Below are 57,671 nucleotides of genomic sequence, written 5' to 3'. Positions count from 1 at the left end.
GATTTAATATGTATATACGTTTTTTTGACTATATCTTCCTTTTGTTGTATTCTATATTATAATGCATAGAGCATCATCAGGGCGCTTACAGCCATTTATAATCATTACCCGCGTACAGCTTTTGTATGATCAGAAAGGAGCTTTTATGGACAGAAGGATTCAGCGTACACGCAACAGCTTATTCAGCGCATTTATCGAACTGCGTGCCACCAAACCTGTGGAGAAGATCACAGTGAAGGAACTCACAGAAAAGGCCAATATCAGCAAGCAGACCTTCTATCTGCATTTTCAGGATATATATGATCTGTCGGAATACCTCGAAAACGATGCCCTCCTGTCTCTGATCGGCGACATTCCAAATCCAGAATATATGCTTACCAATCCTGCAGAAGCAAGCAGGCAGTTATGCAACGCATTTATCAACCAGGGACATTTGTTCTCCATACTCTTTCCTGATGACAATAGAAGCTACGGAGTCCTGACCAACAAGCTCGACGCCCTCATCAAGGAAAAGATATATGACGTCCGTCCCGAGTTCAGAGATGACCTTGCCAAGAATGTTGAGGTGTCAATGTTCGTACAAGGCTGTGCTTATACTTTCCTGAAATACAAAGATCAGGATGCCGCTATGGTCATAGATACCCTTGCTGGAATCATAGACAGGGCAACCAGAGCGTAAATAAATGGCATGTGAGCTTTTCAGACGACAAGCTCGCATGCCACATATTCATAATTCACTTTCTCTCTCCTGTTTATCTTAAGCTGATATCCTTTATCTATACCACCAGAATGACCTGTATCAGCATTTTCATCGGAATGTACCTCCAGCACAGCATATACAGTTTCGCCTCTGCCAGCAAGCGTCTCATATGGATACTCTGCAAGCAGCCTTCCTTTTCGCACCTTCTCGCCATCACCACATGTAAGTCTTATATCTACATAGCTCTGTGTCCTCTGCCATCCGGTGTCGATCTCTGATATCAGATATATCCTGACTACGTATCCTTCCTCAGATGTACACTCTATCTGACCTTCTCCGGCTTTACTATATCCAGCCTTGCAGTCAAACGGCGCTCTGATCTCTCCCCGTGTGGCTCGAATCGCACACAAGCCGACACTCCCGTCTCCCAGGTTCTGTAGGCAATGTATATCAGATACGCGCACAACATCACCTTCAACAGGCACATACACCTTCTTAAGCACTCTTTCATAATCGATCTCAGCCTCCTGTTCAATATTATCTTTCCTGTGTCCATCTATATATCTTCCAAGTTCTCGGCATATCCTTTCCACCTGATCCTCATAGAATACCTGCACCTGCCTGCCCTTTGCCAGTATTCCCAGAGCTCCTGTGGCTTTCAGTCTTCTCCTGTCCACCAGCGCCCCGTTGTTCACCGTAACTCTAAGTCTTGTGTCACTGCTCCTCAGACTGTAAATATTTGCTGTTCCTCCCAAAGCTCCAGCAATGGCAATGGCTACAGCATCACCATCGATGTAGTTATCCTCCGATGAATACTCCCTGTCCTCCCGCTCATCCTGACTATCTTCCAGACTGCCTGAGGCATTTCCCCTGACGTATTTTCTTATCCATACGGTCAGACATACCGCAGCCGCCAAACAGACAATCACCAGCACCATTGCCACCATAAACTCATTTTCAATATTATTGATCCCAGCCAAAGCAAAAAGGACATCCATATCCGCATTCAAATTTCTCATAAGAATTCCTCCTGCAAATATAATGTCCTTCTCTTAATTTTAATATTCATTTATAACTTCCGCAAACCTGTTCACATCCGCCTCCGGCAGCCTGTATATCTTCTCTATCTTGTTCTTCGTCATCTCCAGAATCTGCCTGTCAAACTGTGCACCTTTTATGTACTCAATCGTCTTGTCCGGGAACACGAAATAGCTCTCCGCCAGGCCAAAGGCTACACCGTCCTTTGCATAGTAGCCGCCATCCTGCATATGTTCAAATGCATAAAGGCATTTGTCGATATACTTGTCATTCACAAAGTAGCACTTCAGCATGATGGCCACGAACCTGAGTCTGAAGTCATCGGACATATCCTGCCAGGTTCCTACTGCGATGCCTCCCTGTCCCTCTGGAATCTCTGCCTCCTCCTTCTTTCTCCACGCAGGATTCAGCTCGGAATCTCCCATATACTTCATGATGAATTCCCACACTATCTCCGGGTACATGGATGCCGCCACAAATGTACTGCAGAACGAGTCACACACCCACCAGTTGTCTATCTTGGGAACAAATTCATCGGCATATGCAAGTATCTCCTCCAGCTTGCCCTGTGCGAATCCAAGGACAAGCCCCTGAATGACCACATCCTCCAGCGTATCATCCGGCGCATGCTTCAGATACTCCTTCCAGTTTATGTCGGCTATCTGTCTGGCTATCTCCTTCAGGTCATCCAGCCTCACACCTATTATATTGCCACAGCCCGGAAGGTTCATGGCCAGATATTTGCCAAATTCCGGATCCATGTGCTCATACAGTTCAGACCTAACCAGTCTGTTCACATCCTCAAAAGAACTGCTCTCCATCTTCCTGATCTATCCTTTCTTCTTACAGCTAAATTTCTGCTCAATAGCTAATCTTATTCTTTTTATACTGTATTTACAGGCTTTCCATTGAGAAACGCCTCTATATTGCCACCCGCTATATTGAGAAGTCTCTCCCTGACCTCCTTCGGTGCCCAGGCAATATGTGGTGTTATGATCACATTCTTTGCCGTGAGAAGCGGATTGTCCGCCGCCATAGGCTCCTGTGCTATGACATCCACCGCGGCTCCAGCTATACGTTCCTCGTTCAGGGCATCTGCCAGATCCTTCTCCACTATGCAGCCGCCTCTGGCAGTGTTTATGATGAATGTAGTCTTCTTCATCCGGCCTATCGCACTCCTGTCTATCATTCCCTCCGTCTCAGGGAACAGAGGACAGTGTATGCTTATCACATCCGACTGTGCGAACAGTTCATCCCTCTCAGCCCAGCTTATCCAATCGCCATCCGGCAGGGCTTTCCTCGTCCGGCTGTTCACCAGCACCCTCATGCCAAATGCATGTGCGATCTCAGCCACCTTCATACCTATACTGCCATAGCCTATGATACCCATAGTCTTGCCCGCAAGCTCCATGGTCGGCATCACACTGTAGGAGAAATCCTTACTTCTCACCCAGCCACCGTCCTTCACTGACGCATCATGCGCCCCGACCCTGTTTGCCAGTTCCAGAAGCAGTGCAAATGTAAACTGCGCCACAGCATCCGTACTGTATGCCGGAACATTTGTAACCACTATGCCATGCTCATGTGCCGCCTCCACATCGACCACATTGTAGCCGGTGGCAAGCACACCTATATATCTGAGGTTCGGACAGGCCTCGATCACAGCCCTGTCTATCACCGTCTTGTTCGTTGTTATGATCTCCGCATCGCCTATCCTTGAGACCACCTCTGACCTGTCGGTTCTGTCATACACCGTCAGCTCACCATACTTGCCAATACTGTCCCAGCTAATATCGCCGGAATTCGCCGCACATCCATCCAGAACAACTATCTTCATGTCCATCACCCTGCCTTATCGTATATTGTTGTTCTATATTTTACATCAACTGTCTGATTTTTTTAAAAAAATTATAATATTTTATTCAACTATACCATATTTTACACCATATACTTCACGGTAATTTTAACATTTAACACAAAAATGCACAAATATTTCTGTACGGATTGAATAATTTTATTGAAAAATACTGTCAAACACATTAAAATATAAGTAACGTGCATTGGTAACATATCAAAACGAATGGGAGGTTTGAAATGGACAAAGACACATTAACAAAAAAAGTATTGGAGGTTTTTTCTGATATTCTTCCAGACATAGATGCGGGCAAGCTGGACATGACTGCAGAACTCACCACCGAATATGGCGTGAATTCCGTTTCCATCATTCAGTTCATCGTCGGACTTGAGCAGGCTTTTAACATTGAATTTGATGATTCTGAGCTTGCACTTGGCCTCTACTATGACATGAACGATGTAGTCAAGGCTGTAGCAGCCAAGGTCAGCTAACATCACGTAATCTTAATATGAAATGGAGGTAATAAGCACATGAGCAAAAAGATTTTGCCAATAAGCTATCCAATGATAACATCCTGGCAGTGGCATGCCACACTTTTCTCGATCATAGGGGACGACGAGAAAGCCAAGAATTGGATATTTAGTAATTATATACAGTTAAGATGTTACAACATCGAAGAGATCTTCACAGGAGATGAGATGCTTCTTGCAGATATGATGCCGGGAAGCAGTTCACTTAAGGAATGCCCTTATCTTCTCTTCTCTCTCATGACAAAGGAGCAGGTAGAGAGCTATTGCGGAGATATTCTCACTTTCATCAAGAAGACCATCAATCTGGGCGGATATGTATACGGAGTATTTGACGAGGCTAAGATCCTCTGCGATTCCGGTGCCGACTACAAATTCCCACATGAGCTCTTCATCTACGGATATGACGACGAGGAGCAGCAGTTCTATGTTGGAGATTTCACATTTGGCGAGCATTATTCCTACTCAAAAGTATCATACTCAGATGTGAGAAACGGCTACGACACCATCACAGCCCAGGAGGATCATATTTTCAAGGACGACTACAAGGGACGCCGTGGAATATACGTGATCCAGAAGAATCTGGCTGATACATACTACGAACTCGACACACAGTATATCAAGGATACCCTCATCGAGTACCTTGAGTCAAAGGATACCAAGAATCACTTCCGTATGATGAGGAATCGTTTTAAGGACACAGTATTTGGGGTTGATGTCTACGATGCGGTTCTGAAGCAGATCGGCAAGCAGCTTTCAGCAGAGGACCCAGACTTTGATATACGTGCTCTTCACATCCTGTATGACCACAAGGTTCTCATGATGGAGAGACTCAAGTACATGATGGATCACAGATATATTGAATTCAACGGTGATATCCTGAATGATTATATGGAGGTTGAGAACACCATGCTCACCGCCAGAAACCTTCTCATCAAGACTTCCATCACAGGCAAGGTTGACTGTATGGACAGATTTGAGAAGTACCTTATGGGTGCAAAAGAAAAAGAGATCGCAGTTCTGGGCAAAGTTGTTGAGCTTCTGTAATCTCGTATCATTCTTTTCATGTTTTCCCTTTGCGGGGCAGTCCTATGGCTGCTCCGCATTTTTTTGCAATTTTACATTATTTTATAAATAATTTCTTCCAAATTATCATTTACTTCTATATACTGTTTAATAAATGATTTTTACGGCAGTTCAGGAATACCTGGCATTGTCACATTGGAGGTTTTTATGAATGTATGTGTATACGGCGCGTCAAGCAACGACATTGACAGATCTTATATAGAAGAAACAGAATATTTAGGAAGGGAAATCGCCAAAAGAGGCCACACTCTTGTGTACGGCGCTGGAGCAAATGGGCTCATGGGCGCAGTGGCAAGGGGTGTATACGAAGAAAATGGCACCATAATAGGCGTCACTCCTTCATTCTTTAATGTTGACGGAATACTGTTTGAGAATGTCTCCGAGCTGATAACCACTGAGACCATGAGAGAGCGCAAACAGATCATGGAAGATAAGGCAGACGCTTTCATCGTAACGCCCGGCGGAATTGGCACTCTCGAGGAATTCTTTGAGATCCTCACGCTCAAGCAGCTCGGACGTCACGGCAAAGCAATCGTAATTTTCAATCAGAACGGATTCTACGATCATCTTCTGTCCATGCTCAAAGAGACGTCGGACAAAGGCTTTATGACGCCTGCGACCAACGAGATATATACCGTCATGGATAATTCAGATGAGATCCTTGACTATCTTGAAAGCTACAAGGCAGACATAGGTCGTGTATTCAAGTTCTGATAAGCTTCTTCACAGCTTCAATAGCCACACGTATGGCTTTATCGGTGTCGTGTACCTCAGGATTCGGGAGACCGGCTGCAGCCCTCTCCTGATTCGCCACCACAAGGAAGCACGCACCGACCCTGACCCGCAGGAACGCTCCAACTATGAACAATGCAGCAGATTCCATCTCAGAGGCCTTGCAGCCCATCTTCTTCCACGCTTCCCATTTGTTCATAAGCTCATATCCAACCGGCATGATTCCCGGCGAATGCTGTCCATAAAATGAGTCCTTACTCTGAACCACACCTGTGTGTGCCGTCACTCCAAGTGCTCCTGCTGACTCTCTGAGCGCATTCACCACATCTATATCCGCAACCGCAGGGTACTCTATAGGCGCATACTCTCTTGACGTGCCCTCCATCCTGACAGCTCCCGTTGCGATCACCACGTCTCCGCCTACGATCTCAGTCTGCATACCGCCACAGGTTCCAACCCTGATAAAAGTGTGGGCACCGGCGTGCACCAGCTCCTGCATGGCTATGGCCGCCGACGGGCCGCCTATACCTGTGGACGTGACACTGACCTTCTCTCCATCCAGATAGCCTGTATACGTGACAAATTCCCTGCTGTCCGCCACCAGATCCGCATCTTCGAGATATGCTGCTATCGCCTTACATCTCTTCGGATCCCCCGGCATGATAACATACCGGCCTATCATATCCTCATTTACCTTTATATGGTATTCCAACCCCTGATCCGCTTCGTATATCATAATCATCCCTCCTGACACTTGTCTCACAGCATAGGAAAAGCAGGCTTGCAGAAAATCTGCAGCCTGCTTTTCTAAGCTTTCTTATGTATCCTATAGAATTAGCACTTAAACTCATCAAGCTTTTCCTGAAGCTCTGGTGCAACTTCTCCATGAAATTTCACTGTAAGTGGCTTTTCAAGATTTAAACTGAACACACCTAAGATTGACTTTCCATCTACGACGTACTGAGCTGATGAAACGTCAACATCATTTGGAAACTGATTCAGGTATGCAACAAACTTCTTGATGTCATCCATAGTGTTAACTTTAGCTTTCATCTCTGTAATCTGCATTGGCTGCGCCCCCTAATATCTCTTAATATTTATAAGGACATTCTAACACTCCATCAACGAATGTGTCAATGCATACAGACCACGAATTAGCTATGGAAATTATTGTAATAAATACTCCTTATGCAGCCAGCATAAATGGCTGTAATGTATTTATAAACGACTCTGTCGCTCCGTTATAGAACCTTACTGTGAGTTCCTGATCAAGTCCAAGACTGAAAACTCCCAGTATTGATTTGCCATCTACAAGATAATTCCTGTTGGTTGAATATACATCAACGTCTCCATCATATTTTCTCATTGTCTCTACAAACTGTCTTACCTGCTCTACCGAATTGAGCTTAACCCTGATATCTGTTGATTCCATGATAATTACCTCCATTCCTGTCCGTAATCAATGTTCAATTTATACTACTTTTTGGAATAATTTGCAAATTACAAAATTGTAATTTTGTAAACCAATTTGTGCAAATGGCTTGTTTTTATTAACCTAAAACGCCTTTTAAGGTTACTTTTTAGTCATGTTGTATAAATTCAGGAATGTTTTTTTACAAATATACTGTCGGGTGGAGATCATGGTCTTATATATTTTCGTCTATTTTTAATTATTCTCAAATGGTATTTCTATTATGATATGCTTCTTGACTCGTCAATTCTCCCCAATTACAATAATACTTACATGCAAAGCCGTTTTCACGGCTCATTTTGACGAAAGGGCGGGCACAAAGCCCCATAAGAACATATATGAACCTACTTACAATAAAAGGATTTTCAAAAGCATACACTGACAAGATTCTGTTCGATGACGCAGACTTCTCAGTAAATTCAGGAGAAAAGATCGGTGTCATAGGCGTAAACGGCACGGGTAAATCAACGCTTCTCAAGATCATAGCCGGCATAGACGAATGTGATTCAGGACAGTTGTCAAAGGGAAACAACGTGGTCATAAAATATCTTCCACAGACCCCCGACTTCGCAGAGAAGGTCAGCATATACGACTATGTCATCACTGCAAATGTCGACGAGGAGAACAAATGGAGCATAGAGGGTGATGCCAAGGCATTTCTTCACCGTCTCGGATTTGACGACACCAGCCTCATGGTGAGCACACTTTCAGGAGGTCAGCGAAAAAAGGTCGCTCTGGCTGCGGCACTGCTGTCAAGATGTGACATTCTTGTTCTGGACGAGCCCACCAACCACCTCGACAACGATATGACAGAATATCTGGAGGATTACCTTAACAACTACAAGGGCGCTCTGGTCATGGTCACCCACGACAGATACTTTCTTGACAAGGTGTGCAACCGCATAGTAGAGATCGACAAAGGCAAAACCTACAGCTACAATACCAACTACGAAGGCTATCTCATGCTGAAGGCAGAGCGTGAGAACATCGCACTTGCCACTCAGAACAAACATCAGAATATCCTGCGCAAGGAGATCGCATGGATGCAGAGAGGTGCTAGAGCCAGAAGCACAAAGCAAAAAGCCCATATCCAGAGATATGAGAAGCTTGCAAGTGAGGAGCTTATAAAGGAAACTCAGTCGGTTACCATGAGCTCAATCGCGAGCCGGCTGGGAAACAAAACAATAGAGCTCTCCCATATAGCCAAGACCTGGCCGGGCAGACCAAGTCCGGTCATAACGGACTTCTCATACAACTTCCTGAGGACTGACAGGATAGGTGTTGTTGGCCCAAACGGCTGTGGCAAGACAACGCTCATGAAGCTCATAACCGGTGTCACCAAGCCGGACAGCGGAACCATAGAGATCGGAGACACCGTAAGGATAGGATATTTCTCTCAGGAAAATGAAGCCTTGGATCCCAACATGAAGGTACTCGACTACGTCAAAGAAACCGCAGAGTATATCCAGACCACCGAAGGTCTCATGTCAGCATCCACCATGTGTGAGAGATTTTTATTTGACGGCACTCTGCAGCACCAGCGCATAGAGAAGCTCTCAGGAGGCGAGAAGCGAAGACTGTATTTGTTGAAGGTTCTCGTATCATCGCCAAATGTACTGATCCTTGACGAGCCGACCAACGATCTGGACATTTCCACACTGTGTATACTTGAGGACTATCTTGATTCCTTCCAGGGCATATTGATAGTCGTATCACACGACAGATATTTTCTGGACAGAGTCATAAGAAAGCTTCTGGTGTTTGACGGCTGCGGCGGTATCTCACAGTTTGAGGGCGGTTATACCGATTATTATCTGACCCACGGTTCATTTGCCAACAGCGCATCGGCAGGGGCAAATACCCAGACAAAGCCGGAGCGTGTCAGCACAGCGGACAAGGAACCTGCCCAGAAAAAGAAAACGCAGAATCCATCAGTGAAGAAAAAGTTCTCCTTCAATGAGCAGAGGGAATATGACACCATAGAGGACACCATCGCCCGGAAAGAAGCTGAGATAGAGCAGACGGAGACCGATATCAACAACTCTGTGTCAGATTTCGTGAAGCTTAACGAACTCACGCAGAAAAAGGAACAGCTTGAATCAGAGCTGGATCAGCTTCTGGAGAGGTATGTGTATCTCACGGAGCTGGCGGAGTCATTTGAAAAGAACTGATCACATTGATCATTTGCCAGAAAAACGGGAGACGCGCTGCTGCACATCTCCCGTTTTTCTTCAATCGTCACATCTGATGTCTCACTATCCTGTATTCATCATCCAACTGAAAATACGGACAATTGTCGTAGCCTCTTGCCACAAATCTGGCAAAGTCATCCTCATCCATATTCACCAGGCACTCATAAAAATCATCTTCGTCATCGTACACATAGTGTGCACACATATCGCAACTGGAAGCCATGTGTTTCCTCCTTCCATCCGTTAACCATCAGGTTTTTACTATTATACACATATGCGAAGCAAAATCCAACCGCTTTAACCCATTTTCTCTGGCAATAATAACCATAATGTGTTATTATTGAAGGAAGTATATAAAGGGGCTTTGCATAAGCAAAAGAAGGAGTGTGTTCCAGTTATGAAGAAAAAATTTCTTGTACTGCTGCTTACGCTTACCATGATATTATCATTTTCTCCATATGTCGCAAAGGCGGCGGATACAGATGATACGGACAGCAGTAACAAAACCGATACCATAGATGGCAGAACTTATTTCTATGACCAGTTTGACAACAGTGCGTACAGAACCGTCTACAATCAGATCAACGATGCAGCTCAGAAATTCAACGAGTCGACATCCAATGCTTCTTATCAGGATGGCGGATATTACACAGCATTTACATTGTCGGTCAGCAACAAAGACTGGGAAGTTATCGGCAACGATGGAATGGATCAGATCGTCAACGCTGTGCTCGCCGATCATCCTGAGTATTTCTGGATGTCCGACAGCTATCAGTGCAAGCAGGAATCCTCGGGAGAACTCAGATATACAGCTCTCACCATCGAGTGCTATTCACTGTATGCCAACGGAGATACACGTTCCATATACAAGAACAACTTTGACCTGACCGTCAAGAATTATGTAGCTTCTCTGGATGAGAGCGCAAAGGATTACGAGAAGGTATATCTTATACATAATTCGATCATCAACAAAGTTTATTATGCCTCAGATGCAACATCTAAGAGCAAGGACAACATATACGCATACACCGCAGACGGCGTGTTCAACTCCAAGTATCAGTCGGCAGTCACCTACGGATATGCAAAGGCTTTCAAGGCCATTATGGATTACGTCGGTGTGCCATGTCTGTACATTGAGGGACAGAATTCAGATCTTCTGGACGACTCGATGGACACACAGAAGCAGCTCAAAGAAGAGAGTTACATCAACAACTGTGCATGGAATGCCGTTTATCTCGGCGGAGAGTGGTATCTCATCAATCTTGGTCTGGACGATCCTATAACCACAACAGGTAAGGAGGCACTGTCATATACATACTTCAATGTAACCGACGAACAGGCAAGCAACCTTACAGCCATCACATCAAGACTTCCGGGTATACCAAAGTGTACCGGAACAAAGTACTGCCTCTCAAAGGTTCAGGCAGATCTTGAAGCGGATGGACTGTGGGAGAAGTCAAGCTACAACATAATCGACAAGATACTGGACAAATACGGTTTATCCGTAGTCCTCATAAGCATAGGTCTTATCCTGCTTCTGGTGGTAATGTTCATCAAGAACATACACAAGAGCAGATCGAAGAAGAAAAAGGAAAAGGTTAAAAAGACCAAGACAACTGTGGTTGACAACTCAGAGCTGGATGCAGAGCTGAGAAAGCCGCCTATCTCATAAAATACTAAAATCAAAAAGCTCAATGCTTTCGGATTTCATCCCCGTCAGCATTGAGCTTTTTTCTGTCACTTTTCAAGATATTTTATTTCGTTCACACCCTACTCATCAAAGTTACTCTTGAGTACATTTACGGTGATCTGTCTGGACGCCTTGTTGCCTGCCCAGTCCTCCGCTGTGAGAGTCACTGTTACGGTTCTCTCCTTGCTTGTGTCCACATCCTGAGAAGCTTTAAGCGAATCCTGCACATCCGGATCCTCATCTGTGACATTGTAATAATCACTCCAGTTTATATCCGTTCCCATAGAAACGTCTATCTCGTCCGGGCCGTCTATATATGGATTTACCTCGTCAACAACATTTATCACAGCCTTTTTTGTCTTGCTTAACTTTCCACGTCTGACCTTATATTTGATGGTGTACTTACCAAGCTTATCCGGTGCAAATTCTGAGTTGTCATATTCCAGCCTGGCATCATTGCTGTCCGGCTCAATATAGTTTGTTATATCAAATATATCACCCATATTATAATCCGTCTGGATCTGCTTGACCCTGAGCATGCTGGATCTCATGATCATCGTGATCGCAAGTGCAAGCACTATTCCAACCACCAGAGCCGCCACGGCCGTCATTTTCGCATTCAGCTCATATCGCTTCTTTTTATTTCTGCTCTGCGCGGATTTTTTACCGGAACCTGTTGACGATCTGCTATTCGCCGGTCTCCTGGTCTTGCTTCCTGAAGACACGGACTTCACCGACTTTTCAAGTGGACGTCCCGTACTTGTGCGCCTTTTGTCCTGCGCAGTTGCACTTTTCGGACGACTCGCCGATGATAAGTGGCTGCCCGATGCCGGACGATTTCCCGACACAGGACGGCTGCCTGATACTGACCGACTGCCTGACGCTACTCCCTTGCCCGGCTGTGTCTTTTTCACACTGCTCGTTGTTGCACGGCTCACAGTTCCCTTATGAGCTCCTGCGCTCCCTTTATTCTGCCCCATATCCTGTCTGTCTGCCAATTTATATTACCTCCTAAAACATTTGTCTTAACTTTATTCTCAGTACATTATACATAATATTTTACACCCATACAATCATTTCGGATTGCAATAGTTGTAAATAAGTGAGATAATTCAATGAAGACTTACCTGAAAGGAGTATTATATATGTCAATCAATAATCTTAGTTCATTTACGAAGGAGCGTCTTGGTCTCTGTATTGAAAACGATACCATAGATAACAACCTCTACGAGGAATACGGCGTAAAGCGTGGACTTCGTGATCTGAATGGAATAGGAATAAATGCCGGCATCACCAACATTTCACTAAGCCGGGCGTATACAATGGAGGACGGAAAGCATACTCCTGCTGACGGTGAATTATATTACAGAGGTTACGAGATCCGCCAGTTGATAGACGGATTTACAAAGGAAGGACGATTCGGTTTCGAGGAGTGTACATATCTGTTACTGTTTGGAAAGCTTCCGGACGAGAATGAGCTTGCCAAGTTCAAACAGGTCCTCAACCTTGCATACGACCTTCCACACAACTTTATACAAGATGTCATAATGAAGAACCCTACCAAGGATATCATTTCAAATATGACCAAGAGTATCCTTGCCCTCGGATCATACGATAAGTCTGAGACGGATATATCTCTGGACAACGTTCTTCAGCAGTGTCTTATGATAATAAGTGTATTCCCAAGACTCGCTGTATATTCTTTCCAGGGATACAGACATTATGAGCTTGGCAAGAGCTGTTATATACACAAGCCGAATCCTGAGCTTTCATTTGCGGAGAATATCCTGAGCATGCTCCGTTCAGACAGAAAGTACACACAGCTTGAGGCAAAGGTTCTCGATCTTGCCCTTGTTCTCCACATGGAACACGGAGGCGGAAGCAACTCTACGTTTACAACACGTGTTGTCACATCATCCGGCTCAGATACATACGCCACAGTCGCAGCAGCACTCTGCTCACTCAAGGGACCGCTCAACGGCGGTGGAGACCTCAAGGTCATGGAGATGATGAAGAACATACACTGCAATGTCGAGGATGTTACGGACGAGGAGCAGATCCGTGAGTACATCAGGAAGATCGTGCGCGGCGAAGCATTTGACAAATCGGGCGTGGTATACGGAATGGGCCAGCCTGTATACTCTCTGTCAGATCCAAGAGCTGTCATTATCAAGGAGTATGTAGAAAAGCTCGCCGAGGAGAAGCACGAGAAGGACGAATTCAAATTATACGAGCTCATAGAGCACATCGCACCTGAGGTCATTGCCGAGGAGCGCAAGATCTATAAGGGTGTGTGCATCAACATAGATTACTATTGCGGATTGTTATACAAGATGCTCAAGATCCCTTACGCCCTCTACACACCACTATTTGCCATTGGCCGAGTGGTTGGATGGAGTGCGCATCGTATGGAGGAGCTGATCAACAGCTACAAGATAATGCGTCCGGCTTATCCAAGTCTTGTAGAGCCTAAGGACTACGTACCTATCAAAGACAGGTAATATGCCATGAACAATTCTGATAAATTCGAATATTCTGTCGTCAGGAGCAGGCGCAAATCTATCTGTATCGAGATAGACAGAGACCTCAACATAAAGGTTCGTGCGCCCCTCAGAATGACCGACAGTCAGATCCAAAGCTTTGTGGATTCCAGACAAAACTGGATCCGCAGCCATCTGGAAATCATGCAGAAAAGAATTTCCAATATGTCAGGCGAAAAAAATCCAAGCACTGCCTTGACAGATGCCGATATAAAGGCACTGTCAGAACAGGCTCGGATATATATTCCTTCACGTGTAGAACATTTTGCTCAGATAATAGGCGTGACCTACGGAAGGATCACCATCAGGCATCAGAAGACCCGCTGGGGAAGCTGCAGCTCCTCCGGTAACCTGAATTTCAACTGTGCACTGATGAACACCACTCCCGAAATCATAGACTACGTGGTAGTCCACGAGCTGTGTCACAGAAAGCAGATGAACCACTCCGCACTTTTCTGGGCCGAGGTAGAAAAAATACTCCCAAAATACAAGGAGCTCCGTTCCGCCCTCAAAAATTACAGGTGTTAAAGCCTCTACCACTCCATAACCACAGCGCCGTATGTGAGCCCTGCGCCGAATGCCGACATGGCGATCTTGTCGCCGCGCTTCAGGCCGTGCTCCCTCACGAGCTGGTCGAGAAGTACAGGTACACTCGCCGCAGACATATTTCCTGTGTAGTCGAGAGTCGTAGGGAACTTCTCAAGCGGTGCCTTAAGTCTCTTGGCAACAGATTCAATAATTCTTACATTTGCCTGGTGGAGTACGAAGTAATCCACATCGTCAACGGTCATTCCAGCCTTGTCAAGAGCCTCCTGGAGGCACTTAGGACACTGTCTCACCGCAAACTTGTACACCTCCTGTCCATCCATATACAGATAGTCATGATTGATCTCATCTTTTACAAATATATTGTTGGTCTTTCTGCTCTCGCAGTTGAGCACCATACCCTTCTTGCCGATTGAACCCTGGACAATGCTTATGATTCCCTTGTCAGACTCCTCTATATAAGCGGCACCTGCGCCATCTCCAAACAATACGCATGTACCTCTGTCATTCCAGTCAAGTATCTTTGACAGCGTCTCCGAACCTATTACAAGAGCATTCTTCACAAACCCTGTCTCTATATACATCTTTGCAACATTGAGGGCAAATACAAAGCCCGAGCATGCCGCATTCACATCAAACGCAATCGCCTTATCCGCACCTATAGCCGCCTGAACCTGACACGCCCCGCTTGGTGTGTAATAATCCGGGGTGACTGTGGCAAGCACTATAAGCTCCACATTCTCTGCGGACTTCCCTGCCATCTCAAGTGCTCTCTCAGCAGCCTCAGCAGCCATGCTCGTCGTTGTCTCCTTAACAGCTATTCTTCTGTTCTTTATACCTGTTCTTGAAGATATCCACTCATCAGATGTATCAACATACTTTGCAAGCTCATCATTTGATACCTCTTTCTCCGCAAGGTAGCTTCCTGTTCCTAATATTCTGATTGCCATTATATATTTTCTCCCTTTTATCCGTTATTCTCTTTATTCTTCCTTGTCTCCAAGCAGCTCAGTCACATACTCGCCCCATTTTGTGAGTTTCTTATATCCCTTAGTAAACATGGATGGCTCCACCGTATCGTCATATCCAACTGCAATCCATCCTATATCATGCTTTTCCAGATATCTGGTAAATTTTATTCCAAATACATTTCTGGTGCCCTTCAGCTTCTCATTCTTGACCTCGACATCATCGTCTGCATATCCCCACTCTGTCACTATAAGAGGATAACTTGTCACATAGCCCGACAGGAACTTCTGCCAGAACACCTTGTCCGGATAAACATGAACAGAGAACGCAGTATTGTCATTCTTCACGCCGAGCTCGTCAAGCCATCCGAGATCATAACAGTAATCCGGACTTCCAACGATTATAAGCTGCTTTGCGCCGGCATCCCTTATAACTCCTATAAGGCTCTCCGCGCATCTCTTCCACTCTGAATCACTCATGCCAACCGGCTCATTGTATATCTCAAATATAACATTTGGAGTGTTCTTGAAATAATCCGCAATGTTCTTCCAGAATTCAGCAGAATAATCCAGCGGATTCTCGTCGAGATCCGGCATCTCATCCCCGGAACCATCTATCGGGTTACCTGTATAATCCCAGTCGAGAATAACATAGTTATCGTTCTCTCCGGCCCAGGTAACTATGCGGTCAAGATATCTCCACATATAGTAATCGTCATTCTTGTACTCCACAGGGCTTATTGGCACCCTTATGGCATTACCACCCTTGGCAAATACATCCTTGTAGAAATCCTCATTAAACTTCTTCTCCTCATACAGACTGCGCGACTCTGGAACCATCACACCCTTGAGAACAACCTGTTCTCCGTCTGCATTCAGGATCTGAGTCCCCTTCGCTGTAAGCATGGTAGGATATTTGTCTGTATCACCGATAAATTCTGCACGTGTTCCCACAGGTGTCAGCAGATCCTGCTCCTTGCCCCGCAGGTACATCACGTACCATATGATTGCTGCCGCAATGATGGCGGCCACGATAACTATCAAAGTAACCTTTATCTGTTTCTTCATAAACGCTCCTCCAATTCAAGCTGTATCTTCAGCCATATACATAAAGTTTACCAAAAAAACACCATCACTTCAACATATGCATGAATAAAAGGCATTCCCCGTGAGATAAATTTCTCACTTGAGAAATGCCTTTCATCTATAGTATATCTGTGATCTACAGATTTCTGAATCTGTCGTATCTGTCCTGTGCGATCTCCTCAGGAGTCTTGTCTGAATACTTCTTGAGGAATTCCTTAATGTTCATCTTAAGGTACTTGCCTATATATGGAACTGACTGCTCATCTGCTCCGCCGTACTCAGGTACGACCTGCTCGATAACGTTCAGTCTCTTGAGATCCTGCGCTGTAATCTGCATAACTTCTGCAGCCTCTTCAGCTCTGTTGCTGTCCTTCCAGAGGATAGACGCATATCCCTCAGGTGAAAGGATTGAGTATGTCGCATTCTCAAGCATCCATACCTCATTGCCGACTGCAAGGGCAAGTGCTCCACCGCTTCCGCCTTCTCCGATAAGGATACAGAGTACAGGAACCTTGAGTGATGACATCTCATAGAGATTTCTCGCTATGGCTTCACCCATTCCTCGCTCCTCAGCCTCAAGTCCACAGAACGCACCCGGTGTATTTACAAATGTAATGATAGGTCTGCCGAACTTCTCAGCCTGCTTCATCAGACGAAGAGCCTTTCTGTAGCCATCAGGAAGAGGCATACCAAAGTTTCTCTCCATGCACTCTGCCATGGAAGCTCCCTTGACCTGTGATATAACTGTTACAGGCTGTCCATCTATATGACCGATACCACCCACAATGGCTCTGTCATCATTCATGGTTCTGTCTCCGTGGATCTCACGGAAATCATCGCATATATACTTCACATAGTCGAAACCTGAAGGTCTGCTCATCTGACGAGCACCTCTGAGCTTCTCCCACGGAGTCTTAGGCTCGTCATCCTTGAGTCTCTCCTTGAGGATCTCGCTTATGTCAAATTTCTCATCTTCAACAGCACTGTCAAAGTTAGCATAGCCCTGTCTCTGCTTATGTGTGACGATGAGATCATACATTGTGTCCTTCATCTTGTCTCTTGTGATTATGCCATCTATGATACCATGCTCAACAAGGAACTCTGATCTCTGGAAGCCCTCTGGAAGCTCCTGACCAATAGTCTGCTTGATAACTCGTGGTCCTGCAAATCCTACGAGCGCACCTGGCTCTCCAAGGATAATATCTCCAAGCATTGCAAAGCTGGCTGTAACACCACCTGTTGTAGGATCTGTAAGAATAGATACATACAGAAGTCCTGCATCAGAATGTTTCTTGAATGCAGCGGATGTCTTGGCCATCTGCATCAGAGAAATGATTCCCTCCTGCATACGTGCACCGCCTGAACAGCAGAACATGAATACCGGAAGCTTCTCCTCTGTAGCCTTCTCGACAGCTCTGGCAATCTTCTCACCCACAACATATCCCATGCTGCTCATGAGGAATCTTGCATCACATACACCAACTACAGCAGGCTCACCATTGATGGTTGCCTTTCCTATAGTAACAGCCTCCTTGAGGTTTGTCTTGGCCTGTGCAGCCGCAACCTTGTCCTCATAGCCCTCTGTTCCAAGAGGATTTGAGCTTGGCATATCCTCAAACCATGGCTCAAATGACTTTGGATCTGTGACCATTCTTATTCTATTCTTGGTCTTAACTCTGAAGTAAGAACCGCACTCATAACAAATGTACTTTGCGTTCTTCACTCTTTCCTTCTCAACTTCTCTTCCGCACTTAGGGCACTTTACAAGCTCCACCTTTGGTGCTTCCTGAATTCCCTCAGCAGCCTTTGCCTCCTCTGCAGCCTTTGCTGCAATTATCTCGGCATCCTTTGCCTTTTTTTTGATAAATAACATGATATTTACTGCTCCTTATACTTCTGTAAGACGATACATGCATTGTGTCCGCCAAATCCAAGTGAGTTGCTGATCGCAACATCAACGTCCATCTCGCATGGCTCCTTACAATAATCCAGATCAAGCTCCTCCTCGCTCTCCACAAGGCCTCTTGTTCTGTGGATATAACCTTCCTCTATACTCTTGACACAGGCAATACACTCGATGGCTCCTGCTGCACCGAGAAGATGTCCTGTCATAGACTTTGTTGAATTGATCTTGATGTCCTTTGCGTGATCGCCAAATGCCTTCTTGATAGCACGTGTCTCAACAAGATCGTTCAGATGTGTGCTTGTACCATGAGCATTGATGTACTGAACCGCATCAAGTGGAAGTCCTGCATCCTTAACCGCATTGGTCATGGCAACTGCTGGTCCCTCACCTGACTCCTCAGGTGCTGTGATGTGGTGTGCATCACTTGAACATCCGTAACCTGAAAGCTCTGCGTAGATCTTTGCACCTCTTGCCTTTGCGTGCTCAAGCTCCTCAAGAATAACAATACCTGCACCCTCACCGAGAACGAATCCGCTTCTGTCCTTATCAAATGGAATAGAACATCTGTCTGGATCTGTTGATGATGTAAGTGCTGTAAGTGAATCAAATGTTGATATACCGATAGGTGAAACTGCTGCCTCACATCCGCCGGCTACCATGACATCAGCGTCTCCGTACTGGATAGTTCTGAATGCCTCACCGATACTGTTTGTTCCTGAAGCACATGCTGTTACAACATCTATACTCTTGCCCTTGAGACCAAACTGGATCGCAACGTTACCTGCTGCGATGTTGCTGATCATCATAGGAACTACGAATGGACTTACACGAAGTGGTCCCTTTGTAAGTATGGTTCCATATGCGTTCTCAAGCTCCTGAAGTGAACCAACACCTGAACCAATACATGTACCAACTCTGTAAGCATCTTCCTTTGTCATATCAAGTCCTGAATCTGCCATAGCCTCCTGGGTTGCCTTCACAGCAAACTGTGTGAATCTAGCCATACGTCTTGCAGACTTTGGATCAATGTAGTCCTTTGCTACAAAGTTCTTAACCTCGCCGACAAGCTTGCACTTGTATGCTGAAGCGTCAAACTGTGTAATAGGTCCGAAGCCATGCTTTCCTTCCTTAAGTGAATCCCAATACTCGTCAACTGTATTGCCGACTGGAGTTATGGCTCCTATACCTGTTATTACTACTCTCTTCTTCATACTTATCTCCTTGCATTACTTATTCTGCTTTTTATATATATTTAACTACTCAATTATACTCCAACTGTCAAATGTTTGGAAGTAATTGTGTCCATGTTTTTCTATAAAATTTCGATAAACATTCGCATTTATACATATCTCTTACAGTTTTTCCTTTATCTTTCTGAATATAAACTTCTTGCTTATATAATAATTGAGGAATATCACCAGCACTGATGTGAACGTCTTTATGCCCATCGCCCACAGGTGAAGCCTGTCAACCAGTATATAGATCAGGCCCTCCTCTACCACCAGTGTGAACACCCTGCTCACGTAGAATGACACCAGTTCTTTTATGAACTCCCATGCAGTCTCTGCGGCAGTGTGGAACACCGATTTTCTATTTGTTATGAATGACACAAAATTGTACAGTATCCATGCCAGGAAGTTGGCCCTGACAGGTTCTATCCCGCATTTGTACATAAATATCCAGGCGGAGCCAAGATTTACCGCTCCCACGACAATTCCCCACAGTATATATATGTATATCTCCCTGGGTATCTTCTTCAGCACTTTATCTACAAACATGTAACTCCCTTATAACATCCGCCTCTTCCGGAAACTCCCGCTCTATCCGCTCGCAGAGATGCCCGTTAAACTCAACCCTTTTCCCATAGTTAAACTTCAGAATATTCTTATATCCCCACAAATGTGTGAACACATCCTGTCTCTCTATATCCGCCGCCTCAGGAAAAAATGAAGCAATAATCTTTCCCTTTCTCGCAGCACACATCGCAAGCAGTCTCTGCTCCGCAAATACCATGTGGCACAGATTTTCCTCAGTCTCCCTACAATTCTCCATAAACTGTATGGAGCTGTCCACATAATAGTTCTTAAATTGCTCCTTAGCCATATATAGCATACAGGTATTTACCGGCGGAACATCCCAGCTCCACAGGGGATCAAAGCTGTACGAACTGTCCATATTGAAGAAGTCCCTGCCGGGATATACATCCGGATATATTCCTTCTCTGTGTATTGCACAAATATCCGTCCCCGCTATGTATTCCCCTATATTCTTCCACACTATAAGGTCCAGATCCACCATGACCGCCGGCATATGCGCCGCCTTAAGCGCATACAGCTTGCCCGCAGCCCAGAACACTCCCGGGGATATGCTGTCAGGAACCTGTATCTCTTTTATGCCGCCATTCCATATATGCGACAATCCCTGTCCCTCAACATAATCAATGGCCCTTGCATCACCGTAAAGTGTGATAGGGCCATTCATTTTTCTCCACATAAGAGCAGACAGGATCATGGTCAAAAGCTCATAATCCTGCATGCTGTAAGTGTCATCTTTACTTTTCTCAAAATAAGGAGCAGTCCACAATGTGTGGAATCCCTCTATATCCTTCATATATCCTCCAAGATCCGGTCATGTACTAGATCAGATCCAGTCCATATCCAAACTTAGCATTGCCACCAATCCGGCTGGTCGGTCTTCTGCTTCTGTTGATAAGCTGCCACTCCTTAGGAAACTCAACCATCAGCTCCTGGCTTGTTCTGATTGAATCCATACTGTCCTGTGGCCACTGTGTGTCACTTTCAAGCACCATCGGCATATTTTTTATCCGCTGACTTCCAAATATTCTATATTGGCTGCCTGACAATATTCTCTGGCTGCCAAACAACATACGCTGGCTGCCAAACACTCTATACTGGCTTCCCGCCAGGTATCTGAAGCCTCCCTGACTTCCAAACAGCAGTCTCATCTGACTGCCATTCCACCGGAACCTCTGACTTCCTGTCATTCCACTCTGACTTCCCATCAAAAGCTTCTGGCTTCCAGTATCCACAGTCTGTTTCGCAGCTTCGCATCCAAGCTCTTCGTATCTGTCCTCAAAAGGGATCAGAACTCCACCGCCGAATTCCACACTGAAAGGTCTGCCGTCCATCATGACATATGTCCTGTAAGGATACAGTCTGCCATTCTGCGCTATCAACTTCATATATACCGGGAGTCCCTTGTCGAGCCTGTGGAATCTGTACGCCTGCGGTGTGGTTGCTTTGACGAAATATCCTCCTGCCGGCAGTGAATATCCAAGCACTGCCTCAAGCTCACCATCCCATTCAATATATACTCCGAATTCTCCAGTCTGGGCATCATAATTCCTGAGGTCAAAATATGCCTTTCCCGTGACAAAAGGAAGCATCCTGGCTATTCTATTGTCAAATAGTGCCACACTCTCGCCGGCACCTCTATTTAAAGACGAATATATGAAACCCACACACAATCTCCATTCCCAAACTAGCCAAAATTCTATATCCGACTATTTGCCTTATACTATGTATGGTACTCTATTTCTCCATATAATTCAATTTAATTTGAGGGATTTAACAGTCTTATTTTCCACTAATTTCCTAATTAAAATTACTTTCCAAATGTAAGGACATAATATCTCTTATATCCCTGTTTATCATTTTTGAGAGCCACAAATACTGCAACGCCCATGGTCTTGTATGTAGTATTCAGCATATTGCTGTCATGTGCGGTCGACTTGGACCATGCTCTGAACACGAGATCTCCACCACTGAAACCACATGCAAGATTCTCTCCGTACAACTCGTACATGGAGTTGAGACACAGTGTTCCATTTGGTCTGTAATGGCTGTACTTGTTGCTTATCTCCTTTGCTCTTGTGGTAGCGGTCTCTGTCAGAGATGTTGACACCTTAAGGCTTGAAAGTCCATTTTCTGCACGATGCTGGTTGACCATCTTACTCAGTCTGTTTGCCGCGCCTATATCATAATATCCATATACTCTTGTCTTTCTGCCCTTACCAAGATCGATAGTGTAATATCTCTTGACCGAGAGATCGTACTCTCTCTTATATACAACGCCTCTTCTGTTGACATATGCTATGTAGCCATCGGCTGTCTTATACTTTCCAGCCTTTACAACTCGCTTTGCAGCGCTGTTGAAATAGTAATTGGCATTTCCGATCTTCATTATGAGCTTCTTTGCAGGCTTCCACTTTCTGCCTGTAAACTTGTATGCCTTCTTGGTGCTGTTGTTATAGCTGATTGTGGCTACGCCTTTAGAGCCGAAATAATATCTGCTGCGGTAGACAGTCTTCCACATATTTTTCTTCTGCACCCATGTGTTCTTCGAGTAATCAAAGTCGTATACCTTCTTTGTACCCTTCTGATCTGTATATCTTGAGGTAACATATCCGCCGTCACATACGTAGTAAGCGGTACTTCCATTTACCTTCTTCCATCCTGATGATGTACGTCTATTTCCATTTGCATCATAGAAATAGTATCTGTTTCCGTTGAGCTTGTCGATCACATTTGAGACTCTCTTGTATGACTTGCTGCTTGATATGTATCTGTACAATATATTCGATGCCTGATCATACAGAATGGTACATGTGCCTGATCCATCAAAATACATCAGCTTTCTGCCTGTATTCTTCCACAGGTTCTTGTTCATATCCCAGCTCTTCTTTGAATCGTTAAATGAATACTTTCTGAAAATGCCTGATGCCTTGTAGATCCTCTCCTTTACATAGTGGGATCCACCGCCTGTTACAAATACCATATTGTCATAATTTATATGATACCAACCGCCCTTTGTGACCTTGTCACCATTTGAATTGAAATAATATGTTCTGCCATCGTTGAGAATAAGCATCTGGTTCTTCACCTGGACAAGCTTGCCGCTGCTCAGTGACTTTGCCTTCTTGCTGCTATTATCGTATATCTTTTCACACAGTCCGGAATTGTTCAGATAATAGAGAACGTTATCCACTGTCTGCCACTCGTTCTTGCAGATCGTCCAGTCCTTTGAATCAGCGCTGAATCTGTATATCTTGATGGTATCGCCAGAACGTGTAAACTTCATAGCTGCCACGCCATTTTCATCTATAAGATATCTGGTGCCATCATCGGCATCTATCCAGCCTGCAGTTTTCTGCACTTCACCATTAACATAATATCTGAAGTAACCATCCTCATCCTGTATCACTCCACTCTGAACTGCATCTGATGCTGTGGCCAGAACTGCCGTGCCGTCAGCTCCCATCTCATCTGCCTGTGTCACCACATTTGTAGAAAAAATCACAATAGCCAATACAGCAATCGCCATAAGACTGCCTATAGCTTTTGCCGCCATCAGGCTCTTTTCTCTCTTTGCAATATTAGTCTTCATTGTAGACATCTTTACTGTCCTCCTTTTTATTAAACATCAGTTTCCGCAGGGAATCTGACGTTTGTGTGCATTCTGCTACGTTCGTAGTATACACGTGTTACATAATTTTTACAAGTATAACTTTTTTACAAGTTTTTTGTTACAAATGTGTTAAGTTTGCCCCATCTTGGATTATTTGTCTACATATGGTAAAATAAATCCGCAAAATTCAAAAACAGACAACGAAAAATGTCTGCCAACGGCAGTACAGAGAAAGGATACATATATTATGGGTGCTATTGTTACATTAAAAAAGGGAGAGGGACGACTTCTGAAGTCCGGCGGAGCATGGATATTTGACAATGAGGTCGACACCATAGTCGGCAGCTTTGAGAACGGCGACATCGTCATAGTAAAGGACTTCGATGGTTATCCACTCGGCAAAGGATTCATAAATACCAACTCCAAGATCTTCATCCGCATGCTCACAAGACATGTGGACACCGAGATCGACGAGGCATTCTTCGCAAAGAGACTTCAGGATGCATGGGATTACCGCAAGAAAACCGTCGACACCAGTAGCTGCCGTGTCGTATTTGGCGAGGCTGATTTTCTGCCGGGAATCGTCATTGACAAGTTTGAAAACGTGCTTGTTGTCGAATCACTGGCACTCGGCATCGACAAAGTTAAAAATTTGTTAATAAATATTTTAAAAAATATACTTAAAAATGATGGTATAATAATCGAGGGTGTTTATGAACGAAGCGATGCAAAAGTCAGAAAACACGAGGGGATGGATACCTATAAAGGGTTTATTGGTGACGAATTTAACACAAAGGTTCATATAAATGAAAATGGCGTTCGATATATTGTTGATGTGAAAGACGGTCAGAAGACCGGATTCTTTCTGGATCAGAAGTATAATCGTCTTGCTATTCAGAGAATATGTAAAGATGCAAAGGTTCTTGATTGCTTTACACACACAGGCTCCTTTGCTCTAAACGCAGGCATAGCCGGTGCTTCCAGCGTTTTGGGAGTAGACGCTTCAGAACTTGCTATTGCCCAGGCCAGAGAGAATGCAGCGCTCAACGGATTGGAGAGCACTGTCTCTTTTGAGTGCAGAGATGTATTTGATCTTCTTCCTGAACTGGAATCAAAAGGCGAACAGTTTGACGTTGTCATACTTGACCCGCCGGCATTCACAAAATCAAGAAATTCAATAAAGAACGCAGTCAAAGGCTATCGCGAGATTAATCTGCGTGCTATGAAACTCGTAAGGGATGGTGGATTCCTTGCAACTTGTTCATGTTCACATTTTATGGATTTCGAGTTATTTACCAAGACCATAAAACAGGCCGCCATGAATTCACATGTAAGACTTCGCCAGGTAGAGTTCCGCACACAGGCTCCTGATCACCCAATATTATGGGCTGCAGATGAATCTTATTATCTGAAGTTCTACATATTCCAAGTAATAAAGGAGAGATGACACAATGCAACTAATTCAGAGAAATAAGGATTCAGCATATTTGCAATACGACAAGTATGTAAATTATGACAATCCTATCGTCGCTGCAAAGGCAAAGGAACTTGCTGCAGATTGCAAGAGCAGTGATGAGATCATACAGGCATGTTACTATTTTGTCCGAGATAGGATTTCTCACACATATGACAGCAACTTTTCAGTAATAACTATCAGCGCTTCCGATGTACTGGAAGCCAGCACGGGCATCAGCTATTCAAAGGCCAATTTGCTGGCAGCACTGCTTCGTGCCAACAACTTATATACAGGATTCTGCTATATCCGTATCAAGCACAAGGGCGGACTTATGGCTATGCATGCACTTAATGCGGTATATCATCCGGATCTCAAGAAGTGGATACGTCTTGATGCCCGTGGCAATAAATACGGCGGTTTCAACGCCGATTACACACATAATGAGACTCAGATGGGACATGTGATTGATTCAGCAGCCGGAGAGTATGAGTTCAACGACCTCATCGCCGTACCGCTTCCATCAACCATGAGGGTTCTCGAACAGAGTACCAACTTCTACAAGATGTACTTTAACGATATGCCAGATTATGACGCTTAAAAAATATTACCAGCGGATGACCGCTGGTAATATTTTTCTATACTATATGAATAAGAGGGGAACCGATCCATGTCAAAGACAAAATCCAAAACCATATTAAGAATATCCTTTAACTCACCTGTGGTACTTACATTTGCACTCATTTGTCTGGGAGCTTACCTCCTGAATATCCTCACAGGCGGCAAAAGTAACTTTCTTCTATTTGAAGTATACAGAGCCCCTCTCACCGATCCTTTAACCTACATCCGCATGTTTGCCCATGTGTTTGGTCACGCAAGCTGGAGTCACCTTATCAACAACATGACGCTGCTGCTTGTGATCGGCCCACTACTTGAGGAAAAATACGGCTCAAAGGATCTGCTCATCGTAACCATCACCACCGCACTGGTGACAGGAATCGTGCATTTTATATTCTTCCCTGGTACAGCATTGCTCGGCGCCAGCGGAGTGGTATTCGCATACATTCTTCTGTCTTCTTTTGCATGTATAAAGGACGGCTCCATACCGCTCACCTTCATACTTGTTGCAGTGCTTTATATCGGCGGACAGGTGGCTGACGGAGTGTTTGTGAAGGACAATGTGTCGAATCTCACCCACATTATCGGGGGGATCATCGGAGCGTTCTTCGGGTACATCTCCAATGTCAGGAGATGATGTGACGAACGGACGGATGCCATACTCTCCAGGGACAGAAATTGGGTCTCTATATATGTAATCACGCTCGACTTACCTCACTTTGCTTTGCTTATATCTGCACGCGGCTCCCGCTCGCTATAAGGGCGTTGCGAGCTCCGCCTTAGCAATAAGCAGCAAAGTTCAGGCGTCTTCGCTACCGATTACATATATAGAGACCCAATTTTATATTCCCAGGGAGTATGGCATCCTGATCTTGTTGGATATATACTTTTCAGATCATGTTCCTGACATATTTCGATAAGAATTTTTATTATACATACTGATTTTCTCAAATCAAGCGTAATCTTTTCTCAAAACATGCGCCATCTTTTTTTCTTCAGATTGCTCTGCAATCTACAATTTCAGGATTTCCTCTGGGCTTTCTACTATGTTGTCTGCGCCGACTGCTTCGAATTCTTCTCTGCTGCCGTAGCCGTAGAGGACTCCTATGGTCTGGAGGCCACAGGCTTTGCCACCTTCTATGTCGTAGCGTCTGTCGCCTATCATCACAACCTGGTTTGATTTTATCATATCTTCTGTCAGTCCGTGATCTTTCTTGAGGCTTTCAAGGACCTGGGATATGATGTGCTTCTTGTCTGATCCTGTTCCGTCGGGATTACTTCCAACTACAACGTCAAAATATTTTCCCACACCGAACTTCTCAAGGATACGGAGTGTCGGCTCTGTCGGCTTGCTGGTTGCAACTGAGAGTATGCAGCCCTTCTCCTTAAGGGCACGCAGGGTGTCTGCCACTCCGTCGTACACCTCAGCCTCGAAGAGACCTACCACGTTGTATCTCTCTCTGTACTTGGCCACCATCTCCTTTGCCCTTGCATCATCCATGTCGAATTCTCTCACAAAAGAATCATACAGGGACGGCCCTATAAAGCTTCTGAATACTCTGTATTCAGGATATGGAATTCCAGCCCAGTCCAGAGCGTATTTTATACAGTTGAATATTCCTTTCTCAGACTTGGTGATCGTGCCGTCAAGATCGAATAATAGATATTTGTACATGCCTGTACCTCCAATTATATAAATCTTGATCAATTACATGATATCAACATCTGCTGAGTAATCCACACCGTCGATCTTGAAACCGAACATGTTGTAGAAATCCTCCCAGTATCCATCGATGTCTGCTATATCCTTGACATTGTCATTGTTGACTGTATCCCAGTGCTCAGCAACAACTTCCTGAACATCATCTCTCATCTCCCAGTCATCCATACGGATGAATCCGTTGTCGTCCACCTGGGTGTCATCCAGGATCTTATCCATGAACAGTCTCTGCATCTGCTCTATGCATCCCTCGTGGAGTCCCTTCTCTTTCATAACTTTGTAGAGAAGTGTGATATACAGAGGTACGATAGGGATAGCTGCACTTGACTGTGTGACAAGAGCCTTGTTGATGGCTATCTTCGCCTTTATGTTAGGGAACTTTTCATTTATAATGTCTGCTGACTTGTACAGATCCTTCTTTGCCTGTCCGATTGATCCCTCAGCGTAGATAGGGAATGTGATCTTTGGTCCTATGTATGAGTATGCAACTGTGATCACGTTATCTGCCAGAACTCCGGCATCTGAGAGTGCCTGCATCCAGTCGATCCAGTCCTCACCGCCCATTACCTTGATGGTAGCATTGATCTCGTCATCATTTGCCGCTGTTATATGTGCATCTGTGATGGTGTTGTCCTTGAGTACAAGTGTCTTGTTGGTGTACTCCTCACCTACTGTCTTGAGTACAGATGTGTACTTTGTTCCATCCGGAGTTGTTCTTCTAGGCGCTGCCAGACTGTATACGATCATATCAATCTTGCCCATGTCTGCCTTGATGGTCTCGATAACCTGCTCCTTAATCTCGACTGAGAACGCGTCGCCATTGATGGACTTTGCATAGAGTCCGGCCTTGTGAGCCTCCTCCTCAAATGCTCTGTTGTTGTAGAAGCCAGCGGTTGCTGTACGGCGTCCATTTGACTCCTTCTCAAACATAACGCCGAGGGTATCTGCGCCATAGCCAAATGCAACTGCGATACGTGATGCAAGTCCGTATCCTGTTGACGCTCCGATCACCAGAACCTTCTTAGGTGCGTTATCGCTCTTAACTGCTCCCTTTGACTTGACATACTCGATCTGATTCTTTACATTCTGTGCGCATCCCACCGGGTGAGCTGTTGTACAAATAAAATCTTTAACTCTTGGTTCAACTACCATTTTCAATTCTCCTTATAAAACATAATATATTTAGTGCTCTTTGTTGGCAAACTTCGTGTATTCCTGCAGCCATACCAGATCCACAGATCCGGTGGCACCTTTTCTCTGTTTAGCTATGATTATCTCCGAGATACCCTTCTTGTCGGTATCAGGATTGTAATAATCATCTCTGTATATGAACATAACCACATCGGCATCCTGCTCGATAGATCCCGACTCTCGGAGATCCGCAAGCACAGGCTTGTGATCCGGTCTCTTATCAACCTCTCGGTTAAGCTGTGACAGCGCTATGATAGGCACATCCAGCTCCCTGGCAAGCATCTTCAACGATCTCGACATATCAGATACGAACTGCTGTCGCGACTCAACTCGTCCCGTCGTGCTCATAAGCTGCAGGTAGTCGATGATGATGAGTCCAAGATTGTTCTTGCTCTTGAGCTGTCTGCATTTTGATCTCAGCTCGGATATGGTGAGTGCTGAACTATCCTCTATGTACAGCGGTGCGGCAGCTATACTCTCCGCACTGGCAAGCACCTGATCCCAGTCGTCCTCAGCCAATTGTCCCGTCTGTACCTTCTGGGAATCAACCAGGGAATCCATGGCTATCATACGCGTTACAAGCTGCTCCTTGCTCATCTCTAGGTTGAATATCGCAGTGGCAATTCCCTTGCGCACGGCAACATGGTGGGCAATATTAAGGACAAATGCCGTCTTACCCATGGCAGGTCTAGCAGCCACCAATATAAACTCCGATCCATGGAGACCGGTGAGCATATTGTCCAGATCTATGAATCCCGTAGGGATACCTGTTACTCTTGTGTTCTTTCTGGAAGCCTCCTCTATCTGCTCGATAACGTTCATGACGATCCTGTCGATCCCCACAAATTTGCTGGAGCCGTTCCTCTCCTTTATCAGATTGAACACACCGCTCTCGGCCTGTTCAAGAAGCTGTTCAACTCCCTCAGAATCCAGATAACAGTCCTTCTCCACTTCCTCGCACAGCTTTATCATCTTCCTGAGTATGGATTTGTCCGCCACGATCTCTGCGTAATGCTTGGCATTCACCGATGTCGGAACCGTCTCCAATATCTCCGCTATGGATTTGGTGCTTATGACCTCATCAGGTACATTGTTCTCCTCAAGCTTGTTCTTCAGGGTTACCAGATCGACCGCCTTACCCTCCTTGAACAGCTCTACCATATTCTCGAACAATATTCCGTACTGACCGTAGTAGAAATCCTCCTTGGTCAGCATATCGGACGCCTCCACTATGGCGTCTCTGTCCATGAGCATGGAACCTATAACAGACTTCTCGGCATCCAGATTGTAGGGAAGCTTTTTTCTTGCAAATGCATCTTCCATATTTTATCTATACTCCTTATGCTTCCTCGACCTTTACAGCAAGCTCTGCCTGAACCTCAGGGTGAAGCTTGACCTTCACTGAAAAGCTTCCTAACGCCTTGATGGAGTCCTTCATAACGATCTTCTTCTTGTCTATATCCTTGCCGAGCTGGCTCTTGATGGCATCTGAGATCTCCTTTGTGGATACTGAGCCAAATGTTCTTCCGCCCTCTCCAACCTTGATCTTAACAGTTACTGAAGCCTTCTCAAGCTCTGCCGCAAGTGCCTTGGCATCAGCAAGATTCTCTGCTGCCACCTTCTCCTCATGAGCCTTGCGGAGCTTGAAATCATTCATATTCTTTGGAGTTGCCTCCATGCCGAGCTTCTTAGGAATGATGAAATTTCTTGCGTAGCCCTCATTTACCTCTACCATTGCGCCTTTCTTTCCAAGGCTTTTAACATCCTGTAATAATATGACCTTCATATCCTAAATATCTCCTTCCTTATACATCTCATTCAGGAGCTCAACAAGCTCCTTCTTTATATCCTCTGCTTTCGCATTTTCAAACTGAGCTGCCGCGATATTTGCATGACCGCCGCCACCCATTCTCTCCATGATTATCTGGACATTGACATCGTCAATAGCTCTTGCACTTATCTTGACATCCGCACCCATCTGCGCTATTACAAATGAAGCTCTGACACCTGCGATGTTCAGCATCTCATTTGCAATCTTGGCGGTGAGTACCACCGGCGACTCAGGGCCATCCCCAGGTGTAATGATTGATATGGCAAATGCATCAAGCACCATCTCTGCGTGGCTGACACCCTCCGCCTTCTGTCTGTAGGTCTCTATGTCAGTTCTGAACATCTTCCTTACTCGCATGACATCCGCACCGCTTCTCTTCAGGAACGCGGCTGCCTCAAAGGTTCTGACACCGGTCTTGCTCAGGAAGTTGTCGGTGTCAATGAGTATTCCGGCATACATGGCGTCCGCCTCTGTAGGCCTGAGCTTTATCTTCTCATCCATGTACTGGAGCATCTCTGCGATCATCTCACATGCAGATGACGCAAATGGCTCTATATACGACAGTGTCGCATTTGCAATGACATCCTTTGTCTGCCTGTGGTGATCGAACACCACTATGCTCTTCGCATATGCCAGCAGTTCCTCACACTCCGTGAGCGTAGGATTATTCACATCCGTCACAACTACGACCGTGTCGTCATCGACCAGACTGAGCGCCTGATCGTTGTTGATTATCATATCTGCCGGGTAGGAATTGCTCGAAGTGAAATTGCCGTATATCGGACTTATGGCCGATGACACCTCATTTACAACTATATGCGCCGTCTTGCCCAGCGCAGTCACCATCTTGTATATTCCTATACCTGAACCAAAAGCATCCATGTCCGGATTCTTGTGGGCCATGATTATAACCTTCTCCTTGGTCTCAAGAAGCTCCTTGAACGCAAGAGTCTTAACCCTCGCCTTAACTCTCGTGGACTTCTCCGTTCCCTGACTCTTACCGCCAAAGTAGGTGATCCTGTCGGCGGACTTGATAACCGCCTGATCGCCGCCTCGGCCCAGAGCAAGCTCCATGGCGGAACGCGCTGCCTCAAAGTTTTCTATAAAGCTCTTGTAATCAGTACCAAGACTTATACTGAGTGTAAGTGGAAGATCATTTCCGATATTTATAGCCTTGACCTCATCGAGCAGGGCAAATTTGTTCTCCTTGAGCTGATCCAGATACTTCTGTGGCATCACGAACATGTACTTGTCCTTCTCAAGGCTCTTGACTATGGCGTCGACATTTGCCATGTATTTGTTAATCTTTCTGTCGACCAGGGCAACAAGAAGAGAGTGTCGTACCTCCTCAAGCGACTCAAATATCTCATCGTAGTTATCAATATATATGAGACCCGCAACCAGCTTCTGGTCATGGTTCTCCTGAGCGAGCTGATTCACCACTGTCACATCAAACATGTAGAACGCAAGGAAGGTGTCCGTCTTGCCGTGGTGTCTTGAACCACCGTGCGAAGCCTTCGTCTCTTTCTTCTGCTCATCAGCCCCATCTCCGTCTGTGCCGGCCTCACCCGGCTGGGCATCCGTCTCTTCCATAGCAGGCTCAACCTTATTCACCTGTACACGTCTGATCTCATAACGGTATTCTCTTCCGTTAAATGCTATCTCTCCCTCGGTAACCTCCTCCTGATAAGGAAGACTCTCCTCGGTAACCTCCTCAAATACCTGAACTATATTCAGCTTCATGAGCTTTCTCTTACTGGTCTCCGTTATACCTGAGAACTCGTCGTTCACCCACACAACTTTTCCATCCTCGTCAAGCAATGCGTACGGAACCGGAAACTCCTTTATGAGCTCCTTCTGCATCTTGCCGTGCTCCATGGCAAATTCCACATATCTGTCGCGGGACAAAGTATTCATCCTCAGGAAAACAACAATGCTCACCGCTCCGTATACTGCCGTAAAAATGGTGGCTATAACTCCGGCTCCTATTCCGACAAAATACATGAACACTGTCATCAGACAGAACATTCCTATCAGATACAATGGAACCTGTCTATATCGGTTGTACAGCCCCTCTACATCTCTCTTTTCATTCATATGTCACTGCCCTTCTTATCCTTCCATTCACAATGCAAATGATCAGGCTCAATTCTGAGCCTATACACTTCATAAGTATAACATTGTGCGATTCTGATTACAAGAAATATAGAATTGCAAAAAAATGCAGGTGTGGCAAAACACACCTGCATCTCTTATATATTAATCTGTAAAGATCTATTAACCGTTGATTCTTGCAAGAAGCTCCTTGCCAAGCTCCTCGTTGCCCGGCTTGCCGAGAAGAGCGAACATGTTCTTCTTGTAGCTCTCAACACCTGGCTGATTGAATGGATTTACACCAAGTGTGTATCCACTCACACCACATGCAAACTCAAATGTGTAGAATAGCTCACCGAGAGTGAACTCATCAATCTTGTCGATGTTGATCTGGATGATAGGAATTCCACCATCTGCGTGTGCAAGGATAGTTCCGTTCATGGCACTCTTGTTGGCGAAATCAACTGTCTTGCCTGCAAGATAGTTAAGTCCATCAAGATCTGAGTCCTCAGCCTCCATAACGATCTCACATGTTGGATTAACAACATTGATAACTGTCTCGAAATGGTTCTGTGAACCCTGCTGGATGAACTGTCCAAGTGAATGAAGGTCTGTTGTAAAGTCCGTAGCTGTTGGGAAAAGTCCCTTGCCATCCTTACCCTCGCTCTCGCCGTAGAGCTGCTTCCACCACTCTGATACATAGTGGAGTGCCGGCTCAAAGTTAGCAAGGATCTCGATTGACTTACCCTTGTTGTACAGTACATTTCTTACTGCTGCGTACTTCATAGCATCTGAATCGTCGAAGTCCTGTGCAAGACAATCCTTTCTTGCTGAAGCTGCGCCTTCCATAAGCTTATCTATATCAGCACCGCTTACTGCTATTGGCAGAAGACCAACTGCTGTGAGAACTGAGAAACGTCCTCCTACATCATCAGGAACTACAAATGTCTCATAGCCTTCCTCTGTTGCAAGTGTCTTGAGAGCGCCCTTTGCCTTGTCCGTTGTGGCGTAGATTCTCTTTGCTGCGCCCTCCTTGCCATACTTCTCAACAAGCTTCTTCTTGAAGATTCTTGAAGCGATACCAGGCTCTGTTGTTGTACCCGACTTGGAGATGATGTTGATAGAGAAATCTCTGTCACCGATCACCTGAAGCAGATGAGCCATGTATGTGCTGCTGATATTTGATCCTGCATAGTAGATCTCAGGAGTCTTACGGATTGACTTGTCAACTGAATTATAAAAGCTGTGTCTTAAAGCTTCGATGGCTGCTCTTGCACCCAGGTAAGAACCACCGATACCGATTACTACAAGCACGTCTGAATCTGCCTGGATCTTAGCTGCTGCCTTCTTGATTCTCGCAAACTCTTCCTTGTCATAGTCTACTGGAAGGTCGATCCATCCAAGGAAATCATTTCCCTCACCGGTCTTGTTTACAAGTGTTGCCTTTGCAGCTACTACCTGATCCTTGATTGCTGCGATATCAGCGTCTGTAGCCATGGCTTTTGCATTCTTAAAATCGAAACTTACTGTCTGTGCCATTTGTTTTCTCTCCTTACTTGTATTAAATTTTTCACATTGAATCAATTTTAGCAAATAGGTATACCATAATCAACTATTAATCTCAAAAAACTCCCCCAAAGCCACAACCGGTTTGGAGGAGTTTTCAATTATAACCATGTCTAAAGCACTACTTAACCGTCACTTTGATCTTTGCACAAACACCATTTTCAGACATTACATAAACCGTACATGTGCCCTTACGCACTGCCTTTATAACTCCTGCAGATGAAACGGTTGCCACCTTTGCATTGGATGTTATGAACCTTTCCTTCTTCGTAAGATGGTTTAACGCCTTCTTCTTTGGATTCTCAAGCTTAACCTTCTTGGTGATCTTAAATGTTTTACCTTTTGCAAGGTTAACCTTGGTCTTGTTCACAGTAACTTTCAGGACATTTGTCTTTGATGCTTGAGGCATTGCAACATGGACTGTATTTGTCCTGCCGAGATATACCTTCTTGCCACCCGACATCTTGTATGCGACTGTAAAATACTTGTATTCTCTCTTATTATTGAGGTTCTTATCGGCATATTTCTGGGACTTCGGTACATTAGCAAGCTTATTGAAGTTGTTCTTTCCATTACAATATGACCAGTATACATCATATCCTGTTGCACCTTTGACCTTATCCCATGTCAGATCTATTCTTGTTCCTGTTCCCTTTCCTTTCATAAGGAAGAACGGAAGTGTCTTCTTATAGAGTTCTGTTCCACTAGGTTCAACATTTGGAGATTTCTTTATAACAAGACGGCCAATGGCAAATGTTATATTGTAGTTTGGATTTGCACCCTTCTTCTGGCTTGCTGTGATCGTGTATGTTCCGGACTTCTCACCAGCAGCTCTCTTGAGAACAATTCCTGTAAGCTTATCCTTGCCAACAAGTCCCTCCGCTGTAAATGTAAACTTCGGATCCGCCTTGCCTTCATACTTAGATGCGTCATTTGCAGTTACTCTGATGGCTTTTTTGTTTACCGTGATCGCAACCTTTGCAGCAGCTGCCTTATAGTTCTGATTTGCCGCAACGGATACTGTCACAACCGCCTTGCCTGCACCAACTATAGTTACCTTGCCTGTGCCATCCACCTTGACAACCTTTGTATTGCTGCTTGTAAATGTTTTCTTGTCATTTCTACTGCACTTCACATTGAGGGCAAACTTTGCATCTCCATATGTCTTTGCTGCCACCTTGCCTACTTTGAGAGTTGTTGCTGCTGGAATTATCTCTCTCTTTGCAACTGTGAACTGAACCGGTTGTGTCACATACTCATTGTAATTGGTTGTAGCACAAACCTTGGCATACATATAATATGTGCCCGGATCTGCCGATCTGGAGTTCTCCCACAATGTTCCATCCGTGTTGCTGTTCTCTGTTGTGTAGTAATACTCTATAACAGGATCCTCTTGTGCTCCTGTAACCTCTGGAGCCTCTACACTGTCGCCAAATGTGTAATCGATTACATCAAATTCAACATTCTGATCAAGTCTCTGTATTTCAAATTCTGCATAAGCCGTAACATCAGCTATCTTCACAACAAACTTATAAGTACCTGCATTTACCGGCGCATTCTCATTTTCCGGATAATCGGTATCGCCTGTTCCCTCATAATATGTAACAGCTGCCTCTCCGGTCTTCTCTGTTATCCAGTTATTAACAACTGCACCTGCATATTCTGTGCCGTCATACGCTCTGCTTTCTGCTGTCACAGTACAGCTGACCGCCTCGTTTCTGCCCTGATATGCGCAGTGTGCCGGATTCTCAGTTTCATTGCAGTATGCAATTATCTTGTTACTGCTTCCTTCTTTTATCTCATACGTCCAGTCATGATAATGAACCATATCCCATGACTTGTTCTGAAGCATGTAATTGGCTGCATTACCCGTAGTTGCAAGCCCAAATCTGTATGTAGTTACAACCGTCTCTATTCCAGGTGTAACGTCCCACAGTACTACAGTATAATCCTCGTCATATACAAGTTCATCTCCATCCAGCAATCCTGAGAACTGGATTCCCTGTATATATGCATTTTCATCAACAATTACCTTATCCGCTGTGATCGTTTTCTTTTCGATAGTCACAGTCACATCGCCAAATACCGGTGAACACTCATCTGCTGTAACAAGGTAATACACCTTATATGTTCCGGCATTTTTAAGTTCTGGAACCGTCTGTGTGTACGGCTCATCTGCTGCCAATGAATAACTGATAGAAGCTCCATCCAGGCCATCTGCAATTGTAACAGATGGGCTATGTATCAATCCATCATAAGTGCAGGTTGTATCTTCCGCAGTTACTCCGGCGATCAGGTCACGTGAGACTGCCTTGGCATCTGACCACAATGAAGCTGGTTTTGTCGTATTAGCCACGTATCTTGTGCGAACATATACCCTCTGATTCTCTTCAAGTCCTGAGATAACATAATTATCTGACACATTCAGATCATCGAGAACTGTCCAGGCCGCTCCATCCATCGAATACTGATACTGCTGTCCGCCAAGCGGGCTTACTGTCACAGAATCACCAGTCACGCTTACTATCTCAATGCCTTCGCCGTCTGCAGCACTTTCCATATCAGCTGGTGTTGGATTCTGTATGTCTGCAAGAGTCTTCGGTGCAGATGGCGCCTCCGGTCTTGCTGCAACAGTTATATCAGCAGGTGTATCCTGACTGTCCTTCTTGCTGATACTTATATTTTTACCAAACAAACTATATGATACGTCGTTATCATCTGTTCCCTCAAGGGCTATATCACCATACATATCACTCACAATTTCATATGACTCGCCATCAACAGTGATGATATATGAAGTATCGCCATCAAGATCTGTCAGATTTTCTGTTATATAATCAACCTGTCCTGTAACTGCTCCTACATCAGCCACCGCTCCAACGCTGAATTTGAAACCTATATGTCCGCCATCTTCAACATTTGTCCATGACATTGTCAATCCCGAATCTATTCCTTCAACCAGGGATGCAGCATTCTGACCATTTATTTCAGCAGTTTCCTTTATGTAGCTTGATGAACCTGTATTGTACTCAAATATTCTTCTGGAATCATAGCCCCCGATCCAGTAATTACTTGCCTGTGTTATAGGTGCAAGAACAAATGATGGAGTATCATCTGCCGCATCCGCCGCTTTAGCAACTCCCATCATCGCTATCTGCTGTAATTCGCCATTCTTGACAGTAGCAGCAAGCACCGCTTCATCTGCACTGTCAGAGCTTGTAATTTCATTTCCAATATTCGCATCCGCTCCTATTGCAAATGAATGCTGTCCCTCACCAAGTTCAGCATCAAAAATCAGATCGTGAGTATTCATAGGATCAAACGACAATCTTAGAGCTGCAAGCGAAGCCACAGATACTTGTGATGTAGCCGTTTCAGCTGAAGGCTCTGAATCGCTTCTGCTGTACAATCTCCATACTTTGTCGTAGCTTGTTCCAAGCATATAGTTCTTTCCGTCCTTGGTATACAAGCCAACAATATCAACCCCTTTGTCATTGGCCATGTAAGCCATAACTCCATTGCTTATATACCAACATTCATTCGCTTTTGTCCACGTATTGCTCTCGTCGCTGGAAGGAAAAACTGCCTTTACCGCTCTGCTGGCTGTGCCATCCACCACGCATCTGTACCAGTATCCATGAGTCGGGGTGAACGTATATGTACTCCCATTTGCACCTTCAATATCTGTAAATGGTCCACGCTTACTGGTTGCGCTCTGCCACTGATATGTTGCAGCTTCCCCTGTCACGTCCATAACGAAAGTAATTGAACTATTCGTCATATTCTTGCCATATGGATATCCATTGTTCATGAATACAACTTCTTCCTCCGAAGGATCTGTATTGCCTCCGCCTGAAAAGCCACCGATCTGAAATGTTATTTCATTGCCGCTGGCATCCACTATCTTGCCAGCATCCAGATCAATACTTCCTATGTAAATATCAGGGAATACATAACCATTGTAATATGTCCACGTATACAGATAATACACACCCGTGGTACCCATATCTATTCCCTCTCCGGAAATGGTATCCGTTCTGTCATATGTACCTGAACTCCTTGAGAACGAGTTCTCTGTTATCCAGCCTTTAAATCCGCAGCCTTCAGGTGACTCGGCACTTGCCCATCCACTGTACCTATGGCTGTTCAGATAATCACCAAAGTTTGTGAGGTCGCCAGACAAGAACTTCTCAGACTGAATGCCAAGCTTGCAGCTCGCGCTGGCATAACCGCTGGTCGTCCACCCCCACTTGAGACCTCTCATATGTCCATCTGTGCTTATATCCACGTCTGTTACCTTGATATTCTCCATAGCCGCTGCGTAGGCAGTATTCTTACCGCCTATCGAAATCAAACACGTTATGACCATGAAAGCTGTCATGAGCCATGCCATAACTTTTCTGCATAGAATTCTTTCTTTCATACACTTCCCTCTCTTTCTCAATAAAACCTCTTTTTCGTGTGTCCGTTAATGTTTTCTCTCTGCAACCATTACCTCCTGTTAATTCTTGACTCTTTCACTTTAACAATTTATGATAATTATAATTCGTACATCAATGTTCAAGTCAACAATATTTTTGCGGTATTTATGCAATATTCACAATTTTTTTTGTCTATTTTTAAGGGAAGGGGAATCATATGAATCACGCAAATAAAAATCTATATCAAATTGGAGAAGTCACTAAAATGCTTGGAGTGACAAGAAGAATGCTGTTAAACTACGAAGACCTGGGGCTTCTGACACCCGCATACAAAAATGAGAGCAGCGGTTTCCGCTACTACTCTGCCGATAACATCGTACATATACGAATTATAAAAGTTCTTCAGGGACTAGGATTATCGTTATCCGAGATTAACAAGTACTTCAATAATACCGAAAAGCTTGAGGATGTCATTGAACGTATGACTGCGCTCCGTTCCCAGCTGGATCTGTGCATAGCCCAGCTTCAGCTGCGTCAGTCCCAGACATCAGAACCGGAGATCCATTTTACCACTCTTCCCTCATTCACTGCATTTTGTCAGGAGTTCAAAGACTCTGATCTGGCCAGAAAAACTGAAGATCTGCGCAAGACCTTTATCGAGGCAACAAAAAAATATCAACTGGACACCACAGGCAAAATGTGTACAGAGGTTTTTATCGAGTCAGCATCAGCCGGAAGATATGTCATACCTGTCGCAGCAGATCCTGACACCAATGACGAACACATAAAAAAACTTCCACAGACTGCAGCCATCTGTATATACCATCGTGGTCCATACGAAAATTTTGACACTGTCCAGAAGAAACTATTGGACTATGCAAAAGAAAACAATCTTGCTACCTGTGGTTATTTTCGCAATTCGTTTATGGAGGGTCCTCCAACCCACGGAGCAAATAAAGATGCTTATATCACACAGATCGCACTGCCAATACGCAAAAGCTCTCCGTTCGGATCGGCATGATCCGCGCAGAGAGCTTCTGTTTCTGATACTACTATTCAATTTTCATCTCATTCAAAGACCTGAACTCATATCCCTCCTTCTCCAGGTTTGTGAGAACCGTATCAAGTGCCTGCGCATTTGACGACGACACATTGTGTATGAGCGGAATGGCTCCCGGATGATGATATTTCGCAAAATGATCAATGACATAATCCGCTCCTGGCTGATTGTTCACATCATAATCAAGGTAAGCCATACTCCAGAATATGGTCTTGTACCCCATATCCTTGGCCAGCTGCAGAACCTGTTCACTGTACTCACCGCAAGGCGGCCTGAAATACATATCCATATCATAACCCGTTTCACTCTTCATAAAATCCGAACACTCTCTGAGTTCATTTTTCTGCTCCTCCACAGTCTTCTCCGGCATACACGGATGATGAACCGTGTGGTTTCCCACCTGATGACCATCCTCCTTCATCCTCTTCACTATATCCGGATTGTCCCTTATATAAGTCATCGTCACGAAGAAGCAGCCCTTTGCATTGTGCTTTTTGAGCACATCCAGCATCTGCTCTGTATATCCGTTCTCGTACCCACAGTCAAATGTCAGATACATCACCTTTTCATTCTTCTCAGCACACACTCTGTCCACGTAGAACGCATCGTACTGCTCCAGCGGAAAGCTGTTGTCACAGCCACTCATTCCATGATTTTTGTCCCGCACTATGTACCATGAATATTTCTTTGTCGATATCTGGCTGTAATCCCTTAGTCTGGTCATATCCTCACCCTGACTCTCCCCGTCTGTGTCCGTGTTACTCTCCGCATCTTCCGTCTTGTCTCCCGATTTTTCTTTTCCTTCCGCATCACCTTCCCCATTCTTCGCACCGTCCGCCTGACACTCTGCGTCCCCCGGAGTCGCCACCATCTTGGACAGATCCTCCTTGTCATATATGGAGCATCCGCTGAGCACGGCTCCAATCACGCAGGCAGCATACAGTCCTGCTATCAAGTACAGCTTTCTCACTATCTACCATCCTGAATTTATTGGCTCATACAGGCTGTTTTCACCCGCATTTCATCTGCATCCCACCTGCACATGTCCACTCGCCGGTTATCCATCCGCCAGCATCTTCTTCATGATCCCATCCAGAAGAACATCATAATCCGCCGCCCCATTCCGGGATTGTTTTTTCTTAACCTTCTTTTTCTCTATCCCCTCATCAGCTGAGCTGCACGCAACCTGAAGTTCCGGAGCCTCCGCCTTCTTTTCCTCCTTTCGGAGTCTGTTCGACAGGCTGTTGCTGAGATAATTTTTCACGCTGTCCCTGAGAGCCCGCATGTGCCATGCACAGTTCCACTGATTGTGTGCCGCCATGAGAAGCATATATGTTGCCAGACCGCACACGCACATTTTCAGTGCCTCCGGTCCATCGCCTACTACATAATATTGATATACCGCCGCAAATATGCCTGTCCCCGCAACGACGAGTCCCATATTTTTTACAAATCCGTTCCACACGTTCACAGGTACAAATCCTATTTTCAACCTGTCTATGTACTTGTCCACAAATGCCGCAGTGTCATGTATGTCCACATCCAGCGAAGCTATATCCTCATACCGCTTTCGTATCTCCAACAGCGCCTTTTTCCTTGTTGTCCCCATCCTCTCCGCAGCCTTTGCAAGTCTCGCAAGATAGCTGCTCATGACAGCCCGTCCTATCAGTCCAATGCACCCACACACTATCATCACATACATACACACATTCTGATTCAGCAAAGTTTCAAACATAGTTTTTCCCTCTCTTTTCACATATTCGATCATTTCAGTCAAAAACATATCGCATATCCGGATGGCCAGCCCGGATGGTAGTATTATATGAGCCGCATTCCCGGGTATACAATTATTTTCGCTCGACAAATATTTTGGTTTTAACCGCATTTGTGATATGCTATAATATGATGCGCGTTAGGAGCATCATGCTCAACGCTATTAAAAAAGAATATAAAAATGATTGGTTAAGTACAATAGAAAAGAGGTATAGCTATGGTTTATAAGACTAAAGGAACCTGCTCAGTTGAGATTTATTTTGACGTAAATGACGGCAGGTTACACAATGTAAAATTTACCGGAGGATGCAACGGCAACCTTAAGGGTATCGGTGCACTTGTAGAAGGCATGAAGCCAGAGGACGTCATCGCCAGACTCGAGGGCACAACCTGCGGTTTCAAGCCGACTTCATGCCCGGATCAACTGGCTCAGGCACTCAAGCAGTATCTGGCTTCAGCACAGTAACAGGAGGATTAACAATCATTATGAAGAGAATTATATTGACAGGCGGCGGTACAGCAGGTCATGTCACACCAAACATGGCACTTATGCCGGAGCTGAAGAAGCACGGATATGACATCCAGTACATCGGTTCATATGACGGCATGGAGAAAAAACTTATAGAAGATATGGGCATCCCTTATCACGGCATAGCTTCAGGAAAGCTCAGAAGATACTTCTCAATGAAGAACTTCTCAGATCCGTTCAAGGTACTTAAAGGAATATCTGAAGCAAAGAAGCTCATGAAAGAGCTCAAGCCTGATGTAGTATTCTCAAAGGGAGGATTTGTCACAGTCCCTGTGGTATTTGCCGCACACTCAGCAGGTATCCCTGTGGTGATACACGAATCAGATATGACTCCCGGCCTTGCAAATAAGCTCGCCCTTCCAAAGGCGACAAAGGTATGCTGTAACTTTCCTGAGACAAAGGATCTCTTCCCTGAGGGCAAGGCAGTCGTAACCGGAACCCCTATCAGAGAGGAACTTTTCCGCGGCGATTCCGCATTTGCATATAACTACTGCGGTTTCACTGACAACAAGCCTGTTCTCCTTATCGTGGGCGGAAGTTCAGGAAGCGTCATAATCAACAACGCAATAAGAGACAATATCGACCGTCTTCTGGAGACCTTCAACGTCATCCACCTGTGCGGCAAGGACAATCTGGATGAATCCCTCAAGGATAAGAAGGGCTATGTCCAGTACGAATATGTAAAGAAGGAACTTGCAAGCATGCTTGCACTGTGCGATATCATCATCTCACGTGCAGGAGCCAATGCCATCTGTGAGCTTCTCGCACTCAGAAAACCGAACATCCTCATTCCTCTGTCAAAGGCTGCATCAAGAGGTGATCAGATTCTCAACGCCCAGTCATTTGAGAAGAGCGGATACAGCTATGTGATCCAGGAGGAAGAGCTTAACACAAAGTCTCTGTTCGCCGGAATAAATGAAGTGTACAACAACAAAGAGAAATATATCCAGGCTATGGAGTCCAGCAACCTGACCGACTCAACGGGAATCATCATCAACATGATAGAGGATCTCGTAAACGACCACGACTGATCTGCATAAGATCTGCAAAAGCAATTATAAAAAGGCAAAATAAAACTCCACACCGTCTAAATCATAGTCGGTGTGGAGTTTTATTGTATATTAACTATTATTAGTTAGCCAGAGCCTGAAGTACAGCAGCCTTCATCGCATCATCACACTGCTCATCTCCTATGTACAATGTAACTGTACTCTTTCCGCCTGCAGGAAAATCAAATACTGCCTTCAGTGTCTTGTCTATATATGTTCCATCTGAACCATACTTTGCAAGATCCATGCTGACCTTTGTTCCATAATATGTGATTCTGAATCCACCGTTTGTTGTGTCCTCATAATACCATACTGTTGTCTTGGCCTTCTTATCAAGAGCGTCTCCATATGTAACACCTGTAGGAACCTTCTTCTCTGTTCCGTTGCTCTGTACATCTGTATAGACGATCTCATTCTTTTTAAGGCTGTCTATCTTGTCCTTTGCTTCATCGTTAGTACGATACTGAATGTTACCCTTTACAAATATCTGAGCTGTCTCAGGAAGAACCAGATACACACCGCCACAGATAGCTGCTACCACAATAATGGCTACAAGGATCTTAACAAATGTCTTCATAATTATCTCTCCTATCCACAATCAAATTCATCAATCGATACTAGAACAGTTCTTTCTCAAGCTGGAATATGAAATCCTCAAGGAGCTGCATGCGTTTGCTGTACTCAAGTCGTCCAGCCTCCGTCTTACATCTCTTGATCTTTGGTTTATTGATCTTATAAAAATTCTTGATTCTGTAATATGCGCGCTTATAGCTTGCCTCGTCCTCTATAGCCGTAGCCATGGAATCCCACAGAACACTGATCGCTCCAACTTCATCCAGCAGGTCTGCATCCATAACTATCCTGCACTCAAGTGACAAATCTGCATCAGTATCCTTCTCCTCATGGATCATGATTATCTCGCCTATCTTGGCTATCTTCTGTGGATTGACTCCCAGACTGTCAAGATAATTGACAGCTATCTCTGCTCCGACCTCCCCATGTGGTCTCTCGTCATCCCAGCCCACATCATGAAGAAGTGCCGCGAGAACTATTATATCCAGATCTCCACCTAACTTCGACTGAAGCTTTATCGCCCATCTATACACCCGCATAGTATGTTCAAATCTGCTCCTGAATGGATAATTAGGCGGCCTGCCGTTAACGGCTGTCTGTTCCTTTACAAAATCAATTACTTCAGCGTAATTCATATCCGTTTCGCCCCTTGGAAATCACTATTCTGCAGCGCATAATAACACTGCAAAAGTATCATACTTGATGATAACATCTTTTGTGGGATTTTGCTATATTTTTTTAAATTTTTAATAAATAATGTTAAAAATAAAAAAATCCATGCGATCTTCCTTCGAAGCGTCACCATAGACGTTACCTCAGCAGTTAACTCAGCCCAGGCACCCTCACGGCACACAGGAGATTCCCCTTAGTGCTGCTTCGTCTCCGACCTGACACGGTTCGAAGATTCCTGTTGCGCGAGACCCAGACATCAACATCACTTACTGAGGGCAGCCCTACAGCGGCCACCCCTCCGGAAGACCATCACCCCTGCTATAGCGGATTGCAGGTACAGGGCGCCGCTACCTCCCCGGTTGCATGGAAACTTTAAAACATATTTAATTGGCTGTGCACAAGATGCACCGCAGGCTACATTATATCTGACATGCCGCCCGCCGTCAAGCATTCTTCGCTTTTCCCTGTCTCAGGTCGCGAAAAAAGCTCTTCATCATCTCACTGCATTCATCCTGCCTCACACCACGTATAACCTCAACCTGATGATTGAACTGTTTCATGTCCAGCAGGTTTATTATGGAGCCCGCACATCCGGCCTTGGGATTCATGCATCCTATCACCACATTTGGGATACGGGCCTGCACTATGGCCCCGGCACACATCTGGCACGGTTCAAGGGTCACATACATTGTGCACTCCTCCAGCCGCCAGTCGCCGAGCTTCTTTGACGCCTGTTCTATGGCCAGTATCTCCGCATGTGCAAGTGTGGTCTTTTTCAGATTTCTCTTGTTGAAGCCCCTTGCGATTATCCTGTCATCGTGGACTATGACACAGCCTATCGGAACATCGCCATTTGCATAAGCCCTCTTTGCCTGGGCTATGGCTTTATCCATATACTTCTCATGGATACGCCGCTCCTCCGGCGTCAGCTCATCTATATTGGTATCTTCCATTCTCTTTATCCTCTTCTTCCTATCTTATATCCACTATCCAGTAGCCGAAGCTGCCGGTCTTGATATGTGTCTCCTTCTCCGGCACGAATCTGTCAAATCCAAATATCCCGGCAAGGTATTTCTCCCTCGAGGAATACACCCCCGGAACTCCAAGTATGTAACTGACGCGGTCATCATCTGGGGAAAATATGACTTTGCCAAACATCAGGTATTTGTAGCTGTAATACCCGTGTGTCAGGAAGCTGTTCACCCCGAGCTTCCAGTTGCACATGTCCAGCAGACCTATGTCATTCGGGGATATCTTCACGCTCTCTATGACGCTGTCCAGCCCGTCATCCAGGGAGCTTCCCGGAAGAAGTGGCAGACGTTCATAGTTCTCAAACATTTTGTCTATCGCCGTTCCGGTCTCGGAGGTCTCGACCTCATCAGAACATACAGGCTCCGCCGGTGCAGCACAGCTCTCAAGCTCCAACTCTGCCGTGACCGTATCTGTTATGGAGGCCTCTCTCACCGCCTCGCTCAGTTCCTCAGCATCGCGGCCCGCACGTTTCGCATCCCACATTCTGGAATAATCTATCACACTGTCCGTCCAGGACGAACAGAATATATCGCTGTCGTAATACTCCTGCCCCATATTTCCATCCGGCTGTATACGCCTTATGACGATACCGGCAAATGCAGTCACAGGCCGTCCACTCTCCATGACATCATCCCAACAGAATGAGAAGCACTCCTCACCGTGTCCATTTCTGAGTCTCATCTTACCGACGAGCACCGGCAGAGGGATCATCACGGGTTCATTTGTCTGTTCACCGCCCACTGCGCCTTCGTCGGCCAGCGTCTCCCTGTAAATGAACACGCCATAGATTTCCTCTCTGCTGTTCATTCCGTTTCTCAGTCCAACCGTGAGTCTTCCCGTTCTCCCCACCTTTGCCACCTTGGCAAATCCTGAATTTTCACATTTGTGTCCGTCGTGATACCTGTAAATATACGATATAAATCGGTTCCAGTACACCATAGATAATCCTCCTCTCCCTTCCGGAATTCTGCGTCCTTTTCCGGGGGCTTTATCAATTATCTATGATTCTGTCTCACCACCTATGACATTATTTGTCCGTGAGAATGTCGCTCAAAGCTGCAAATTCCGCCAGACTCAAACTTTCTCCACGGATATTTGCTGATATTCCAAGGGATTCCAAAGCCTTTGCGATCTGCTCCTTGGCAAATGACAGCTCTCCGCTGTTGGCTATACCATTCTGGAGAGTCTTTCTTCTCTGGTTAAATGATGCTCTTATCAGCCTGAACATGAGCTGCTCGTCCTTCACCTTAACCGGCGGTTCCTGGTATCTGTTCAGTCTGATGACAGCTGAGCCCACACCCGGTCTCGGTATAAAGCAGTTTGGCGGAACATTTGCCACTATATACGGCTCGGCATAATACTGAACTGCCAGGGACAGTGCTCCGTAATCCTTGGTTCCCGGGCCCACCTGCATGCGGTCCGCAACCTCCTTCTGCACCATGACCGTCACCGAGAGAAGCGGCACATGCTTCTCGAAAAGTCCCATGATGATCGGTGTGGTTATATAGTATGGAAGATTCGCAACCACCTTGATAGGCCTGCCGCCATTTCTCTCCTCCACGATCTTGTTGATATCCACCTTCAGTATGTCATCGTTGATGATGGTCACATTGTCGTACTCCGCAAGGGTCTCGTCCAGAATAGGGAGAAGATTCTTATCTATCTCCACCGCCACAACCTGTCCGGCACTCTCCGCAAGATACTGGGTCATGGTTCCTATTCCCGGGCCTATCTCCAGAACGCAGTCGTCCTTCGTGATGTCCGCCGCGCTGATTATCTTGTTTATGACATGGGCATCTATGAGGAAATTCTGACCGAACTTCTTCTGAAATGCAAATTCGTATTTCTTTATCGTCTCTATCGTGACCTGTGGATTGCTTAACTTCTCCATGCTTTGTCCTTTCCATTGCCTGTAATCTACGTTTTTATTACATCTTGTACATTTTCAGGGCATTCGCGTATGTCTGGTCATACACTTTCTGAACCGGAACGCCCTTGATCTCGGTTATCTTCTCAGCTATATAAGGTATGTTGAGGGCAGAGTTCCTTGTCCCTCTAAGCGGAACCGGCGCCATGTACGGTGAATCCGTCTCAAGCACGATCTTCTCAAGAGGGATGTCCTCCACGACCTCCTGAAGCTTCCGGCTGTTCTTGAAGGTGACTACTCCGCCAACCCCTATGTTAAATCCCATCTTAATATATTCTCTTGCCTGTTCCACGCTGTATGAATAACAGTGTATCACACCGCCATTTCTGCCGCCATCCATTCTTTTCAATATCTCCATGGTGTCTGACGCGGCGTCCCTGCTGTGTATGATGATCGGCATGGCAAGCTCCTGTGCAAGCTCAAGCTGTCTAACGAACCATTTCTTCTGCACATCCCTCGGGGGATCATCATCAAAATGATAATCAAGGCCTATCTCACCTATGGCTCTAACCTTTGGATTATCCTGCACCATGCTCTTAAGTTCCTGTATATCCGCCTCCGTCAGCTCTCCTACCTCACTCGGATGTACGCCGACTGCCGCATAAAAATGCGGATATTTTGCGGCAAGCTCCACCGAATTCCTCGACGACTGCATATCCGCTCCGACGTTCATGACCTTGTCTATATCCTTCTCAAGGAATTCTGCAATTAACTGTTCTCTGTCCTCATCAAACTGAGTATCGTCATAATGACCATGTGTCTCAAATATCATATCTCAAACCTCTCTTATGGTACTAATGCATTGTTTATAGTACCGCAATATCGTATCCGTCACGCTGTATTATACAGAAATACCCGCACTTTGTGAACGTTTAATTATTTGTTTATGATTAGTTATTAATCTTTATAAATAGATTAATCTTTAAACACATTTTTTTCACAAATCCTGAATATACTAACAATCGTAAAGAGTTTTTCATTTATTTGAATCCTCTCTCCCCTCATTTTTTTGCAAGAGGCAGCAGATCTTCCCCGTTCTGTTACCTCTTGTTTTTTTGTGTCCAAAACTGTATATTTATTGTGATGTATAGATGTACACATAGATTACATCAACGTATAATATGTGTCCACATTACACGTGTCATATTGCATTGATTTTATATGTATATTTATCATAACATTTTACATAACAGGAGGACTTTCATGATTTCAAAGAAATATTCATCAATGTTAAACAACACTTCCATCATCAGGGAATTTGCACAGTATGCTTCAAAGCGTGCCGCTGAGATCGGTGCTGAGAATGTGTTCAACTATACTATAGGCAATCCATCTGTGCCTACCACGGATGACTTCAACAAGGGACTTATCGACCTTATCCAGAATGAGGATTCACTGGCACTTCACGGCTACAGCCCTACACTTACCATCTACTCTGTAAGAAAGGCTGTCGCAGAATCACTGAACCGCCGTTTCGGCATGGAGTATGTTCCTGAGGACATTTTCATGACATCAGGTGCTGCCGGAGCCCTGGCCCACGCCATCAGATGTGTCACAGAGCCGGGCGACGAGGTTATCACATTTGCCCCTTACTTCCCTGAGTATGTACCATACGTTGACGGAACCGGTGCTGTTCTCAAGGTCGTTCCCGCGGACATAACTTCATTCCAGATCAACTTTGACGCATTTCTCGAGATGATGAATCCAAATGTCCAGGCAATCCTCATCAACTCGCCAAACAACCCATCCGGAATCGTCTACTCAACCGAGACTATAACACATCTTGCCCAGATCCTCACAGAGAAACAGGAGGAGTACGGACATGACATTTACCTTATATCAGACGAGCCTTACAGAGAGATCGTATTTGAGGGAACTGATTCGCCGTTCATCTCTAAGTTCTACGACAACACCATCTGCTGCTACTCATTCAGCAAGTCACTGTCACTGCCTGGAGAGCGTATCGGATATGTGGCTGTAAATCCTAAGTGCAAGGACGCTGAACTCATCATCAATATGTGCGGACAGGTATCACGTTTCACAGGACACAACTGTCCTTCATCTCTGATACAGCTCGGAGTTGCAAGGGTTCTTGACGAGACCTCTGATCTGTCTATCTACGAGAAGAACAAGAACATCCTGTACAAGGAGCTCACAGCTATGGGATATGAGTGTGTTGAGCCAGGCGGAACCTTCTATATGTTCCCTAAGACTCCTATCGCAGATGCAAATGAGTTCTGTAACATGACTGCCCATGAGCTTGATCTGATCCTTGTTCCTGGCGACAGCTTTATGTGTCCGGGACATATGAGACTGGCTTACTGTACTACAACAGATATGGTTGAGCGCTCTCTGCCACTGTTTGAGAAGGCTATTAAGATGTGTAAATAATGATCTGTGTGTACGACAATAACAGATCTTGTTTGTACAAAATTATTTTAGGAAAGTATAGAGATATAGCATATGACTAACATAAAGATAATTCTCGCCTCGGGATCGCCTAGAAGAAAGGAACTTCTGGCCCAGGCGGGATACGACTTCGATGTGTGTCCAAGTCTTTCTGATGAAGATCTTGAACCTATGGCTCCATCTGAATATGTAATGCTTCTGGCTAAGAAGAAGGCAGATGAAGTGTGCAACAGGATCATCGCCCAGGATGTTGTAAGACGGGTTAAAAAGCTTCCTGAACGCTTCGTTGTCCTCGGCGCAGACACTGTTGTATCGCTGAACGGAAGGATTCTTGGTAAGCCTTACGACTACGACGATGCATACAACACCTTGAACAGTCTGTCCGACCAGACGCATCAGGTGTACACCGGCGTGTGTCTGATATATGTGAACGGAAGAGCCAAGTCATCCAGCTCATTCTATGAGAAGACGGATGTCACCTTCTATCCTGTATCCCACGACGAGATAATCCAGTACCTCGCCACAAATGAGCCGTTTGACAAAGCCGGAAGCTATGGAATTCAGGGCAAGGGCGGTCTGTTCGTCAAGGGAATTGAGGGCGACTACAACAATGTTGTCGGGCTGCCACTCGCAAGGGTGTATCACGAGCTTGATGATTTGATTTCTTGAATGGTTTGGAAATATTTTCTCTAAATGGCAATTATATTTATTTTACGACACTAAATTATCCCTTTTTGAGGAAAATATCTTGAAAAAGGCACAAAATCTGAGATTTTGTATCCTTTCAACAAAATTTCCTTGAAAAGGGATAATTTTATGCACATATTATTAAATTCCACGATAAACAGCACAAAGACTTTTATCCGCCATCGTGCCATAAGAAATAATTCCTACACGAATCCTTACATAAGCTCTTTCTTCACATTGAAGATAGTTCCAACGACCTTCGGGCCCGCATTTGATGCAACTGCTGCCCCGATCTGGAAGTAATCTGAAGGGCCATAGCCAACCTTCTCCGTCATACGGGCTGTCAGCTCGTCTCTTACGATCTCATCGTTACCATATACTATCTGGTACTCTGAACCCGGATCCATCTCTTCCACTGTGACATCCACCATCTTTGCCATGAGCTTCTTCTCGCCGCGGCACTTGATAGCTGTCACGATCTCATTTGCCCAGATCTTCATGATAGGCTTCACGCCAAGTGCGTCACCAACCAGAGCTGCCGCACTTGGGATTCTTCCTGACTTGGCCGCATACTTGAGGCCATATATTCCGAAGTATATCCTTCTCTTTGGAAGCTCTTCCTTCAGATACCACACGATATCCCTGGCATCCCTGCCCTCCTGAACCATTCTAGCTGCCACAACCACCGGATAGCCATACTGTCCACTGTAGCCTATTCCGTCAAATACATATATATTGCACTTTCCGGCGCACTCAGGATATTCCTCCTCGAACTGATCTGCGGCCATCTGCGCATTTGCATATGAGGCAGAACCATCCTTGTTGATGCTTACATATATAATATCCGTGTAACCCTGCTCCACCAGCTCCTTATACACCTCGCCGAACTGGTACGCTGTGATCTGTGATGTCTTTGGAAGATCATCATTCTCTGCCATGAGCTTGTAGAAGCCCTCATTGTCAAAATCGACTCTGCTCAGATAAGACTTGCCACCTATTACAACCGGGAAAGGAAGGATCTTGATGCCAAGCTCCTTCTCCTCATTCTCTGAAATGTCACTGGCAGAATCTGTCATTATAATAATTTTTCCCATAATTCACAAAACTCCATTTTTTGCTAATGAGCAGACGCATGAAATGCGCTGCGCGCGGCGTCTGCGTGCTTCATAAGGAATCCTCCCACTTACGTGGGTCCCTCCTTATGAAAATTTACTTATCATTCTCCATACGCCACTTGATACATCTGTTGAGATAATGAACATAATCAGGGTTCTTGCACATACCCTTGCCCTTATCATCAGATATCTTGGCAACATCCATGCCGTTACATGCTGTAGTCTTCATAACTATGTTGAGCGGTTCATCGCACGTATCGTTGGATATATATGTTCCTATTCCAAATGCAACCTTGATCTTGTCCTTGAAATAGCTGTTGAGTTTGTCCGCTTTCTCGAAATCAAGGCTGTCGCTGAACAGAAGTGTCTTGGTCTTTGGATCAAGTCCAAGCTTCTCATAATGATGAACCATCTTGTCGCCCCACTCATAAGGATCGCCACTGTCGTGTCTCACCCCACTGAAAAGTGTCGCATATGTGAGCTGGAAATCCTTCAGGAAGCAATCTGTTGTGATGGCATCAGTGAGAGCTGTTCCGTTCAGCACTCCATACTCCTTAACCCATGCATCCAATGCATACCAGTTGGAATATGCAGGATTGTGCTTATGATTACCCTGTCCAACACACATGATCCACTCATGCGCCATAGTTCCAACCGGAACCAGATTATACTTCCTTGCCAGATATACATTACTTGTTCCGACAAATGTTGAACCCGGATACTTGCGCTTGCTGAGTTCCTTGACTGCAAGCTCCTGAGCTTCAGCCGAAAGTCTTCTTCTGAGTCCAAACTCACTGAAAGCTCCAAGGTTATACTCTCCGGTCTCGACTTTTCGGACCTTCTCATCAAGCTTCTCCCTGAATGATGCAAGCAGCTTATCATAGTCATCGTTCATTCTGAAGTAGACCTCATTCACTATAGCCAGAGTAGGTATCTCATACATGGAAGTATTGAGCCAAGTACCTCTCGCCTCTATCTTCAGTCCACATTCAGCGTCATCTGATATCTCAAAGTCCTCATATCTTGCCTTCCAGAGTCTCAGAAAATCAACATAAGAACCCTTTATCCACTTGATATTGTGCAGATACTCAAGCTCCTCCTCTGTAAATCTCAGATCACAGTAGAGCTGTATCTGTCTTTTGATTTCATCAACCATCTCCTTTGTGAAGAACACGTCAGTATTCCTGCACTTGAATGACCATGTTGTCTTATAGTCACTGAACTGATGGTAAATCGCCTGTCCCATACTAAACTTGTACATATCCGTTTCAAGCAGGCTTGTGATTATTCTTTCCATTTTTATACTCTTCTTTCTCTTTTTATCCGCTCCACACATACGGCTTAACCGCCATATATCACGGAAATACGGAAGTATACGCAAGTTCAAATACTTCCACTTATAATAAGTTAGCACACAGCCCGCTGTCAAGCACTATTACCTTGCAACTATCACACATAGTATTGTATAATGTTACCGTTCAGAGCCATGCAGCACAATATAAGAAGTGGCTTGTCATGCTTGCATGAACAAGGCATTTCTTATATTGTGCTATACGGCGGATACGCCGCACCGAACAGGCTCGTAAGAGACTGTGAGGTGGCATGGCTCTGAATGCCGCAGGGCACACCAGCCGAACAGGCTCGTAAGAGACTGTGAGGTGGCATGGCTCTGAATGCCGCAGGGCACACCAGCCGAACAGGCTCGTAAGAGACTGTGAGGTGGCATGGCTCTGAATGCCGCAGGGCACACCAGCCGAACAGGCTCGTAAGAGACTGTGAGGTGGCATGGCTCTGAATGCCGCAGGGCACACCAGCCGAACAGGCTCGTAAGAGACTGTGAGGTGGCATGGCTCTGAATGCCGCAGGGCACACCAGCCGAACAGGCTCGTAAGAGACTGTGAGGTGGCATGGCTCTGAATGCCGCAGGGCACACCAGCCGAACAGGCTCGTAAGAGACTGTGAGGTGGCATGGCTCTGAATGCCGCAGGGCACACCAGCCGAACAGGCTCGTAAGAGACTGTGAGGTGGCATGGCTCTGAATGCCGCAGGGCACACCAGCCGAACAGGCTCGTAAGAGACTGTGAGGTGGCATGGCTCTGAATGCCGCAGGGCACACCAGCCGAACAGGCTCGTAAGAGACTGTGAGGTGGCATGGCTCTGAATGCCGCAGGGCACACCAGCCGAACAGGCTCGTAAGAGACTGTGAGGTGGCATGGCTCTGAATGCCGCAGGGCACACCAGCCGAACAGGCTCGTAAGAGACTGTGAGGTGGCATGGCTCTGAATGCCGCAGGGCACACCAGCCGAACAGGCTCGTAAGAGACTGTGAGGTGGCATGGCTCTGAATGCCGCAGGGCACACCAGCCGAACAGGCTCGTAAGAGACTGTGAGGTGGCATGGCTCTGTGGTTTTACATATTATGAAAAGAGGATAGATTATGTTAGAGCAGAACAACGAAAAAAAGCCTAAGAAGTACGCCGGCATTCTGGCTCACCCGACATCATTCCCAAGTCCTTATGGAATCGGAGATCTGGGTCCGGGCGCTTATCAGTTTATCGACTTTCTTGCAGCTTCAGGATTAAATCTGTGGCAGGTGCTTCCACTCGGTCACACAGGCTTTGGTGATTCACCTTATCAGCCATTTTCAGCATTTGCAGGACAACCACTTATCATCGATATCGACTACCTCAGAAAGAAGAAGTTACTTCTGGACGAGGACTTCTCAGCTATGCCTGACTGGGATCCTGAGAAGATCGACTATGGAACACTTATAGAATTCAAGACTGGCCTTCTGAAGAAAGCGTACGAGAGATTTATCGACGCTGACTATGCAGATGATATGTCAGGAGACGAGGATCTCATGGCAAAGTTCGATGCATTTGTCAAGAATACATCATGGCTTGCTGACTACTCTCTGTTCATGGCAGGCAAGGATGCGCACGAGGGAATGCCTTGGTACATGTGGGAGGATTCACTGAAGAAGCCTACCGCAAGGCAGAAGACCGCATGGAAGAAGAAGCTTGCAGACGGCATCGGCTACTACAACTTCCTCCAGTTTCTTTTTACAGAGCAGTGGCAGGCCCTCAAGACATATGCAAATGATCTCGGAATCAGTATAGTAGGTGACACACCTATATTCCTCGCATGGGACAGCGCAGACGTATGGTCCAATCAGGAACTGTTCCTGCTGGATTCAAAAGGATACCCTATCGAGGTTGCAGGTGTTCCACCAGATTATTTCTCAGCTACCGGCCAGCTCTGGGGCAACCCTCTGTACAACTGGAAAAAGCATACCGAGACAGGCTATGCATGGTGGATAGAGAGAATCAAGTATCAGCTCACAGTAACAGATTTCCTCAGGATAGATCACTTCAGAGGATTTGACCGTTACTGGGCAGTGCCTTACGGTGAGGAGACCGCCATCAACGGCGAGTGGAAGCCAGCTCCAGGGCTGAACTTCTTCACACAGCTCGAAGCTAATCTCGGCTACCATCTTCCTATCATCGCCGAGGATCTCGGCGAGATAGATGATTCAGTCATAGAACTCAGAGACAAATTCGGACTTCCTGGAATGAAGATCCTTCAGTTTGCATTTGAAAATCCAAACGAGAACGACTTCCTTCCACATAACTATACACCTAATTGTGTATGCTATACAGGTACACACGACAACGACACCACCCTTGGATGGTATACGCAGGCTTATGAGGCTTCAAAGGATAAGCTCAGAAGATACTACAGCACTGATGCAAGTGATATCTGCTGGGTTATGATAAGAGCATGCTTCTCTTCTGTTGCCAACATGGCCATCGTTCCTATGCAGGACGTGCTAAAGCTCGACTCATGGGCACGTATGAACACGCCAGGCGTTGGAGAGGGCAACTGGGCATGGAGATTCAAAGCCTCAGACCTGAGCAAGCAGTTGTCAGACAGGCTTCTTGAGACATCAAAGCTCTATGGAAGATATACTCCAATACCGGAGAAGAAGGATTCTGAGGAGAAGTAATCATACGACGAGTCAAATCAATGCTGGAACATTTAAAATAGCATAAGGAGAATTATAATATTGAGAACAATATTTGCATATTTATTTGCCTTTCTGGGCATCATCCTGTGTACTCCGTATCACCTGTATCTGTACCTTCTGGCTAAGAAGGATCAGGAAAAGGCGTACCGCCATGCCCAGAAGCTGGTCAAAGGCTTCTTTGGAATAGTCATGTTCATATGCGGTACCAAGTGCACTGTCATAGGTCTGGAACGGGTGCCCAAGGATCAGCCTATTCTGTTTGTCGGCAACCACAGAAGCTTCTTTGATATACTGTGCTGTCACAACGCACTGGACAGACCTCTGGGATTTATGTCCAAGGACGGAATCCTGAAGGTTCCTATCCTTCCATGGTATATGAAGGACATAGGATGTACATTCCTTGACAGATCCGACCTGAAGAAGGGACTGGAGACTATCATGCAGTCGGCTGATATCGTAAAATCCGGACATTCCATGATGGTATTTCCTGAAGGACACAGAAATGACGGCGAAGAACTTCTTCCTTTCAAGGACGGAGCATACAAGATCGCACAGAAGGCCGGATGTCCTATCGTACCTGTATCCATATGCGGAACAGACAATATCATGGAGGCCAACAAGCACAACTTTATCAGAAGTCACAAGGTGGTCATCGAATTTCTTGACCCTATCGACATAAATGGCTTGAAGCCAAAGGAGCGCAAGGAGGTTCTTGAAACCATTCCGGCACTCATTCAGGAAGCAAGGGTTAAGAATCTTCCCCTTGCAACAAAAAAGTGATCAGACTATAATAATCTGATCACGGCAAGACAAAACACCAATAACTAAATATAATCAGGAGGAACTAAACATGGCATGGTGGGTATGGTTGATAATAGTTGCAGTTATACTTATCGGAGGTCTTATTGCATTATACATAGTGGGCAATAAGCTTCAGAAAAAGCAGTCTGCACAGAAGGAAATGATGAAGGAACAGGCACAGCCTGTGACGATGCTTGTCATCGACAAGAAGATGCTCCCTATGAAGGATGCCGGATTGCCTAAGATGGTAATGGAACAGACACCAAAGCGTTACCAGAAGGCCAAGATGCCTATAGTAAAGGCCAAGATCGGACCTCAGATCATGAATCTTATCTGTGATGACGGTATATATGATCAGATGCCTGTCCGCGGAGAGGTAAAGGCTATGGTCAGCGGTATCTATATCATGAGCGTCAAGAATGTTCGTGGTAAGATCGAGGAGAAGAAGGGCAAGAAGACCTTTGGTGAGAAGCTTCGTGCAAAGCAGAGAAAGTATCAGGATATGTACGACAAGGATGTAGCCGAGTCAAAGCTCAGCAAGGAGCAGAAGGCCGCAGCCAAGGCTAAGGCCAAGGAAGAAAAAGAGAGAGCTAAAAAGATTCAGAAGATGTAACAGCTTGAAAGGAGGTTCCCAATATGAAGAAATGTCATATTAACCTCCGCGAACTTGGAATAGCTTCACTCGCACCGATATGCATAACTTTTGTCCAGGGGCTTATTCCATCATCTCTGGTATCATGTGTTATAATAATTATTCTCTGCGGATATATACATCATGTATATTCTTGGGTATTCACCACAGGAGATAACCGTAACAATAAAAACAGAACAGGAACGAGATCACTCTCATTCCTGTTCTGTTTTTGTATTTTTATACTTATTGTCATAACAGGCCTCAGCCTGCAGTTTTTTTCGACCGGAATACTGAACGCCATTGAGCTCCATCGTCCAGAGCTTCTCGGCAGTTACAGAGACATGGTTCGTTCATCATTCTCTCTAAACAACGGTATCTTCAGAGTTACAACAGTCATGCTGCTTGCACCGGTCTGTGAGGAGCTTGTGTTCAGAGGGATCTCTCTGAGTTCTTCCAGACGTGCATTTACATGCAGACATTCAGATGCCATCGCCATCCTGCTGTCAGCGCTGCTGTTCGCCCTTTATCACGGCAATTTAGTCCAGTTCTGCTACGCCCTTCCCATGGGAATCCTTCTCGCGCTGCTCGCCACATGGACGTCTTCCCTGCTGCCATCGATCCTTCTTCACATAACGATCAACGTATCTTCTTATTTCACTGGGATGCTGCCATTTGCACTGTCACATACAGGCTGTATACTTGCAACTGGTATCTCGTCAGCCGCAG

At 45.4% G+C, this 57,671-nt stretch carries 53 protein-coding genes and 1 other RNA gene (1 of these 54 cut by a window edge); 20 read left to right on the top strand and 34 right to left on the bottom strand.

Annotation, left to right across the window (positions count from 1 at the left end; genetic code table 11):
- Window positions 1–145 precede the first annotated feature (145 nt).
- Window positions 146–679 (top strand): TetR/AcrR family transcriptional regulator, encoded by a 534-nt coding sequence (locus DW159_RS08620; protein ID WP_022215975.1) that lies wholly within the window; start codon window positions 146–148, stop codon window positions 677–679.
- 20 nt (window positions 680–699) lie between these two features.
- Here the strand turns inward: DW159_RS08620 and DW159_RS08615 are convergent, their stop codons facing one another.
- From DW159_RS08615 to DW159_RS08605, 3 genes are all read right to left on the bottom strand, one after another.
- Entirely contained in the window at window positions 700–1,719 is a 1,020-nt protein-coding gene (locus tag DW159_RS08615) for a PTS transporter subunit EIIB (RefSeq protein ID WP_117550067.1), read from the bottom strand.
- A gap of 39 nt (window positions 1,720–1,758) precedes the next feature.
- Window positions 1,759–2,559, bottom strand: a complete 801-nt coding sequence (locus DW159_RS08610) for a DNA alkylation repair protein (RefSeq protein ID WP_015534538.1) — start codon at window positions 2,557–2,559, stop codon at window positions 1,759–1,761.
- A gap of 62 nt (window positions 2,560–2,621) precedes the next feature.
- Window positions 2,622–3,575, bottom strand: coding sequence for a D-2-hydroxyacid dehydrogenase (locus DW159_RS08605; protein WP_055147368.1), 954 nt, complete (start codon window positions 3,573–3,575; stop codon window positions 2,622–2,624).
- Window positions 3,576–3,832: 257 nt separating this feature from the next.
- Between DW159_RS08605 and DW159_RS08600 the strand changes: the two genes are divergently transcribed.
- The 3 genes from DW159_RS08600 to DW159_RS08590 all read left to right on the top strand — a co-directional run bounded on the left by DW159_RS08600 (window position 3,833) and on the right by DW159_RS08590 (window position 5,920).
- Window positions 3,833–4,084 carry an acyl carrier protein gene (locus DW159_RS08600; RefSeq protein ID WP_015534536.1) on the top strand — a complete coding sequence of 84 codons (252 nt, stop codon included), beginning with the start codon at window positions 3,833–3,835 and terminating at the stop codon, window positions 4,082–4,084.
- Between the two features lie 39 nt (window positions 4,085–4,123).
- Entirely contained in the window at window positions 4,124–5,167 is a 1,044-nt protein-coding gene (locus DW159_RS08595; RefSeq protein ID WP_117550065.1) for a hypothetical protein, read from the top strand.
- 186 nt (window positions 5,168–5,353) lie between these two features.
- Window positions 5,354–5,920, top strand: coding sequence for a TIGR00730 family Rossman fold protein (locus DW159_RS08590; RefSeq protein WP_117550063.1), 567 nt, complete (start codon window positions 5,354–5,356; stop codon window positions 5,918–5,920).
- On the opposite strand, the gene udp is transcribed toward DW159_RS08590, so the two are convergent.
- The 3 genes from udp to DW159_RS08575 form a co-directional block, all read right to left on the bottom strand.
- Complete coding sequence (gene udp, locus DW159_RS08585; protein ID WP_420314971.1) at window positions 5,910–6,677, bottom strand: uridine phosphorylase; 768 nt, start codon at window positions 6,675–6,677, stop codon at window positions 5,910–5,912. The two genes, DW159_RS08590 and udp, sit on opposite strands and share 11 nt — an antisense overlap.
- A 95-nt stretch (window positions 6,678–6,772) precedes the next feature.
- On the bottom strand, window positions 6,773–7,006 hold the full coding sequence (locus DW159_RS08580; RefSeq protein ID WP_117550059.1) for an HPr family phosphocarrier protein: 234 nt from the start codon (window positions 7,004–7,006) through the stop codon (window positions 6,773–6,775).
- A 118-nt stretch (window positions 7,007–7,124) separates the two neighbouring features.
- Entirely contained in the window at window positions 7,125–7,370 is a 246-nt protein-coding gene (locus tag DW159_RS08575) for an HPr family phosphocarrier protein (protein WP_242992650.1), read from the bottom strand.
- 377 nt (window positions 7,371–7,747) lie between these two features.
- On the opposite strand from DW159_RS08575, the gene DW159_RS08570 reads away from it, so the two are divergent.
- Entirely contained in the window at window positions 7,748–9,580 is a 1,833-nt protein-coding gene (locus DW159_RS08570) for an ABC-F family ATP-binding cassette domain-containing protein (protein ID WP_055222319.1), read from the top strand.
- Window positions 9,581–9,647: 67 nt separating this feature from the next.
- Here the strand turns inward: DW159_RS08570 and DW159_RS13700 are convergent, their stop codons facing one another.
- Window positions 9,648–9,824, bottom strand: coding sequence for a DUF6472 family protein (locus DW159_RS13700; protein ID WP_165852774.1), 177 nt, complete (start codon window positions 9,822–9,824; stop codon window positions 9,648–9,650).
- Between the two features lie 174 nt (window positions 9,825–9,998).
- On the opposite strand from DW159_RS13700, the gene DW159_RS08565 reads away from it, so the two are divergent.
- Complete coding sequence (locus DW159_RS08565) at window positions 9,999–11,273, top strand: transglutaminase domain-containing protein (RefSeq protein ID WP_117550055.1); 1,275 nt, start codon at window positions 9,999–10,001, stop codon at window positions 11,271–11,273.
- Between the two features lie 98 nt (window positions 11,274–11,371).
- Here DW159_RS08565 and DW159_RS08560 read toward each other — a convergent pair whose 3' ends face one another.
- A complete protein-coding gene (locus DW159_RS08560) occupies window positions 11,372–12,289 on the bottom strand; it encodes a hypothetical protein (protein ID WP_117550054.1) in 918 nt (305 codons plus the stop codon).
- Window positions 12,290–12,436: 147 nt separating this feature from the next.
- Between DW159_RS08560 and DW159_RS08555 the strand changes: the two genes are divergently transcribed.
- Together DW159_RS08555 and DW159_RS08550 are read left to right on the top strand one after the other, a co-directional pair.
- Window positions 12,437–13,792 (top strand): citrate synthase, encoded by a 1,356-nt coding sequence (locus tag DW159_RS08555; RefSeq protein ID WP_117550052.1) that lies wholly within the window; start codon window positions 12,437–12,439, stop codon window positions 13,790–13,792.
- 6 nt (window positions 13,793–13,798) lie between these two features.
- Window positions 13,799–14,359 carry a M48 family metallopeptidase gene (locus tag DW159_RS08550; protein ID WP_117550050.1) on the top strand — a complete coding sequence of 187 codons (561 nt, stop codon included), beginning with the start codon at window positions 13,799–13,801 and terminating at the stop codon, window positions 14,357–14,359.
- Window positions 14,360–14,364: 5 nt separating this feature from the next.
- On the opposite strand, the gene DW159_RS08545 is transcribed toward DW159_RS08550, so the two are convergent.
- From DW159_RS08545 to DW159_RS08510, 8 genes are all read right to left on the bottom strand, one after another.
- Complete coding sequence (locus tag DW159_RS08545) at window positions 14,365–15,327, bottom strand: beta-ketoacyl-ACP synthase III (RefSeq protein ID WP_117550048.1); 963 nt, start codon at window positions 15,325–15,327, stop codon at window positions 14,365–14,367.
- Between the two features lie 33 nt (window positions 15,328–15,360).
- The gene (locus DW159_RS08540) at window positions 15,361–16,413 is read right to left on the bottom strand and encodes a glycoside hydrolase family 5 protein (RefSeq protein ID WP_022215986.1); all 1,053 of its coding nucleotides are present in this window, start codon (window positions 16,411–16,413) and stop codon (window positions 15,361–15,363) included.
- A gap of 154 nt (window positions 16,414–16,567) precedes the next feature.
- Entirely contained in the window at window positions 16,568–18,304 is a 1,737-nt protein-coding gene (locus tag DW159_RS08535; protein ID WP_015534523.1) for an acetyl-CoA carboxylase carboxyl transferase subunit, read from the bottom strand.
- Between the two features lie 5 nt (window positions 18,305–18,309).
- Window positions 18,310–19,548, bottom strand: a complete 1,239-nt coding sequence (gene fabF, locus DW159_RS08530) for a beta-ketoacyl-ACP synthase II (RefSeq protein WP_117550046.1) — start codon at window positions 19,546–19,548, stop codon at window positions 18,310–18,312.
- 141 nt (window positions 19,549–19,689) lie between these two features.
- Complete coding sequence (locus DW159_RS08525; protein WP_117550044.1) at window positions 19,690–20,115, bottom strand: GtrA family protein; 426 nt, start codon at window positions 20,113–20,115, stop codon at window positions 19,690–19,692.
- Window positions 20,102–20,947, bottom strand: coding sequence for a DUF6734 family protein (locus tag DW159_RS08520; RefSeq protein WP_117550042.1), 846 nt, complete (start codon window positions 20,945–20,947; stop codon window positions 20,102–20,104). The genes DW159_RS08525 and DW159_RS08520 overlap by 14 nt, the downstream gene beginning before the upstream one ends.
- A gap of 25 nt (window positions 20,948–20,972) precedes the next feature.
- The gene (locus DW159_RS08515) at window positions 20,973–21,818 is read right to left on the bottom strand and encodes a hypothetical protein (protein WP_117550040.1); all 846 of its coding nucleotides are present in this window, start codon (window positions 21,816–21,818) and stop codon (window positions 20,973–20,975) included.
- Between the two features lie 143 nt (window positions 21,819–21,961).
- Window positions 21,962–23,752 carry a CAP domain-containing protein gene (locus DW159_RS08510; protein ID WP_117550038.1) on the bottom strand — a complete coding sequence of 597 codons (1,791 nt, stop codon included), beginning with the start codon at window positions 23,750–23,752 and terminating at the stop codon, window positions 21,962–21,964.
- A gap of 259 nt (window positions 23,753–24,011) precedes the next feature.
- On the opposite strand from DW159_RS08510, the gene DW159_RS08505 reads away from it, so the two are divergent.
- The 3 genes from DW159_RS08505 (at window position 24,012) to DW159_RS08495 (ending at window position 26,472) form a co-directional block, all read left to right on the top strand.
- A complete protein-coding gene (locus tag DW159_RS08505; RefSeq protein WP_117550036.1) occupies window positions 24,012–25,211 on the top strand; it encodes a class I SAM-dependent rRNA methyltransferase in 1,200 nt (399 codons plus the stop codon).
- 4 nt (window positions 25,212–25,215) lie between these two features.
- A complete protein-coding gene (locus DW159_RS08500) occupies window positions 25,216–25,818 on the top strand; it encodes a transglutaminase-like domain-containing protein (protein WP_015534517.1) in 603 nt (200 codons plus the stop codon).
- Window positions 25,819–25,887: 69 nt separating this feature from the next.
- Window positions 25,888–26,472 carry a rhomboid family intramembrane serine protease gene (locus DW159_RS08495; protein ID WP_015534516.1) on the top strand — a complete coding sequence of 195 codons (585 nt, stop codon included), beginning with the start codon at window positions 25,888–25,890 and terminating at the stop codon, window positions 26,470–26,472.
- 375 nt (window positions 26,473–26,847) lie between these two features.
- Here the strand turns inward: DW159_RS08495 and DW159_RS08490 are convergent, their stop codons facing one another.
- The 7 genes from DW159_RS08490 to DW159_RS08460 all read right to left on the bottom strand — a co-directional run bounded on the left by DW159_RS08490 (window position 26,848) and on the right by DW159_RS08460 (window position 38,660).
- Window positions 26,848–27,510: an HAD hydrolase-like protein gene (locus tag DW159_RS08490; protein WP_117550034.1), complete on the bottom strand. Its 663-nt coding sequence runs from the start codon at window positions 27,508–27,510 to the stop codon at window positions 26,848–26,850.
- Window positions 27,511–27,543: 33 nt separating this feature from the next.
- Entirely contained in the window at window positions 27,544–28,707 is a 1,164-nt protein-coding gene (fabV, locus tag DW159_RS08485) for an enoyl-ACP reductase FabV (protein WP_055222328.1), read from the bottom strand.
- A 30-nt stretch (window positions 28,708–28,737) separates the two neighbouring features.
- A complete protein-coding gene (gene dnaB, locus DW159_RS08480) occupies window positions 28,738–30,069 on the bottom strand; it encodes a replicative DNA helicase (protein WP_015534513.1) in 1,332 nt (443 codons plus the stop codon).
- Between the two features lie 16 nt (window positions 30,070–30,085).
- Complete coding sequence (gene rplI, locus DW159_RS08475; RefSeq protein ID WP_015534512.1) at window positions 30,086–30,532, bottom strand: 50S ribosomal protein L9; 447 nt, start codon at window positions 30,530–30,532, stop codon at window positions 30,086–30,088.
- Between the two features lie 3 nt (window positions 30,533–30,535).
- The gene (locus tag DW159_RS08470) at window positions 30,536–32,674 is read right to left on the bottom strand and encodes a DHH family phosphoesterase (protein ID WP_117550032.1); all 2,139 of its coding nucleotides are present in this window, start codon (window positions 32,672–32,674) and stop codon (window positions 30,536–30,538) included.
- Between the two features lie 180 nt (window positions 32,675–32,854).
- Complete coding sequence (locus DW159_RS08465) at window positions 32,855–34,210, bottom strand: glucose-6-phosphate isomerase (RefSeq protein WP_004852292.1); 1,356 nt, start codon at window positions 34,208–34,210, stop codon at window positions 32,855–32,857.
- Window positions 34,211–34,358: 148 nt separating this feature from the next.
- The gene (locus DW159_RS08460) at window positions 34,359–38,660 is read right to left on the bottom strand and encodes an MBG domain-containing protein (protein WP_117550030.1); all 4,302 of its coding nucleotides are present in this window, start codon (window positions 38,658–38,660) and stop codon (window positions 34,359–34,361) included.
- 215 nt (window positions 38,661–38,875) lie between these two features.
- Between DW159_RS08460 and DW159_RS08455 the strand changes: the two genes are divergently transcribed.
- A complete protein-coding gene (locus DW159_RS08455) occupies window positions 38,876–39,679 on the top strand; it encodes a MerR family transcriptional regulator (RefSeq protein ID WP_117550028.1) in 804 nt (267 codons plus the stop codon).
- 31 nt (window positions 39,680–39,710) lie between these two features.
- On the opposite strand, the gene DW159_RS08450 is transcribed toward DW159_RS08455, so the two are convergent.
- Together DW159_RS08450 and DW159_RS08445 are read right to left on the bottom strand one after the other, a co-directional pair.
- Window positions 39,711–40,688, bottom strand: coding sequence for a polysaccharide deacetylase family protein (locus DW159_RS08450; protein ID WP_242992648.1), 978 nt, complete (start codon window positions 40,686–40,688; stop codon window positions 39,711–39,713).
- Between the two features lie 87 nt (window positions 40,689–40,775).
- Window positions 40,776–41,453 (bottom strand): hypothetical protein, encoded by a 678-nt coding sequence (locus DW159_RS08445; RefSeq protein ID WP_117550026.1) that lies wholly within the window; start codon window positions 41,451–41,453, stop codon window positions 40,776–40,778.
- Between the two features lie 255 nt (window positions 41,454–41,708).
- Between DW159_RS08445 and DW159_RS08440 the strand changes: the two genes are divergently transcribed.
- The gene (locus DW159_RS08440; protein ID WP_117550024.1) at window positions 41,709–41,957 is read left to right on the top strand and encodes a TIGR03905 family TSCPD domain-containing protein; all 249 of its coding nucleotides are present in this window, start codon (window positions 41,709–41,711) and stop codon (window positions 41,955–41,957) included.
- A 20-nt stretch (window positions 41,958–41,977) separates the two neighbouring features.
- On the top strand, window positions 41,978–43,051 hold the full coding sequence (locus DW159_RS08435) for an undecaprenyldiphospho-muramoylpentapeptide beta-N-acetylglucosaminyltransferase (protein WP_117550022.1): 1,074 nt from the start codon (window positions 41,978–41,980) through the stop codon (window positions 43,049–43,051).
- A gap of 100 nt (window positions 43,052–43,151) precedes the next feature.
- Here DW159_RS08435 and DW159_RS08430 read toward each other — a convergent pair whose 3' ends face one another.
- The 7 genes from DW159_RS08430 to DW159_RS08400 all read right to left on the bottom strand — a co-directional run bounded on the left by DW159_RS08430 (window position 43,152) and on the right by DW159_RS08400 (window position 48,045).
- Window positions 43,152–43,646 carry a hypothetical protein gene (locus tag DW159_RS08430; RefSeq protein WP_015534504.1) on the bottom strand — a complete coding sequence of 165 codons (495 nt, stop codon included), beginning with the start codon at window positions 43,644–43,646 and terminating at the stop codon, window positions 43,152–43,154.
- Between the two features lie 40 nt (window positions 43,647–43,686).
- Window positions 43,687–44,277, bottom strand: a complete 591-nt coding sequence (locus tag DW159_RS08425; RefSeq protein ID WP_117550020.1) for an HD domain-containing protein — start codon at window positions 44,275–44,277, stop codon at window positions 43,687–43,689.
- Window positions 44,278–44,417: 140 nt separating this feature from the next.
- An RNA gene (ffs, locus tag DW159_RS08420) (signal recognition particle sRNA large type) lies at window positions 44,418–44,681 on the bottom strand.
- A gap of 76 nt (window positions 44,682–44,757) precedes the next feature.
- Window positions 44,758–45,267 carry a tRNA adenosine(34) deaminase TadA gene (gene tadA, locus DW159_RS08415; RefSeq protein ID WP_015534501.1) on the bottom strand — a complete coding sequence of 170 codons (510 nt, stop codon included), beginning with the start codon at window positions 45,265–45,267 and terminating at the stop codon, window positions 44,758–44,760.
- Window positions 45,268–45,286: 19 nt separating this feature from the next.
- Window positions 45,287–46,285 carry a DUF6128 domain-containing protein gene (locus DW159_RS08410; RefSeq protein ID WP_117550018.1) on the bottom strand — a complete coding sequence of 333 codons (999 nt, stop codon included), beginning with the start codon at window positions 46,283–46,285 and terminating at the stop codon, window positions 45,287–45,289.
- An 88-nt stretch (window positions 46,286–46,373) separates the two neighbouring features.
- A complete protein-coding gene (gene rsmA / locus DW159_RS08405) occupies window positions 46,374–47,237 on the bottom strand; it encodes a 16S rRNA (adenine(1518)-N(6)/adenine(1519)-N(6))-dimethyltransferase RsmA (protein WP_055145795.1) in 864 nt (287 codons plus the stop codon).
- 37 nt (window positions 47,238–47,274) lie between these two features.
- Window positions 47,275–48,045, bottom strand: a complete 771-nt coding sequence (locus tag DW159_RS08400) for a TatD family hydrolase (protein WP_117550016.1) — start codon at window positions 48,043–48,045, stop codon at window positions 47,275–47,277.
- Window positions 48,046–48,476: 431 nt separating this feature from the next.
- On the opposite strand from DW159_RS08400, the gene DW159_RS08395 reads away from it, so the two are divergent.
- Together DW159_RS08395 and DW159_RS08390 are read left to right on the top strand one after the other, a co-directional pair.
- Complete coding sequence (locus DW159_RS08395; protein ID WP_117550013.1) at window positions 48,477–49,664, top strand: pyridoxal phosphate-dependent aminotransferase; 1,188 nt, start codon at window positions 48,477–48,479, stop codon at window positions 49,662–49,664.
- Between the two features lie 72 nt (window positions 49,665–49,736).
- Window positions 49,737–50,351 carry a Maf family protein gene (locus DW159_RS08390; protein WP_015534495.1) on the top strand — a complete coding sequence of 205 codons (615 nt, stop codon included), beginning with the start codon at window positions 49,737–49,739 and terminating at the stop codon, window positions 50,349–50,351.
- 233 nt (window positions 50,352–50,584) lie between these two features.
- On the opposite strand, the gene DW159_RS08385 is transcribed toward DW159_RS08390, so the two are convergent.
- A complete protein-coding gene (locus DW159_RS08385; RefSeq protein WP_117550011.1) occupies window positions 50,585–51,463 on the bottom strand; it encodes a DegV family protein in 879 nt (292 codons plus the stop codon).
- A gap of 115 nt (window positions 51,464–51,578) precedes the next feature.
- The gene (gene pncB, locus DW159_RS08380; RefSeq protein ID WP_015534493.1) at window positions 51,579–52,820 is read right to left on the bottom strand and encodes a nicotinate phosphoribosyltransferase; all 1,242 of its coding nucleotides are present in this window, start codon (window positions 52,818–52,820) and stop codon (window positions 51,579–51,581) included.
- Between the two features lie 1,100 nt (window positions 52,821–53,920).
- Between pncB and malQ the strand changes: the two genes are divergently transcribed.
- The 4 genes from malQ to DW159_RS08360 all read left to right on the top strand — a co-directional run.
- Window positions 53,921–55,489, top strand: a complete 1,569-nt coding sequence (gene malQ / locus DW159_RS08375; RefSeq protein WP_117550009.1) for a 4-alpha-glucanotransferase — start codon at window positions 53,921–53,923, stop codon at window positions 55,487–55,489.
- Between the two features lie 60 nt (window positions 55,490–55,549).
- Entirely contained in the window at window positions 55,550–56,290 is a 741-nt protein-coding gene (locus tag DW159_RS08370; protein WP_117550007.1) for a lysophospholipid acyltransferase family protein, read from the top strand.
- A gap of 70 nt (window positions 56,291–56,360) precedes the next feature.
- Window positions 56,361–56,924: a hypothetical protein gene (locus tag DW159_RS08365; RefSeq protein ID WP_015534491.1), complete on the top strand. Its 564-nt coding sequence runs from the start codon at window positions 56,361–56,363 to the stop codon at window positions 56,922–56,924.
- 23 nt (window positions 56,925–56,947) lie between these two features.
- Window positions 56,948–57,671, top strand: the 5' portion of a protein-coding gene (locus DW159_RS08360; protein ID WP_117550006.1) for a CPBP family intramembrane glutamic endopeptidase. The gene runs 59 nt beyond the window's last position; 724 of the gene's 783 nt are visible here — the first part of the coding sequence; the start codon lies at window positions 56,948–56,950; its stop codon lies off the right edge, out of view.

The organism is Coprococcus sp. AM14-16, from assembly GCF_003434675.1.
Classification (GTDB): Bacteria; Bacillota; Clostridia; order Lachnospirales; family Lachnospiraceae; genus Coprococcus; species Coprococcus aceti.
Note: the sequence above shows the minus strand (reverse complement) of the source record. Positions and strands in the feature narration are given on the sequence as shown.

What these genes read in the sequence shown, in the direction of transcription:
- DW159_RS08620 (WP_022215975.1), top strand. Translation starts at nt 146, where the DNA reads ATGGACAGAAGGATTCAGCGTACACGCAACAGCTTATTCAGCGCATTT.
- DW159_RS08615 (WP_117550067.1), bottom strand. Translation starts at nt 1,719, where the DNA reads ATGAGAAATTTGAATGCGGATATGGATGTCCTTTTTGCTTTGGCTGGG.
- DW159_RS08610 (WP_015534538.1), bottom strand. Translation starts at nt 2,559, where the DNA reads ATGGAGAGCAGTTCTTTTGAGGATGTGAACAGACTGGTTAGGTCTGAA.
- DW159_RS08605 (WP_055147368.1), bottom strand. Translation starts at nt 3,575, where the DNA reads ATGAAGATAGTTGTTCTGGATGGATGTGCGGCGAATTCCGGCGATATT.
- DW159_RS08600 (WP_015534536.1), top strand. Translation starts at nt 3,833, where the DNA reads ATGGACAAAGACACATTAACAAAAAAAGTATTGGAGGTTTTTTCTGAT.
- DW159_RS08595 (WP_117550065.1), top strand. Translation starts at nt 4,124, where the DNA reads ATGAGCAAAAAGATTTTGCCAATAAGCTATCCAATGATAACATCCTGG.
- DW159_RS08590 (WP_117550063.1), top strand. Translation starts at nt 5,354, where the DNA reads ATGAATGTATGTGTATACGGCGCGTCAAGCAACGACATTGACAGATCT.
- DW159_RS08580 (WP_117550059.1), bottom strand. Translation starts at nt 7,006, where the DNA reads ATGCAGATTACAGAGATGAAAGCTAAAGTTAACACTATGGATGACATC.
- DW159_RS08575 (WP_242992650.1), bottom strand. Translation starts at nt 7,370, where the DNA reads ATGGAATCAACAGATATCAGGGTTAAGCTCAATTCGGTAGAGCAGGTA.
- DW159_RS08570 (WP_055222319.1), top strand. Translation starts at nt 7,748, where the DNA reads ATGAACCTACTTACAATAAAAGGATTTTCAAAAGCATACACTGACAAG.
- DW159_RS13700 (WP_165852774.1), bottom strand. Translation starts at nt 9,824, where the DNA reads ATGGCTTCCAGTTGCGATATGTGTGCACACTATGTGTACGATGACGAA.
- DW159_RS08565 (WP_117550055.1), top strand. Translation starts at nt 9,999, where the DNA reads ATGAAGAAAAAATTTCTTGTACTGCTGCTTACGCTTACCATGATATTA.
- DW159_RS08555 (WP_117550052.1), top strand. Translation starts at nt 12,437, where the DNA reads ATGTCAATCAATAATCTTAGTTCATTTACGAAGGAGCGTCTTGGTCTC.
- DW159_RS08550 (WP_117550050.1), top strand. Translation starts at nt 13,799, where the DNA reads ATGAACAATTCTGATAAATTCGAATATTCTGTCGTCAGGAGCAGGCGC.
- DW159_RS08545 (WP_117550048.1), bottom strand. Translation starts at nt 15,327, where the DNA reads ATGGCAATCAGAATATTAGGAACAGGAAGCTACCTTGCGGAGAAAGAG.
- DW159_RS08540 (WP_022215986.1), bottom strand. Translation starts at nt 16,413, where the DNA reads ATGAAGAAACAGATAAAGGTTACTTTGATAGTTATCGTGGCCGCCATC.
- DW159_RS08535 (WP_015534523.1), bottom strand. Translation starts at nt 18,304, where the DNA reads ATGTTATTTATCAAAAAAAAGGCAAAGGATGCCGAGATAATTGCAGCA.
- fabF (WP_117550046.1), bottom strand. Translation starts at nt 19,548, where the DNA reads ATGAAGAAGAGAGTAGTAATAACAGGTATAGGAGCCATAACTCCAGTC.
- DW159_RS08525 (WP_117550044.1), bottom strand. Translation starts at nt 20,115, where the DNA reads ATGTTTGTAGATAAAGTGCTGAAGAAGATACCCAGGGAGATATACATA.
- DW159_RS08520 (WP_117550042.1), bottom strand. Translation starts at nt 20,947, where the DNA reads ATGAAGGATATAGAGGGATTCCACACATTGTGGACTGCTCCTTATTTT.
- DW159_RS08510 (WP_117550038.1), bottom strand. Translation starts at nt 23,752, where the DNA reads ATGTCTACAATGAAGACTAATATTGCAAAGAGAGAAAAGAGCCTGATG.
- DW159_RS08505 (WP_117550036.1), top strand. Translation starts at nt 24,012, where the DNA reads ATGGGTGCTATTGTTACATTAAAAAAGGGAGAGGGACGACTTCTGAAG.
- DW159_RS08500 (WP_015534517.1), top strand. Translation starts at nt 25,216, where the DNA reads ATGCAACTAATTCAGAGAAATAAGGATTCAGCATATTTGCAATACGAC.
- DW159_RS08495 (WP_015534516.1), top strand. Translation starts at nt 25,888, where the DNA reads ATGTCAAAGACAAAATCCAAAACCATATTAAGAATATCCTTTAACTCA.
- DW159_RS08490 (WP_117550034.1), bottom strand. Translation starts at nt 27,510, where the DNA reads ATGTACAAATATCTATTATTCGATCTTGACGGCACGATCACCAAGTCT.
- fabV (WP_055222328.1), bottom strand. Translation starts at nt 28,707, where the DNA reads ATGGTAGTTGAACCAAGAGTTAAAGATTTTATTTGTACAACAGCTCAC.
- dnaB (WP_015534513.1), bottom strand. Translation starts at nt 30,069, where the DNA reads ATGGAAGATGCATTTGCAAGAAAAAAGCTTCCCTACAATCTGGATGCC.
- rplI (WP_015534512.1), bottom strand. Translation starts at nt 30,532, where the DNA reads ATGAAGGTCATATTATTACAGGATGTTAAAAGCCTTGGAAAGAAAGGC.
- DW159_RS08470 (WP_117550032.1), bottom strand. Translation starts at nt 32,674, where the DNA reads ATGAATGAAAAGAGAGATGTAGAGGGGCTGTACAACCGATATAGACAG.
- DW159_RS08465 (WP_004852292.1), bottom strand. Translation starts at nt 34,210, where the DNA reads ATGGCACAGACAGTAAGTTTCGATTTTAAGAATGCAAAAGCCATGGCT.
- DW159_RS08460 (WP_117550030.1), bottom strand. Translation starts at nt 38,660, where the DNA reads ATGAAAGAAAGAATTCTATGCAGAAAAGTTATGGCATGGCTCATGACA.
- DW159_RS08455 (WP_117550028.1), top strand. Translation starts at nt 38,876, where the DNA reads ATGAATCACGCAAATAAAAATCTATATCAAATTGGAGAAGTCACTAAA.
- DW159_RS08445 (WP_117550026.1), bottom strand. Translation starts at nt 41,453, where the DNA reads ATGTTTGAAACTTTGCTGAATCAGAATGTGTGTATGTATGTGATGATA.
- DW159_RS08440 (WP_117550024.1), top strand. Translation starts at nt 41,709, where the DNA reads ATGGTTTATAAGACTAAAGGAACCTGCTCAGTTGAGATTTATTTTGAC.
- DW159_RS08435 (WP_117550022.1), top strand. Translation starts at nt 41,978, where the DNA reads ATGAAGAGAATTATATTGACAGGCGGCGGTACAGCAGGTCATGTCACA.
- DW159_RS08430 (WP_015534504.1), bottom strand. Translation starts at nt 43,646, where the DNA reads ATGAAGACATTTGTTAAGATCCTTGTAGCCATTATTGTGGTAGCAGCT.
- DW159_RS08425 (WP_117550020.1), bottom strand. Translation starts at nt 44,277, where the DNA reads ATGAATTACGCTGAAGTAATTGATTTTGTAAAGGAACAGACAGCCGTT.
- tadA (WP_015534501.1), bottom strand. Translation starts at nt 45,267, where the DNA reads ATGGAAGATACCAATATAGATGAGCTGACGCCGGAGGAGCGGCGTATC.
- DW159_RS08410 (WP_117550018.1), bottom strand. Translation starts at nt 46,285, where the DNA reads ATGGTGTACTGGAACCGATTTATATCGTATATTTACAGGTATCACGAC.
- rsmA (WP_055145795.1), bottom strand. Translation starts at nt 47,237, where the DNA reads ATGGAGAAGTTAAGCAATCCACAGGTCACGATAGAGACGATAAAGAAA.
- DW159_RS08400 (WP_117550016.1), bottom strand. Translation starts at nt 48,045, where the DNA reads ATGATATTTGAGACACATGGTCATTATGACGATACTCAGTTTGATGAG.
- DW159_RS08395 (WP_117550013.1), top strand. Translation starts at nt 48,477, where the DNA reads ATGATTTCAAAGAAATATTCATCAATGTTAAACAACACTTCCATCATC.
- DW159_RS08390 (WP_015534495.1), top strand. Translation starts at nt 49,737, where the DNA reads ATGACTAACATAAAGATAATTCTCGCCTCGGGATCGCCTAGAAGAAAG.
- DW159_RS08385 (WP_117550011.1), bottom strand. Translation starts at nt 51,463, where the DNA reads ATGGGAAAAATTATTATAATGACAGATTCTGCCAGTGACATTTCAGAG.
- pncB (WP_015534493.1), bottom strand. Translation starts at nt 52,820, where the DNA reads ATGTGTGGAGCGGATAAAAAGAGAAAGAAGAGTATAAAAATGGAAAGA.
- malQ (WP_117550009.1), top strand. Translation starts at nt 53,921, where the DNA reads ATGTTAGAGCAGAACAACGAAAAAAAGCCTAAGAAGTACGCCGGCATT.
- DW159_RS08365 (WP_015534491.1), top strand. Translation starts at nt 56,361, where the DNA reads ATGGCATGGTGGGTATGGTTGATAATAGTTGCAGTTATACTTATCGGA.